This window comes from Actinoplanes solisilvae (assembly GCF_003999975.1).
Classification (GTDB): domain Bacteria; phylum Actinomycetota; class Actinomycetes; order Mycobacteriales; family Micromonosporaceae; genus Actinoplanes; species Actinoplanes solisilvae.
Map to the genome: position 1 here is coordinate 1 of NZ_RJAC01000042.1, position 45,795 is coordinate 45,795.

39 protein-coding genes and 1 tRNA gene are annotated in these 45,795 nt (G+C 66.6%); 26 read left to right on the forward strand and 14 right to left on the reverse strand.

The genetic code is table 11. The features are described 5' to 3' along the window. Window positions 1–304 precede the first annotated feature (304 nt). On the forward strand, window positions 305–889 hold the full coding sequence (locus EER30_RS49540) for a calcium-binding protein (RefSeq protein ID WP_127508631.1): 585 nt from the start codon (window positions 305–307) through the stop codon (window positions 887–889). Window positions 890–956: 67 nt separating this feature from the next. Here the strand turns inward: EER30_RS49540 and EER30_RS44405 are convergent, their stop codons facing one another. Next, window positions 957–2,297 (reverse strand): serine/threonine-protein kinase, encoded by a 1,341-nt coding sequence (locus tag EER30_RS44405; RefSeq protein WP_205650697.1) that lies wholly within the window; start codon window positions 2,295–2,297, stop codon window positions 957–959. A 42-nt stretch (window positions 2,298–2,339) separates the two neighbouring features. Here EER30_RS44405 and EER30_RS44410 point away from each other — a divergent pair, with 42 nt between their 5' ends. Continuing rightward, entirely contained in the window at window positions 2,340–2,888 is a 549-nt protein-coding gene (locus EER30_RS44410; RefSeq protein WP_127508634.1) for an RNA polymerase sigma factor, read from the forward strand. Between the two features lie 814 nt (window positions 2,889–3,702). Here EER30_RS44410 and EER30_RS44415 read toward each other — a convergent pair. Continuing rightward, entirely contained in the window at window positions 3,703–3,945 is a 243-nt protein-coding gene (locus EER30_RS44415) for a carbon-nitrogen hydrolase family protein (protein WP_127508637.1), read from the reverse strand. Window positions 3,946–4,115: 170 nt separating this feature from the next. On the opposite strand from EER30_RS44415, the gene EER30_RS44420 reads away from it, so the two are divergent. From EER30_RS44420 to EER30_RS44435, 4 genes are all read left to right on the forward strand, one after another. Then, complete coding sequence (locus EER30_RS44420) at window positions 4,116–5,231, forward strand: hypothetical protein (RefSeq protein WP_127508640.1); 1,116 nt, start codon at window positions 4,116–4,118, stop codon at window positions 5,229–5,231. A gap of 15 nt (window positions 5,232–5,246) precedes the next feature. Then, window positions 5,247–6,311: a DUF4238 domain-containing protein gene (locus EER30_RS44425; RefSeq protein WP_127508644.1), complete on the forward strand. Its 1,065-nt coding sequence runs from the start codon at window positions 5,247–5,249 to the stop codon at window positions 6,309–6,311. Between the two features lie 724 nt (window positions 6,312–7,035). Continuing rightward, complete coding sequence (locus EER30_RS44430; RefSeq protein ID WP_127508647.1) at window positions 7,036–8,517, forward strand: hypothetical protein; 1,482 nt, start codon at window positions 7,036–7,038, stop codon at window positions 8,515–8,517. Between the two features lie 268 nt (window positions 8,518–8,785). Continuing rightward, window positions 8,786–9,322 (forward strand): hypothetical protein, encoded by a 537-nt coding sequence (locus EER30_RS44435; protein WP_127508650.1) that lies wholly within the window; start codon window positions 8,786–8,788, stop codon window positions 9,320–9,322. Between the two features lie 197 nt (window positions 9,323–9,519). On the opposite strand, the gene EER30_RS44440 is transcribed toward EER30_RS44435, so the two are convergent. Then, the gene (locus EER30_RS44440; protein ID WP_127508653.1) at window positions 9,520–10,683 is read right to left on the reverse strand and encodes an IS110 family RNA-guided transposase; all 1,164 of its coding nucleotides are present in this window, start codon (window positions 10,681–10,683) and stop codon (window positions 9,520–9,522) included. Between the two features lie 520 nt (window positions 10,684–11,203). On the opposite strand from EER30_RS44440, the gene EER30_RS44445 reads away from it, so the two are divergent. Beyond that, window positions 11,204–12,445, forward strand: coding sequence for an IS110 family RNA-guided transposase (locus tag EER30_RS44445; RefSeq protein ID WP_127508656.1), 1,242 nt, complete (start codon window positions 11,204–11,206; stop codon window positions 12,443–12,445). 3 nt (window positions 12,446–12,448) lie between these two features. On the opposite strand, the gene EER30_RS44450 is transcribed toward EER30_RS44445, so the two are convergent. The 4 genes from EER30_RS44450 to EER30_RS44460 all read right to left on the reverse strand — a co-directional run bounded on the left by EER30_RS44450 (window position 12,449) and on the right by EER30_RS44460 (window position 14,269). Then, on the reverse strand, window positions 12,449–12,928 hold the full coding sequence (locus EER30_RS44450) for a hypothetical protein (protein ID WP_127508658.1): 480 nt from the start codon (window positions 12,926–12,928) through the stop codon (window positions 12,449–12,451). 544 nt (window positions 12,929–13,472) lie between these two features. Beyond that, complete coding sequence (locus EER30_RS44455) at window positions 13,473–13,910, reverse strand: GNAT family N-acetyltransferase (protein WP_240670720.1); 438 nt, start codon at window positions 13,908–13,910, stop codon at window positions 13,473–13,475. Beyond that, window positions 13,877–14,029, reverse strand: a complete 153-nt coding sequence (locus EER30_RS49230; RefSeq protein ID WP_240670715.1) for a hypothetical protein — start codon at window positions 14,027–14,029, stop codon at window positions 13,877–13,879. The genes EER30_RS44455 and EER30_RS49230 overlap by 34 nt, the downstream gene beginning before the upstream one ends. A gap of 33 nt (window positions 14,030–14,062) precedes the next feature. Next, window positions 14,063–14,269, reverse strand: coding sequence for a hypothetical protein (locus EER30_RS44460; protein WP_127508661.1), 207 nt, complete (start codon window positions 14,267–14,269; stop codon window positions 14,063–14,065). Between the two features lie 127 nt (window positions 14,270–14,396). Here EER30_RS44460 and EER30_RS44465 point away from each other — a divergent pair, with 127 nt between their 5' ends. Beyond that, window positions 14,397–15,293, forward strand: coding sequence for an HAD family hydrolase (locus EER30_RS44465; protein ID WP_240670716.1), 897 nt, complete (start codon window positions 14,397–14,399; stop codon window positions 15,291–15,293). A 17-nt stretch (window positions 15,294–15,310) separates the two neighbouring features. On the opposite strand, the gene EER30_RS44470 is transcribed toward EER30_RS44465, so the two are convergent. The 3 genes from EER30_RS44470 to EER30_RS44480 all read right to left on the reverse strand — a co-directional run bounded on the left by EER30_RS44470 (window position 15,311) and on the right by EER30_RS44480 (window position 17,900). Next, window positions 15,311–16,681, reverse strand: a complete 1,371-nt coding sequence (locus EER30_RS44470; RefSeq protein ID WP_240670717.1) for an NsdA family TPR-like regulatory protein — start codon at window positions 16,679–16,681, stop codon at window positions 15,311–15,313. A gap of 119 nt (window positions 16,682–16,800) precedes the next feature. Then, window positions 16,801–17,022, reverse strand: a complete 222-nt coding sequence (locus EER30_RS44475) for a DUF397 domain-containing protein (protein WP_127508664.1) — start codon at window positions 17,020–17,022, stop codon at window positions 16,801–16,803. Then, window positions 17,019–17,900, reverse strand: coding sequence for a helix-turn-helix domain-containing protein (locus EER30_RS44480; RefSeq protein ID WP_127508666.1), 882 nt, complete (start codon window positions 17,898–17,900; stop codon window positions 17,019–17,021). Before EER30_RS44480 ends, EER30_RS44475 begins: the two co-directional genes overlap by 4 nt. 855 nt (window positions 17,901–18,755) lie before the next feature. On the opposite strand from EER30_RS44480, the gene EER30_RS44485 reads away from it, so the two are divergent. The 14 genes from EER30_RS44485 (at window position 18,756) to EER30_RS44550 (ending at window position 32,507) form a co-directional block, all read left to right on the forward strand. After that, window positions 18,756–19,079, forward strand: a complete 324-nt coding sequence (locus tag EER30_RS44485; protein ID WP_127508669.1) for a hypothetical protein — start codon at window positions 18,756–18,758, stop codon at window positions 19,077–19,079. A 170-nt stretch (window positions 19,080–19,249) separates the two neighbouring features. Continuing rightward, a complete protein-coding gene (locus tag EER30_RS44490; protein ID WP_127508672.1) occupies window positions 19,250–20,680 on the forward strand; it encodes an APC family permease in 1,431 nt (476 codons plus the stop codon). Between the two features lie 3 nt (window positions 20,681–20,683). Continuing rightward, window positions 20,684–21,703: an acetamidase/formamidase family protein gene (locus tag EER30_RS44495; RefSeq protein ID WP_127508675.1), complete on the forward strand. Its 1,020-nt coding sequence runs from the start codon at window positions 20,684–20,686 to the stop codon at window positions 21,701–21,703. Between the two features lie 32 nt (window positions 21,704–21,735). Then, on the forward strand, window positions 21,736–22,488 hold the full coding sequence (locus tag EER30_RS44500) for a GOLPH3/VPS74 family protein (RefSeq protein ID WP_164842751.1): 753 nt from the start codon (window positions 21,736–21,738) through the stop codon (window positions 22,486–22,488). Window positions 22,489–22,675: 187 nt separating this feature from the next. Next, window positions 22,676–23,488 (forward strand): SAM-dependent methyltransferase, encoded by an 813-nt coding sequence (locus EER30_RS44505; RefSeq protein ID WP_127508680.1) that lies wholly within the window; start codon window positions 22,676–22,678, stop codon window positions 23,486–23,488. Between the two features lie 5 nt (window positions 23,489–23,493). Next, complete coding sequence (locus tag EER30_RS44510) at window positions 23,494–23,850, forward strand: hypothetical protein (protein WP_127508682.1); 357 nt, start codon at window positions 23,494–23,496, stop codon at window positions 23,848–23,850. Between the two features lie 257 nt (window positions 23,851–24,107). Beyond that, window positions 24,108–25,316 carry a methyltransferase, FxLD system gene (gene fxlM, locus EER30_RS44515; RefSeq protein WP_127508685.1) on the forward strand — a complete coding sequence of 403 codons (1,209 nt, stop codon included), beginning with the start codon at window positions 24,108–24,110 and terminating at the stop codon, window positions 25,314–25,316. A gap of 78 nt (window positions 25,317–25,394) precedes the next feature. Next, complete coding sequence (locus tag EER30_RS44520; protein ID WP_127508688.1) at window positions 25,395–25,547, forward strand: FxLD family lanthipeptide; 153 nt, start codon at window positions 25,395–25,397, stop codon at window positions 25,545–25,547. Window positions 25,548–25,719: 172 nt separating this feature from the next. Further along, entirely contained in the window at window positions 25,720–28,734 is a 3,015-nt protein-coding gene (locus EER30_RS44525) for a lantibiotic dehydratase (protein ID WP_164842752.1), read from the forward strand. After that, a complete protein-coding gene (locus tag EER30_RS44530) occupies window positions 28,731–29,954 on the forward strand; it encodes a lanthionine synthetase C family protein (protein ID WP_127508694.1) in 1,224 nt (407 codons plus the stop codon). The genes EER30_RS44525 and EER30_RS44530 overlap by 4 nt, the downstream gene beginning before the upstream one ends. Window positions 29,955–29,969: 15 nt before the next feature. After that, window positions 29,970–30,785: a thiopeptide-type bacteriocin biosynthesis protein gene (locus EER30_RS44535; protein ID WP_127508697.1), complete on the forward strand. Its 816-nt coding sequence runs from the start codon at window positions 29,970–29,972 to the stop codon at window positions 30,783–30,785. Beyond that, a complete protein-coding gene (locus EER30_RS44540; RefSeq protein WP_127508701.1) occupies window positions 30,782–31,867 on the forward strand; it encodes a hypothetical protein in 1,086 nt (361 codons plus the stop codon). The genes EER30_RS44535 and EER30_RS44540 overlap by 4 nt, the downstream gene beginning before the upstream one ends. A gap of 78 nt (window positions 31,868–31,945) precedes the next feature. Next, window positions 31,946–32,182, forward strand: coding sequence for a hypothetical protein (locus EER30_RS44545; RefSeq protein ID WP_127508703.1), 237 nt, complete (start codon window positions 31,946–31,948; stop codon window positions 32,180–32,182). A gap of 253 nt (window positions 32,183–32,435) precedes the next feature. Beyond that, window positions 32,436–32,507, forward strand: a tRNA-Lys gene (locus tag EER30_RS44550). A 92-nt stretch (window positions 32,508–32,599) separates the two neighbouring features. Here EER30_RS44550 and EER30_RS44555 read toward each other — a convergent pair. After that, window positions 32,600–34,063 carry a tyrosine-type recombinase/integrase gene (locus EER30_RS44555; protein WP_127508706.1) on the reverse strand — a complete coding sequence of 488 codons (1,464 nt, stop codon included), beginning with the start codon at window positions 34,061–34,063 and terminating at the stop codon, window positions 32,600–32,602. Window positions 34,064–34,158: 95 nt separating this feature from the next. Beyond that, the gene (locus EER30_RS44560) at window positions 34,159–34,428 is read right to left on the reverse strand and encodes a DNA-binding protein (RefSeq protein WP_127508709.1); all 270 of its coding nucleotides are present in this window, start codon (window positions 34,426–34,428) and stop codon (window positions 34,159–34,161) included. A gap of 1,616 nt (window positions 34,429–36,044) precedes the next feature. Between EER30_RS44560 and EER30_RS44570 the strand changes: the two genes are divergently transcribed. Beyond that, a complete protein-coding gene (locus EER30_RS44570; RefSeq protein ID WP_127508710.1) occupies window positions 36,045–36,938 on the forward strand; it encodes a replication-relaxation family protein in 894 nt (297 codons plus the stop codon). Window positions 36,939–37,290: 352 nt separating this feature from the next. Here EER30_RS44570 and EER30_RS44575 read toward each other — a convergent pair whose 3' ends face one another. Both EER30_RS44575 and EER30_RS44580 read right to left on the reverse strand, forming a co-directional pair. Next, a complete protein-coding gene (locus tag EER30_RS44575; RefSeq protein WP_127508713.1) occupies window positions 37,291–38,091 on the reverse strand; it encodes a hypothetical protein in 801 nt (266 codons plus the stop codon). Between the two features lie 534 nt (window positions 38,092–38,625). After that, on the reverse strand, window positions 38,626–39,108 hold the full coding sequence (locus tag EER30_RS44580; protein ID WP_164842753.1) for a putative phosphothreonine lyase domain-containing protein: 483 nt from the start codon (window positions 39,106–39,108) through the stop codon (window positions 38,626–38,628). 222 nt (window positions 39,109–39,330) lie between these two features. Here EER30_RS44580 and EER30_RS44585 point away from each other — a divergent pair, with 222 nt between their 5' ends. The 3 genes from EER30_RS44585 to EER30_RS44595 are packed head-to-tail and all read left to right on the forward strand — an operon-like array spanning window position 39,331 to window position 45,721. Next, window positions 39,331–40,473 carry a restriction endonuclease-related protein gene (locus tag EER30_RS44585; RefSeq protein ID WP_240670718.1) on the forward strand — a complete coding sequence of 381 codons (1,143 nt, stop codon included), beginning with the start codon at window positions 39,331–39,333 and terminating at the stop codon, window positions 40,471–40,473. Continuing rightward, window positions 40,470–43,688, forward strand: a complete 3,219-nt coding sequence (locus EER30_RS44590) for a hypothetical protein (RefSeq protein ID WP_240670719.1) — start codon at window positions 40,470–40,472, stop codon at window positions 43,686–43,688. Before EER30_RS44585 ends, EER30_RS44590 begins: the two co-directional genes overlap by 4 nt. Then, the gene (locus EER30_RS44595; RefSeq protein ID WP_127508720.1) at window positions 43,688–45,721 is read left to right on the forward strand and encodes a pPIWI_RE module domain-containing protein; all 2,034 of its coding nucleotides are present in this window, start codon (window positions 43,688–43,690) and stop codon (window positions 45,719–45,721) included. Before EER30_RS44590 ends, EER30_RS44595 begins: the two co-directional genes overlap by 1 nt. Window positions 45,722–45,795: the final 74 nt, after the last annotated feature.

The following is a 45,795-nucleotide window of genomic DNA, read 5'->3' on the forward strand; positions in this document are numbered from 1 at the left end:
GCCTTGAAGTCGATCAAGCTGGTCAAGGACGGCACGCTGAAGATCTACGAGGGTGCGCCGCACGGCATCCAGGGCGACTACCAGGAAAAGCTGGACGCCGACATCCTCGACTGGATCAAGTCCTGACCTACTGATCCCGGCCGGGCCCCCCGAGTCCCGCCGTTCGAGAACGGGCCGCTGCAATCAGCGGCCCGTTGCCGTGCCCCCGTTATCCACTCGTGATCTTCGAGCCAGAACTTTCTCGGGTGTGGACGCATCGCACTAAGTGTCAGCAAGACTGAGACACGAAAACGGGGAAGACATCATGCGTAAGGCCTACCTCACCGCTGCTCTGCTCGGCGCCGCCCTGACCGCGGCCTTCGCGACGCCCGCCCAGGCGAGCTCCACCGCCGTCGCCTACACCGTCGCCGACAAGGACGGCAGCGTCGTCGTCTACAAGGCGGCCACCGGCAAGGCCAACCGGATCGTCGTCGCCAGCGGCCCGACGCACTACATCTCGATCGACGACAAGTTCCCGATCAAGGCCGGTCACGGCTGCAAGGCGGTCAAGGGCGACCGGACCAAGGTGCTCTGCGGCGTCGGCGAGCTCACCGAGCGCGTCCGGGTCAGCACCTTCGACCGCAACGACAGCATCACCAACAAGACCCGGCTCAAGCTGATCGCGTACGCCGGCTCCGGCAACGACACGGTCCGGGGCGCGACGGCCGGCGATCTCATCTACGGCGAGAGCGGCGCCGACACCGTCTACGGCAACGGCGGCAACGACAAGGTCTACGGCGGTTCCGGCAACGACACGATCTACGGCGGCGCCGGCAACGACCACCTGATCGGCGGCTCGGGCAAGGACAAGCTGCGCGGCGGATCCGGCACCGACCGCATCGTCGCCTAGGACGCGGCCGCCGTGGTGGATGGGTCCAAGTAAAACGGGGGGATCCATCCACCACCCGGCGGCCGCGCTAGGTCCTGCGCAACGTCCTCAGCACAGCGTCGGTGCGATCCGCACCGGCGCTGTTCTGCCGAATCTGAAGATAGACCCCCGGCTCGCCGGGCCCGGTCAAAACCACTTCGCTGTACGACACCGCGCCCCCCTCGCAGCCCGTCCAGCGCTGGACCCGTCCCGTCAGGCCGGCCAGCGTGACCTCACGATCGGGACTCCGCGTGCACCCCGGATGCGACGGAACCTCGGCGCCCGACCCCGGCACCAGCCACCGGCTCACCCCGGCGAACATTCCGGGCGACGTCTCGTCCGCAAGGTCGGCGCCCACCTGCAGGCCCGGCTCGGAACCGGCCGGCATGCCCACCGCGGCGACGTTCCAGCCGGAGTCCCGCAACTGCCGCGCCCAATCACCCGGAACCGCGACCGACAGAGCCCCCTCGTTGTCGCTGACCCGCACCCAGCCGTCCGGCGTCCCGCCGACAACGGTCGCGCCGCCGACGTAGACCAGCAGTCCCAACGCCACGACGGTGCCGGCACCACGCCGCAGGACCCGCAGAATCCGGCTCGGAACGGCGGTGGCAGCCGCCTCCAACGCTTCGGCGAAGGCGGCGGTCGAAGGCCAGCGGCGATCCCGGTCACTGCTCAGCGCCCGCATCACCACCCGGTCGACGTCGCGCGGAATGCCGGCTCGCAGCCTCGACGGAGCGGCCGTGGCCGCCTTGCCCATCTGCGGGGGAAGACCGGTCAACATCTGGTACGTCATCGCGCCGATCGCGTGCACGTCGGCCCGCACGTCCAGACCACCACCGGGAAGGTGCTGCTCGGGCGCCATGTAGCCGGGCGTCCCGGCGACAACCGTGAAGCCGGACGCGTGCGCGATCTCCTTGGCCAGCCCCAGATCGGCGACGAGCACCCGCTCCGAACCGCGCACCGTGTCGAAGAGAACGTTCGACGGCTTCAGATCCCGGTGCAGGACGCCCGACTCGTGCAGCACGCTCACCGCGTGGGCGATGTCGACCGCGTTGCGCAGAGCCGCCCGTACGGGCATCGGGCCGAGCTCGAGACGGTCGGCCAGAGTGCCACCGGCGGCGTACGTCATCACCTGATAGGGACGGCCGTCGGGCATCTCCCCGAAATCGTGCACCCGGACCAACCGCTCCGAATCGGCGCGGCGCAACACCTGCGCCTCCTGCTCGAACCGGGCCCGCACATCCGGATGATGCGCCCAGTTCTCGGCCAGAATTTTGACGGCGACCATCGACTCGAGGACTTCGTCCTCAGCGAGCCACACTGTGGCGAAGGCGCCCGAACCGAGCCGCTCGGTGATCCGGTATCGGCCGATCATGGTTGGTACTTGCACGCTCGTATTATCAACGCCGGTGAATCGGGGAACGGGGACGGCGTGCGCGAAGAAGTTCAGGAAGATTTGGCCCGGCGGGCCGCGGCCGGAGATCGTACGGCGCTGGAAATGCTGCTGACCGAGATCAGGCCGAGTGTGCTGAGGCGGTGCTCGAGATTCCTGCCCTGCTATCAGGATGCCGAGGAGGCCTGCCAGGACGTGCTCATGCAGGTGGCCCGCAACATCGGCAGCTTCGAGGGGCGGTCGAAGTTCAGCACCTGGCTGCACGTCATCATCGCCAACGGCTCCCGGCAGACCTACCGGACGCTCAAAAGAAGAGCAGCCGAGCAGGGGTACGCCGAGATGCCCGTGGACGTGCCCGACGCGCGCACCACCAGCGTGATCGCCGGATCCCGGCTCGACCTGCTCGACGCGCTCGAAAAACTCGAGGCGGCCCGGGCCGAGCTCGTCGCGCCGATGGTGCTGCGCGACATCTGCCAGCTCGACTACAAAGAGATCGCGACCCACCTGGGTATCCCCGAAGGCACCGTGAAATCGCGGATCCACCAGGCCCGCAGCCAGGTCCGGCAGCACCTGCTGGCCGAGTTCTGACGGAACCGATATCCGGGAGCGCGCGCGGCACGACGGGTGCAATGATTGCGGGACGGCGCAGGGTCGGTAATCTTGCATCCGCGGGCCGCTAGCTCAATGGCAGAGCTGTGGACTTTTAATCCTCAGGATTCTTGCGACACAGATCGCCTTGATGCCGCTTGACCTGCGGAAACGCTATCAACCATTGTCGACATCGGAGCCAGTTCGCTCCTGTGTCGCTCGCATGTCGATCGGTTGTCGGTCAGGTCCTGCAGATGCCTGACCTGCAGCGCTGGTAGCAACAGCAAGGAACCGCGGCACCACATCTCGATGCCCAAGGGGCGCCGGCGGGTAGGAGCAACCTCCACGGCTACCCGCGATGAATGACATAGCGGAGGCGTCACGGCGCTGGTCTTCGTTTATGTCCGCGGCATCAACGATATGGTCGTGTTCAGTCTGCTGGACCAGGGCGGGGTCGGTGAACCACTGCTGGAGCAGCTTGCTGGCCTGGACGTTGCTATGTGACTTGCCTCGGTCGTAGTCCCAGCCTGTGCCCTGGGCCGGTGGCGTGGCCCCGGTGAGAGCGGACAAAAGAATCAGCGCCGTCTGGACATGCTTGCGCTCGTGCGCCTCGTACGGCCAGGTGAACGCTCGCCGGCAAGGCGACCGGCCCAGGACCGCCTCCAGGCCACAGCCGGCTGAATCCCACAGGTTAGTGCTCTCGTCGCGTGGCAGTCGGAAACCGGATAGCCGTCGCCCGGGGTGAACAGTGTCCGCCGGCGATGACCAGGCGCCGTGTTGTAGTACCGGTGGTTGTGTCGTTCGATGATGCCCATCACCAGCAACTGACGCACTGCGGCCAGCCGCGCCAGGACCGCGGCGAACTGGGCGACTTCACCTCCAGCAAATGGGTCTGCATATGCTGGTCGGTGACCAGGTAGCCCTGCAGGAAGCACTCCGGGAACAGCAGCAGATCGAGCCCTGCCGCGTCCGCCTGCCCAGCGAAGTCGCACACGACGCGTATTGCCGCAACCACATCACCGAGAATCTCCGGCGTCTGGCACGCACCGATCAGCATCAAGCGAACCTTTCGGCCGCAAAAGCATCCGTCGGCAGGCTCAGCCGCACAGGTCGGCCCCCAGTTAGAGTCACCACAGCTCACGCGTCCACCAACGGGTGGTTGACCAAAGCAATTCCGGTGGTGAAGCCCGCGGCCGTGGGTTACCGTAGCCATCCGTGGTGAGACAGGTGTTCGACAGACCGGCGACCCGACGTGATTGGGCCCTGACCGCATCGGAGCCGACCGTCACGTGGTTCACGGAGGTCACCCGGCCGGCAGCGGCCGAGGGCCGCCGCATCGTTAATGAGCTTTACCAGTGGTTCCCCGATGTCAGCGGCCGGTTACGGGCCGATCTTCGCTCCACCGACAATCGGCGTCTCCTCTCGGCGCTCGACGAGTTGTACGTGCACGAGCAGCTACGCCAGCGATACCACCTCGCCTATGAGGAGGGCGTCAAGACTCGCCCGGACTTCCGTCTCTACAGCGGGCCGGAGTACGTCGGGACGGTCGAGGTGCTAACCCTGTTCGAGCGCGACGACTGGGGAAAGGAAGCCCGCCGAAACGCCTGGCTCGAAGACGAGATCAACCGGCTCGTCCCTCTCACCACTCACTCGCTCTCGTTCGACGTGCACCGCTGGGATAGCACACCCAACGTCAAGCACCTCACCCGATGGCTGCGCTCCATCCTGGAGGCGTTGCGGCAGGATCCCGACCACCTCGACCATGACGCGACCGGCACCCCCGAACGCGTGTACGTCGGCAGGAGCACCGACATCGCCTTCCAGTTCTACCCACTGCGTCGCGACCGGCGACCCGCTGACGGCGGAGCCTCAGTTATCGGCGGGCCCGTCACCGGTGGCTTCATCGATGCCGCAATCCGGCTGCGGGACCGTCTCGATGTGAAGGCCGGCAAATATGAGCTCGACGACAAGCCGTTCGCTCTGGTGGTCGGCATCCGCGACTCGTGGTGCAGCGTCGAAGAGGTTCACGAGGCACTGGTCGGCACGCCGGCCGTGGTCATTGCCACTGGCCAAGCCACCAGGCGCGGTGACGGCTTCTTCGGCGTCGGCCGCAAACACCCGTCCGGCAAGCGCACGCAGGTGTCGTCGGTGTTTTCACTGCACGAATGGTTCCCCGGTGGCCCCTACCAACCGCGAACCACTCGGTTCGACAACCCCTTCGCCGCCCACGGCTTCCCGCTCGATGCCCTGGCGTTCCAGGGACATTGGGGCGTCCGACACCGCAACGACAAGCGGGTCCTGGCCGATTGGCTGAGCCAGCCGACCGCCATGATCGCCGCGTAGAGACCAGGTACTGCCGTGCATACCAATGCCACGAACACTCGCGACCACCACGTGCCGCGCATGTACCTGCGCCGATTCGCTCGCCACCGGCCCGGCGGAGCGCAACTGGTCGCCATGAGCCCCGACCTCAAGGTCCGGTTCCCGGCCTCAGTCAATGACGTGGCCGTCGAGCGCGGCTTTTACTGGGGCAGCGACGTTGACGGCGTACCGCACCACCACTTGGAGAAGTTCTTCACCGCGCTCGAGGCCGACGCGGCAACGGCTTTCCGAAAGATCCTCGACACCGGCACGCTGCCGTCCGAGGACGCAGTTCCTCCGTGGCCGCCGCGCACGGCCACGCGGCACTCCATCTCGTGGTGGATCGCCGCTCAGATCCTGCGCACCCTGCGGCAGCGCACCCGCCTAGACCTCGCCAACAGCGATGCTGCGTCGCCGGCCGCGAAGCACATCGACCTTCCCCGCCCGTTCGTCAGCGCCAACCGGCACATCGCATACATCGCCGAGATGATCGCCGGACTCGCCGCCGCCATCTTCTACCGCCCCTGGGGCGTCGGTTTCAGCGACTACTGCCTGCTGACCGGCGACGTCCCAGTACTGGTGCTCAACGGTCAGGATCACTCCGACCAGCGCCGCGCCGCGCAGTTCTGGGACATCTACATGCCGATGGATCCGCACCGCTGCCTCTACCTGCCCGGTCTCGGATCGACCAGTGAACGAACGATCCGCAGCGACCACCGCTTCAAGCTGCATCCTGGTCACGTACTCGGCCTCAACTCGATGGTCATCGACACAGCGGTCCGCCACGTGTTCTTCCACCCCGAGCATGACCCCTCCGCGCATGCTGAGCCCGCCGTCCGCACCGCCGGTGAGCTCCCGCAAATGCTGCTGAGCTACGACCTGCTGGACGATGACCACGGAGTGGAACGACGCTGGCTGGACCAGCACCCCGAGCCACGCGCCGCGATAACCTCGCCGACTCGCGACGAAGACGCGCGAGCCATCGTCACCGCGATGTCCAACGAGATGGACCGGCGGCAACAACGCTTCGGCCCAGCCAGCGGCGAACGACATGGTGACTGACGACATCGTGCCTGGTGAGGGTGGCATTGTCGTAGTGCTCGGGAGCCGGTGTGATGTCGGCGCGGCTTTTGCGACTGTAGACGGCGCCGGAGGACAACCCCGCGACGCGGCCACTGGACTCATCGAGCGTCCGGAAGGCCGGTCAGCCAGGAAACCGCAACGGCACGGCTCGCGACGCCCTTCTGCTGCGCCTGCATACCGAGAACGCCTGGCGTCGCGGTGGGGACCCTCGCCCTCTACCTCCGTGACGCCGACCCGTAATACGGCCATGTCTTGCTCTGCGAAATGGTGCGATGCCACCTGTCGGCGTACGTCTTCGAGTGTAGATCCCCGTACCCCACCGAGCACAGGGCGATATTGACATCTGCGGATGAAGCCACAGGTTCGCAACGGAGCCGGCTCAGCTACGGTCGACCACAGTCAGTCACTTTGATCGTCTTCGCAGCGCCCGGATCTGCCGAGTAGAGGACACTGACCGGGACTTTGTGGATGTAGTCTGTGACGGCCAACGTGATAGATGGGAGCCGGAATGCCCGCGGACGGTCTCGCAAGCATCTTTGAGGAGCGGGCCGAGTATCTCTCGGAAGAAGACCTCCGCGCCTGGACCGAGAGAACACCGCGCGATTCTGAGATTCTCTCCCGCCTGATAGGGCCGGGTCCGAAGCTCCTAACCGGTCCCCGAGGATCGGGAAAGTCCACCTATTTGCGGTTAGCATACTTTAGGATGTTGGAAGAGGGGCACGTACTCCCGATCTATGTCAACTACGGGAAATCGCTCGCCCTGGAACCTCTCTTCCATCAAAAGGCAAATGCGTTAATTCTTTTCAGGCAATGGGTTCTTGCCAAAATCATCGCTGGTGTGCCGCGGTCCGCGAGAGAATTACTCAAAGGAAGCACCTTCGATCAAATTCATGATGCTGCACGCCGACAGATTCGGGATCTTGAAGCTGGCCAGGCGCCCGACTCATTAGAGTTTTCGATGTCACCTACAGAGATGGTCGACTCTCTTGAAGAGTGGGCAATGGCCATAGATCGCCGACGCGTCGTCTTGCTCCTAGATGATGCGGCGCATGCCTTTTCCTCCGACCAGCAACGAGAATTCTTCGGTATCTACAGAGACTTGCGCAGCCGGTACGTCGCACCGAAGGCCGCCGTGTACCCGGGCGTGACGACTTATACTCCAACTTTTCACATCGGTCACGACGCAGAGATGGTCGAGGCGTGGATGCGACCGGACGACGACGAGTATCTGCCAGTAATGCGTGGTATTGCAGAACGGCGTCTTCCCGAGGCGATGCGTAAGCGACTCGAAGGGCGTGAGGAGCTCTTGGATCTTCTTGCGTTAGCTAGCTTTGGATTGCCAAGAGGATTTATTCTCATGCTGTCCAACCTTCTGGGCGTCGAGGAGGCGGCTTCGCCGCGCATTACGCGGCTACGCGCTGACGCCGCCATTACTGATTATGCATCAAATACTCGAGATGTATTTAAAGCCCTCGCGGTCAAGTTGCCCCGCTTTAAAAACTTCGTCGAACTCGGAATGCAACTCCAGTCGTCCATGATTGCATCTCTGCAGCGCTACAATCGCAGCCGCGCGGCTGAACCAGTCCGTGCGACAATCGTGGCAATTGGCGAGCCGGTTGAGGAGGAGCTAAAGCGCATTCTTGCTCTTCTTGAGTATGCAGGGCTTATTCGCCGGATGGGCAGCGTGAGCCGCGGCGAACAGGGTTCGTTTGAACGCTACTGGGTTCACCACGCTTTGCTACTTTCAGAAAACGGCTTAGCGCTTGGCCGGAATCCCTCGACGGCGTCGGCCCTTCGGGCGTTGACCAGCAGGAATGCCCAGTTGTACCCGCGGACTAGAGGAGTTCAACTTCTCGGGTCCGACTTCACGGATCGATGCACCCTTGACCTACCTCCGTGCGCCACATGTGGCGAGCCTCGCTTATCAGCAGAAGCTCGATACTGCATGAAATGTGGCTCTCGCTTGACTGAGGCTTCTATCTATAAAGAACTCCTGGGTGCAGCAATCGATGCTCTGCCAATTACTCAGAACAAGATCGATAGTATTCTTGGCGAGACGAACCTCCGCACCGTACAGGACATATTGTTGGATGACGAAGCGACCCAGTTAAGGTCAGTGCCTTACATTGGGCCCGTCTGGGCGGAGCGCATTCGGCGGGCCGCCGAGGAGTTCGTGTATGTCTGAGCCGGCTTGGTTGAGGGTTTCGCAGGCGGGGACGCCGGCGAATCTTCGGCCAGAAAACCTAATTCAACCCTGGGCCTCGTCGGCCCGAGCCCCAATTGACGATTTTTTGGACGACCTTCGAGTCGTTGTAACATCTGCAACTCCGGCATTGATTCAGGCGGATTCGCGAACAGCGTCCATGCTCGTAGTTCGCATTATTGGCGGCGTTGAGAGCTACATTAGGTCCATCCTCTCACGTGCTGCGTGTATCTGTCCGCGTGCCCGTGGGGTGAGCGACGCAAGTCAAGTAACTCTTTTCGCGGCGCGTCGCTACGAAAACGATTTTCTTGCCCTGACCGTCTTAGAGGGAAGTAGTCTTGCTGACGCAGGCGAGATAAAGAAGCGGACCAAGTCGATGCTAGGCATCGATATAAATAAGCCTGGATCTTCTCTCGAAGAAGCGCTAAACGAATTTTCGAAGGCTTGCCATTTTCGTCACGCTGTCGCGCACGCCGCTGGTGTTCTTAGCGCCCGAAATCTACTTGCCTTGGGAGTTGATCCCCCAGACGATCCTCAACAATTCTCGATGACGGTCGCTGGAATCCAGGAGATTTCTGCCATATGCGAGACGGTTGTTCGAACCTACAATCGTGACGTCTTTCAGCGGCTGGTAGGGGGTTGGCTAGGCGATGGTCGGCTTAATGGCTCATGGGATACCGACCGGATCATATTCGAGCCGCTTTTCAATCTTTTTTACTCCGTTCTGGATAACGGTAGCCAGGTCGACTCACAGGGCATCTGGCGTGAGGTCATGAGGATGCCCTAGCGGCATCGAGCATAAAACAAGTCGTCCAACAGAGTCAGGGCTACGCTCAGTCTTTAACCGCCGAGGGTTGTCGCGTCTGAAATTCACCCTTGATAGCAGATCTTGAGTTGGCGGCACGCCGACTGGCTTGGATAATCTGTTGGCCTGAGGTTGAGTGCCCAGCCGACCCGGTCTAACTCTTCTGGCACCCCTCTGTGTCAAGAGGCGGTGAGGAGTGGTGTTCTAGGCTGGGGTTCGGCGGGTCCGGGAAGTGACTTCTCCGAAGTGCCGATGTTGGGGTTCGAGTCGGCCGCGCTGGATTGCAGAGTCGCCCCCGCTTGTCCTCCCGGGCCCGTTCTGAGCCGTTTGGCGTCGGCGGTCATCTGCCGGTAGACGACGTCGGACAGCCGCCGTTTCAACGCTCGCATGGCTTCCATCGTGGTTTTGCCTTGGGCGAGTTTGCGCCGGTAGTAGCGGCGGCCTTCGGTGTCGTTGCGGAGCTGGACGACGGCCATGATGTGCAGAACCCGGTTGATGCGCCGGTTCCCGGCCCGCGAGAGCCGGTGGCGGTTCTGGTCGCCGGAGGACGCGTCGATGGGTGCGGTGCCGTTCCAGGACGCGAAGTGGGCGCGGCTGGTGAAGCGGCTGATGTCGGCGATGTCGCCGATCAGTCGGGCGGCGCCGGACGGGCCGATGCCGTGCAGTTCTTGCAGCCGGCTGCCGGTCGAGGCGACGAGTTCGGTCAGCTCGGCGTTCGCGATTTTGATCTTCTTGTCGGTCGTGACGAGTTCGTGGATCAGCTCGGAGGCCAGCCAGCGGCGGGTCTTGCCGACGACGTCACGGGGCCTCACGGTGTTAAGCAGGGCGCGGGCCTGCTGGGCGGACAGGAACTTCTTCGCCCCGCCGGGCACCAGCTCGAGCAGCAGGTGGTGCAGCCGGGACACGATCTCGGTTCGGGCGCGGCCGAGCTGGTCACGGCGGTCGACCAGTAGCCGCAGCGCCACGGTGGTGTCGTCGATGGTGACCTGCCGCAGGTCGGGGGTTCGCAGGGCGACGACGGCGACGCTGTGGGCGTCGACCGGGTCGGTCTTGCGGCCTTGGCCGGTGGAGAACACTCGTGCTCGGGCGGACAGTTTGGCGGGCACGTCGAGGACGGTTTCGCCGTCGGCGACCAGGCGCTGAGCAACATGTCGGCCGATGCCGTTGCAGCCCTCGACCGCCCAGATCCGGTCGGTGTGCTTGCGGCCGGCGGCGAGCATCGCCTTGTAGCCGTCGTGATCGGTGCCGAACCGGCCCTTACCGAGGACCCGTTCGTGCTGGTCGATGACTTCGATGGTCGCGGAGCGCTTGTGCGGGTCTACACCGATGATGACCTGGCCCATGTGGCTGCCTCTCCCTCGATTCGACAATGAGTGTCGACGGGAGGGCAGCGCTACTTTGAGCTGGGCATACCCCTCTAATAGCTCTCGAACGGTTCGCCGCAGCACGGGACGCCTAACACGTTTCCGGTGTTCTGACGCCTCCGGTAAGACAGGCGCCGCAGCGAGCGGTGGGCCGTTCTCGGCGCCTTGCCTCGATCACCTAAGTCCCCTCCGGACGTCCAGTCCTCGCTCAAGACCGGGAGGGGCAAGGCGCCGACCGAAGTCCCGTTGACGGACAGACCGGCTGTCGGTCGCCGGGTCGATTGGTCTATGTCTTGTCGCGGTTCGAGCCCGCCAGCACGACGCACCCCTCGCTGATCGGGAGCCGCCGAGCTCTGCACGAAGACCGGGGACGCGCTGGTCGCTGGGATCGCGACACGGCTTATCGGAGGGTAGGCCATGAGCCTCGCTATTAGGGCGCCGCGCGTTCCCGCCATGGGCACTGAACTGGGCAAACGCCAAACTCGGACACGGAGGGACCATGGGCAAGGTGTTCTGCGGCATCGACTGGGCCGAACGGCATCACGACGTCGCGCTGGTTGACGAGCACGGCAAGCTCGTCGCGAAGAAGCGGATCCACGAGTCGGTCGAGGGTTGGCAGCAGCTGCTCGACATGCTGGCTGCCGCCGGCGACACGGCGGAGGCGCCGATTCCGGTGGCGATCGAGACACCCCGCGGGCTGCTGGTCGCGGCGATGCGGGCCACCGGCCGGCCGGTCTACGCCATCAACCCGATGGCTGTGGCCCGCTATCGCGACCGGCACACCGTCGCGCGCAGCAAGTCCGACCACGCCGACGCGGTCGTGCTCGCCAACATCCTGCGCACCGACGCTCATGTCCATCGGGCCCTGCCCGCCGACACCGACCTTGCCCGCGCCATCGCGGTGCTGGCCCGCGCACACCAGGACGCCACCTGGCGGCGCACCAAGGCCTCCAACGAGCTGCGCTCGCTGCTGCGCGAGTACTACCCCGCGTTCCTCAATGCCTTCATCAACCGCAAAGACTTCCTGGTCAGCGCGGATGCCCGCGCGGTGTTGGCGATCGCGCCGACCCCAGCCGCGGCGGCCAAGCTGACCAAGACGCGGATCACGGCCGCACTGCGCCGCGGCGGCCGCAAGCGTGGCATCGACGACCTCACCAACGAGCTTCAGACCGCGTTGCGGGTGCCGCATCTGCGGCAACAGCCGCTCGTCGAGGACGCCATGGGCACCGCCGCACTCGCGTTGCTCGCCGCGCTCGACACCGCCTGCACCAACGTCGATCAGCTCGGTGAAGCCTGTTCCGAAGCGTTCGCCCAGCACCCGGACTACGAGATCATCACTAGCTTTCCAGGACTCGGTGACCTCACTGGCGCCCGCGTGCTGGCCGAGCTCGGCGACGACCGCAGCCGCTTCACCGACGCCCGCGCGCTCAAGGCCTACGCCGGCTCAGCCCCGGTTACTCGCGCCTCCGGCCGCAGCATCTCGATCACCCACCGCCGCATCAAGAACGACCGGCTCGCCGCCGCCGGCTTCATCTGGGCGTTCATCGCGACCAGCAACTCAGCCGGCGCTCGAGCGCACTACGACCGCCGCCGCCAGGACCACGGAGACCGGCACGCCGCCGCACTGCGAAACCTGTTCAACCGGGTTCTCGGCTGCCTCCACCAATGTCTTGTGACTCGCCAGCCCTACAACGAAGCCAAGGCATTCCCCTGCAGCCAGCCAGCGCCAGCGACAACCTGATCATCACCAAGGCTGCGCTCGTCGCCAGCGCCAATACTCGTCGAAGACCTTCGCCACGCCTCCGTGTTCGGCGCGCATCTGCAGGAACTCGTCCAGCAGCTCGAAAAGCCTCTCGACGGCAGCGTTGTTGATGACCGAGTCCTTTGCCAACTCCTCCCGGGTGGGCCCATGCGACTGCTCTGGGAACGCCAGACGCAACACCAGCGCTTCCCAGATCAGGTTGTCGCCCCCGCCAACGCGAGTAACCAGCCACTCCCGGAAGCCGGTCAACAGCTGCCAATCATTGCCGGCCTCACACCCGCGCACGAATACCGTGAAGTCATGGAAAGTGCCGTCCAGGCAGAACATGCCGGGCCGCCTGCGCACGTCCGCGAACAGCTCTTGATAGTTCACTGAATCATCCAACCAGGTGACGAGCACTTGACTGCTACGGAGATCGGAGGTCTTGAGCCACTCCGCGCCGCGGTGACCGGCGGGGCGCATGCCAGATGAGAGTCACACCAAACTGCGGTGGACAGCCGCGAGCGAGCGACTCCACCGGTCACCTCGACCAAGCCTGGCCGGGCTGCGGTCGTATGACCAGTAAATAAGTAGCCGCCGAGCGTGCGCGCTGGCCGCGGGAGGGCGGTGACGCGACGTGAGGTCGGCGCGGGAGGCTCAGCGGACGTTCGTGCCGATGAGCGCGTCCCGGCGAGGTTGCGGCGGCTATTAACGCGCCCGCGTGACAGGCGATCTCCGAATCCCTTTCGAGCACGAGGGCCGGGGCGGTGAGGTCATCGTCCGCGTCAGGCAGATCGCGGCGGGCGCCGAGGCTGGTTTCGACGCTCTTCCGGATCTGCCGCTCGGTCTCGATGCGGTGGTGGGATACGCCAGCATGTCGCCCCCGTACGAGGGAGAGGGTTACCGGCAGCTCATGGGGTGGATCCAAGTCGATGTTCGCTCTGAAGATCGACGAGAGCTCGGAGTCTGACCCTTCGCGTCCGGCCGGGTGGGAAGGGCCCAGATGTTGACCTGCCTGCCGACGATGTCAGTTCCGTGCTCGAACAACCTCACTGCGCCACTCGTGTTCGAGTACCGAATATAGAAGCGAATCGCGCCACGCATCGTTGGTGAAGACGTGATCTCGAATGCGGCCTTCCGGCACGAAACGAAGCCGGGCGAGTAGCCGCTGCGAGGCGTAGTTGTCCGGGCCGCAGGCTGCCTGGATGCGATGCAGTCGCAGAGTGTCGAGGCCGAATTGGATCATGAGGGCGGCGGCCTCGCTCGCGTAGCCTCTTCCCCAGTCAGCGAATCGGACGGCGTACCCGAGTTCTCCGCTTCGGTCTCGGCCGAAGCCGATGCGGACGAACCCGATCAGGAGGTCGTCGCAGTTCGCGATGGCGAGGTAGTAGTCCGAGCGCGGCTCGGTCTGGGCTCGAGTGAAGTCCGCGGCTAGGCGTTCGGTTTGATCATCTCGGCTGCGTATGTCGAAGCTGAGCGATCGGGTGACGTCGGGTCACCGACTACCGCCATCGACGCGTCCAGATCGTCGGCGCGGAACTCGCGGAGTGCGACGCGGGTGCCGGTGATCTCAACAGGAAACACAGCGATGACGGTAGCCTGCGCCGGGGTGTCTGGTCAGGCGGGGAGAGCGGCTGCGGGCACACGCGTGAACGATTTGATCTCTTCACGCAGCGAGCGCGCCTCGGCCGATCCGGCGTAGCGGCGTTCACGGAGGGCCTGGTGGACGCGGCCGGCGCTGGTGACGATTCCGCCGATTCGCCGCTCGGGCTCCGGTGCTAGCAAGGCGGTGAGTGCGTCGCGTGCGCCCTCGACCTGGCCCATTTCACACGAGCAAGGGCTGGCTCGGCGCGGGCGCCGGCTTCGTCGCTGAATGCCCGGTCCGCGGGGCTGCCGTGCTCATAAGAGGTCGAGCGCGGCCAGTGCTTCGGTTGCCGCGCTGGACAAGTGGGTGCAGTGGTCCCTCTATCAGGGGCTCCTGAGTAGCGAGCCGTTCCGGTACGTCGACAAGACCGTGATGACGCCACAGGGGCTACGACGGGTACGAGTCAACGCCGAGCAGGAGCCGGGCGGGCAGACGCGGCCGATCGGCGAGGGCGTCCGTTCGTGTCTGCTGTGCGACGATGTCTTGGTGGATCAGCGCGATGCGGGTGTTGTGGTGTGGGATGTGGACGGCACCTTGATTCCTGCGGATCTTCGCTGGTTGCGCCGGTCGATTGCCCAGACGTACGGGATCGGGGAGCCGTCGGTGGTCTTCCCGAAGGCCAAGGTTCACGGCTACACCGATGAGTCGATCGTGGTTGACACGGCGGTCGCTTCTGGCATTGCGCCGGCGGATGCCGAGGCCGGCGTCCCGCGCTTCAGCACCGTGCTGGCTGCGGTGATGCAGGCAGGCCGTGACGAGTTGGCCCGGGTGCAACCGGCGTGCCCGGGTGTGGTCGAGAGTATCGCCGAGTTGCATCGGCGGGGTTTCGTGCAGACGGTTCTGACCGGGAATCTGCGGGCTGCTGCCGAGATCAAGGTCGCTTCGCTGAACGTGCGGGACGGGTTGGACCTTCAGATTGGGGCCTACGGGTCGGATCATCGGGACCGGCTCCAGCTTGCCGGTGTGGTGGCGCGACGATACCGGGAGAAGTTCGGGGTCGAGTTGGCGCCGGAGCGGACCGTGGTGGTGGGAGACGCCCCGAACGACATTGCGTGCGCCAGGTATGCGGGGTTCCGGGTGGTGGTGGTCGCTCATAGGGAAAGCCGGGAGGAACTGGCCAGCCATGGCCCGGACGCGGTGCTTGACCGCCTCGACCCCGAGCTGGTCGTCGCGACGATCACCTCTCTGGTCCAGCAGCCCTGACCGGAGGTCGGGTCGTGTCAGGCCGCAGCCATGCGTCGGTCCAGTTCCTGCACGATCGGCTCGCTGTTCCAGCGGTTGAGTCCTTCTCGGGCGCGCTGGGCGCGTGAGATGCCGCGGAGGTTACCGATCTGCCGCAGGCGCTCGTAGGTTTCCCCGAGGGTGGTGCAGGCCACGTCGAGGTGGCCGGTGAGCGCGTAGGCGCTGCCGAGGTCGACACGGGCGGCGAGCGCCACGTTGGTGTTGCTCGGGTCGTTTTTCAGGGCGGTGGCTGCTTGTTCCAGGTGGGTGACAGCGCGTGCGGGTTCCTTGAGCAGCAGGAGGCAGGTGCCTTCGTACACGTCCACGCGTGTGGGGTTCCAGTCGCTGAACAGACCTGTGCGGTCCTGGGCGGTGATGGCGGAGGCGGCCTGCCGTGCCCGCACGAGGGCGTCGTCGGTCTCGTTGCGAAGGCCTAGCGCGGCATACGCTTGGGCTTGCTCGGCGGCGATCCTGGCCTGCGCCGCAGCGGTGAGGTGGTCAGCCGCAGCGGCGGCCTCGTCGAGCAGTCGCAGCCCGGTCATGATGTCGCCGTCGGCTTGGATCAGCGTCGAGGCCCCCGAGTGCAGGTTACTTTCGAAGATCCGTGCGGTGGCACCAAGCCGGATGCTGCCGAGTCGATCGGCGAGGCTGCGGGCGTAGGCGCAGTGGGCCAGGGCCATGGAGCGGTTGCCTTGTGCGCTCCACAGTCGGCTGGCGACGATGGATGCCTCACCGAGCATCACGCCGATATCGACTCTGATCGGATCCTTCTCTGCTTTGCGGAACAGCGTCAGCAGGCATTCCCGGTGCGCCTCCACCAGGCCGAGCAGAGCTGCGGGTGGGACGGCTTGGCGTTGCTGGGCGAGCATGCTGGTGACGACGGAGAAACTGTTCCAGTCGTCGCCCGCGTCACTGTCGACGTGGAGGGCATGGTCCGTGAACAACTCGGGCACCCGCAGGTCGGCATTGCCGATGATGCTGCCGGATGGCGTAGGTGCGGCTTGGGACGTGGCGACTGACGCCCGATCGATGTAGAAGCCGATCTCGCTGTCGGTCTGTGCGTGAAGGACGGCGCGGAAGGCCTCCCGACGTCGTTTGCCGGGCCACCGGTTCTCACCTCGTTCGAGACGGCCGATGTCGGTCTCGTCCCAGGTGCTCGTGACCTGGTAGATGTCCCACAAGTAGGCGTTTACCGCGTCGGCGAGTTCCTGCCGCGACATCGGGCGTCCAGATCCTGAAGGAGACTTGCGTGCGCGGCGTGCTTGGGCCAGCAGCGTGTTCGGCCGCCTCTTGATTCTGCCCATCGTCTGATCGCCGTGTCGGATCGAGTGAGCCGTCAGCTTGGCATCCGGCTGATCAAGTTCGCCCACGGGCGGCGCACCTCCTCGTCGGTTGTCCCAGGATGGCAGGGTAATTGATGGTCGGGTAGCCCAAGGGGATCTCACCCTCGGGCTCCACCACGAACGTCCGCCCGAGGTCGACCTGCTGGCTACGCATCGTGGTGCTGAGCGGAACCGCAGTTGAACTCCCCGGCCTGGGCGCCCGCGATGAAGGCATCCCATTCGCCGGGGCCGAACTCTAGAACCGCGCCAGTGGGGTTCTTGCTATCGCGGACGCCGACGGTTCCGCCGGCGGCGAAGGCGACCTCGACGCAATTGCCTTGATCGCTTCGGGTGCTCTTGCGCCAGTTGGTGAATTTGCTCGATGTCATCGTCGGTTCCCTGCGTAGTCGGACAGTTCCTCGGCCACGGTGGCGAGGAACGCGAGGCTTTCATCGGGGGTGAGCGCCGCCTGTTGCAGGCGCCGGTACAGGTCCAGGTACTGGCTGGTCTCGGCCAGATCGGTGAGGACCAGGTCGCGGCGGACCATCTCGACGGCGACGACGACGGGATCGCCGGGGTCGGGGTACCGGTACGTGAAGAACGGTGATCCCGGAACCACGTATCCCGGCAGCGATGCCGATATCGGCAGGATGCGGATGGTGATCTTCTTCTTGCGTTCCCGCCCGACCTGCACGAGGTGGTCGAGCTGGGCGCGGACGACCTCCGGGGGTGCGGCATGTCGGCGCACGGCCAGTTCGTCGATGATGACCTCGTAGCTGGGTCCGCCGTCACGGTGGAGGATGCGTTGGCGGATCTGGCGGGCCTCCAGCGCCCGGGTCGGGTCGAAGTCCTCGGGCCGGGGGCCGCGGTTGACGCGCATCCGGACTTCGGTGAACTCGGGTATCTGAAGCAGACCGGGCAGCAGGGTCTGGTACTCGGCGATGGAGCGGGCGCCGGCTTCCAGGTCGGCGTACAGGGCTTGGCTAGGGCCCATCTCGTCGCGGAACTTCTCCCACCAGCCGCGCTCGCCGGCCTCCCGGGCGATGGTGGTGATCTGCTCCCAGCGGCGGTCACCGACCTTGAGCACGTTGAGGATGCGCATGATCTCGTCGTCGTTCGGGCGTACGTGCCCGTTCTGTAGTTGGCTGATCCGCTGGCGGGGAATGCCGACGGCCGTGCCGAGCCGCTGGGTGGAGTAGCCGTGCTCCTCGCGGAGGCGGATCAGCTCGGTGGCAAGGCGATGGCGGCGCACGTAGGGGCTGATCATCAACGAACCTCCGGCACGGACAGAAGCGAGTCCACCGTGACTGTCCGACCGCTTAGGACTGTCCGGTGCGGCCAGAGCGTAACCCCGGTTTTCCTTGTCAAGATCCGCCCAGCGGTCTCCTGGGGTGAAGAATCCGCAGGTCAACGGCGCGCCTCCTGCTAACTCTCCTATTAAAACTCCTTGCAATTCGGGGTTCCGCACCTGCGGACTGTCAGTGATCGTAGGCACACCACAAGCGACACATCGATGTGGCAGCCCGCCAAGCGGTCGTCCAGACAGCCGCACCACAGGGCGAACATGATCCGACCGTTGCCGAGGAGGACGTGATGAGCGCCGACGGGTCACCGAAACTGACCGAACGCCGTGACGAGTCGGCCGTGCCTTGCGTACTGCCGTCCACGATGGCGATCAGCGGCCCGGCGTCGCCGTACGGCGACGCCGTCGTTCGCGGCCTGCCGTCCTCGTCCATGTTCGCCATGGCGGTGTGGGTCTACCGGTCGCACCGGCGAGATGGTGCTGGCTTGTGTCGGTCCTGTATGAGCCGGACTTGCCGGTCACGGGCTCACGCAGCGACGGTCATCGCGGCGGCCGGGTTCAACCCGGCAGATGTCGACGCGCCCACCCGCTGCGGCGGCCACAGCCGGCGACGTCAGCCGCCCGTTGCTTCTGCCGGTCGTCGTTCACCCGCTCGGGTGACAGCCGCCCGAGACGTCCGGTCACGACTGTCCCCCGAGGGTCGTGACCCGGACCCAACCACGCGGTGGGTCCGCCGGATCACGGCGCGACCAACCGCGCGGCAGCGCAGCTCGGATGGCGGACCCGCGCCCACGCGCATCGGCGGCGAGGGAACCCTCCATGCACAGCGAACTCGTCAACCTGGCCCGCCCGATCAACCCGTATCCGCTGTGCGGCCGGTTGTTCTGCCGGTGCGGGGCACCGTTCTGCCGGTGGGGCTCGCCCGCCGCGAAACGCGAATACATGGCCGTGTGCGGCTGCCGGCTGCGGCCGATCGACGCGGACACCATCGAGCGCCGCGTGTACGCCGACACGGCAAGGCTGGATCCGGTGGCGGCTGCCGACGGCTCGCCTGCCACGCCGGGCGAGGTGCTGGCTCGTCTGTACACCCGGATCGAGGTCGGCGGGACGGTCGACGACGTGCGGTTCGTCCCGCGCCTATGAGCCGCGCCCGTCGCCGCTGCTGGGCAGGGCGCGGCGGCGGGTAGCGCGGTATCGCCCGGCAAGACCTGGAGCCGGGTCGCCTTGCCCCGGAGCCCTCTGACTCTCCGCAGGTTCACCCCAGCGGCCGGCGGAGTCCTCACCCCTCGAATGCCAGTGAAGGGATTTCCCCGGTGTCGTATCCGGTCGAAGAGTTGCAGCGGTTCGGTTATCAGCAGGAGCTACGGCGGGCGCTGCGGTTCCGTGACCTGCTCGCGTACGGGTTGATCTTCATGGTGCCGATCGCGCCGATGGCGATCTTCGGCGCGGTGTTCTCCGCGTCCGGCGGCATGGTGGTCACGGCGTACGCGATCGGAGTCGTTGCGTTAATCTTCACCGCGTTCTCGTACGCGCAGATGGTCAAGCCGTTCCCGCTGTCGGGCTCGGTCTATAACTACGTCGGCCGGGGTATCGGCGCACCGGTCGGGTTCATCGCCGGGTGGGCGATCATGCTCGACTACGTCCTCGTGCCGACGCTGCTCTATCTGGTGGCCTCGGTCGCCCTGCACGCCAGCCTGGCGGCGGTCCCGGTGCTGTCGGCGGTCCCGGTGTGGGGATGGCTGGTCGCGTTCGTCGCGGCGAATACTGCCATCAACACCCGCGGCATCAAGGTGACCGCTAAGTTCACCTGGATCATGCTGGTCGGCGAGTTGGCCGTGCTGTTCATCGTCCTCGGCATCGGCGCGTGGGCCGTCGCCACCGGCGTAGGCCGGTGGACGTGGGAGCCGCTGTACAACCCGAGCACCTTCGGCGTGGCGATGGTGCTCGCGGGGACCTCCGTGGCGGTGCTGTCGTTCCTGGGCTTCGACGGCATCGCGATGCTCGCCGAGGAGGCGAAGGGCGGCGCGCGGGTGATCGGCCGGGCGATGGCCGGCGCACTGGTGGTGGCGGGGCTGCTGTTCATCGCACAGACCTGGCTGGCGGCCATCCTGACCCCGGACCCGCAGGCGCTGATCGCAGGCGGTGATCCGGAGGGTACGGCGTTCTACACGGCCATCGCGGTGGCGGCGGGGCCGTGGCTGGGCACGCTGTGCGCGTTCGCGACCGCTATCGCGTGGGGGCTTCCGGACTCGATGGTCGCGCAGGTGGCCATCTCCCGGCTGCTGTACGCGATGGCCCGCGACAAGCAGCTCCCGGGCTTTTTGGCGAAGGTGTCGCGCAAGCGCAACGTGCCGCGCAACGCGATCCTGCTCGTTGCTGTCGTCTCCCTCACCCTGGGCTTGTACATGAACGTACGCGACGACGGGATCTCGCTGCTGTCCAGCCTGATCAACTTCGGGGCGCTGACCGCGTTCCTGCTGCTGCACCTGTCCGTGATCGCCTACCACCTGTTCCGGCAGCGCAGCCGCAACCTGTTCGCGCACCTGGCGATGCCGCTGGTCGGTGCCACGATCCTCGGATTCGTGGTGTGGAACGCCAACGTCGCGGCACAGAAACTGGGGTTCGCGTGGATCGGGCTCGGCCTGCTGGTCCTGATCGGCCTGTACGTCGCGGGCCGGCGCCCGGTGCTGTCCGGGCTCACCCCCGCAGAGCGCACCGGCGCACCCGTGCGCGAGAGGGCGTGAGTCATGGCCCAGCACACGTTCATGCCCACCGACAAGGACTACGGATACACCTTCGGCGCCAAAATGCCACTCGTGCACCTGCGCTCCGGCGACGTGCTGTCCACCTATACCGAGGACTGCTTCGGCGGCGTGATCAAGACGGTGGACGACCTGCCGTCGCAGGTCTGCACCATGCCGTACCTGAACCCGGTCACCGGGCCGTTCTTCATCGAGGACGCGGAGCCCGGCGACACCCTCGCCGTGCATTTCCTGTCGATCGTCCCGGCCCGCACGACTGGGGTGTCCAGCACGTTCCCGCACTTCGGGGCGCTCACCTCGACGTCTCACACGGCGAGCTTGCAGCCGTCGCTGGAGGAACGGGTCTGGCTGTACGACATCGACGTCAAGGCCGGTGTGGTGCGTTACCGCGCCCGCCTCTCCGAATACACCGCGGACCTGCCCCTGGACCCGATGCACGGCACGGTCGGCGTCGCGCCGGGCGGGTTCGAGGCCCGCAGCAGCCTCACCTGCGACACGCATGGCGGGAATATGGACACTCCTGAGCTGCGCGCGGGTACCACGCTGTATCTAGGGGTCAACGTGCACGGCGCGATGCTGGGCCTCGGTGACGGGCACGCCCGGCAGGGCCAGGGTGAGGCGAGCGGCGTCGCGGTCGAGGTCGCCATGTACACCACCATCGCCGTCGAGGTCATCAAAGGCGTGTCAACGCCATGGCCCCGGATCGAGTCCGATACCGCGATCATGTCCGTCGGCTGTGCCCGCCCTCTGGAGGACGCGTTCCGGATCAGCCAGCACGACCTGGTCGGCTGGACCGCCGAGCTGACCGGCCTCGACCTGCTCGACGCGTACCAGCTCGTCGCGCAGGCCGGCACCGCGCCGGTGGGCAATGTGTGCGACCCGAACTACACCATGCTCGCCGCCCTGCCCAAGCCAAACCTGCGAGGCGTGGCCGCCTACGGCGGCGCCCATGAGCGGCTGCGCAGCCAGCCCCATTCGACGTCCGCCGGGACCGGCGCGCGATGACTGTGTTCGTGACTGCTGACAAGGCTCCCTCCGTGCCCTCGACGATCCGCCTCGACCCGAAAGCGGTCCTGCCGCTGCACGCCGAGCTGTACCTGCTCGCGCACGACGACGACACCGGTGCCCTCCTGCTCAACCAGCAGTCCCTCGCGGTCGGCCTGGCCGGGGCGCTGCTGCTGGAGCTGTCACTCAAGGAGTACGTCGCAGTCGGCTACACCTACGACGAGTTCCGCCTGGAATGGCAGGAACAACCGGGACGGTTGACGGTGGTCCGGCCTGGCCCTGCCGGCAGCGCACCGCTGGACGCCGCGCTGGACGCCGTGGAGCGCATCGCGCGCGAGCACCGCAGCGGCGACCAGCTTCGGGCGTGGTTGCGCTCGTTCGCCACCGCCGACCTGTACGAGCGGGTCCGCGGCGGGCTGGTGGCCGTGGGGTTGTTGCAGCGCGCCGAGCGTCGCCGGCTGGGCGGACTCCTCAAGACCAAGACCCACCTGCCGGTGCACCACGGCTACCCCATCCGTGCCCGCGCCCACATCCGCGATGCGGTCAGCTACCACGCGCAGCGGGGCCGGGTCCGGTATACGGCGCCCGACGACGAGTGCGTGGCCTTGTGTGGTCTGGTCGCCGCGCTCGAGCTGGCCGAGTTCCTGTACGACGGCATGGACACCCGGGACCTGACCCAGTGGTTGTGGCACGTCGTCACGAAACACGAGAACCCGAGCGTCACCGCCGTGGTGCAGGCGGTCGACGCCGGTCGCGGTGACCTGGCCGTAGCGGCGATGCAATGACCCTCGACCAGAACCGGCCCGCCACCGCCTCATCCGGTTGCACCCCGGCCAGGCACAGCCCCGGCGTGCAACCCGCACCACCCGACACACCGGCGGTCCAGGTGGCGACCGGGGGTGTACCGCTGCCTCAACCCTCCGGACTACGGCCACACACCCCCACGACGCTCGGGCCGCAAGGGGGCGCGTCATGAATGTCGACTCGATGGGCTGCGCGTGGCCCCCCGCGTCGCTCGATACGTCGGTGCCGCATTCGGCTCGGGTCTGGAACTACTGGCTGGGCGGCAAGGACAACTTCGCCGCCGACCGGGCGCTCGGTGACCAGATCGTGGAGTTCTTCCCCGACATCACCGATATCGCCCGGCAGTCGCGGCAGTTCCTCACCCGCGCCGTGCGGTACCTGGCGGCGGAGGCGGGGATCAAGCAGTTCCTAGACGTTGGTACGGGCCTGCCGACGGCTGACAACACCCACGAGGTCGCCCAGCGAATCAACCCGTACGCACGGATCGTCTACGTCGACAACGACTCGTTGGTGCTGGTACACGCACGGGCACTGCTGAACAGCTCGCCGGAGGGTGTCACCGACTACCTCGACGCCGACGTGCACGACCCAGGCGCCGTTCTGCGTGGGGCGAAAAGGAGCCTGGACTTCACCGAGCCGATCGCTCTGATGATGTTCGGCATCCTGGGCAACGTCGTGGACTACGACCAGGCACGCACCATCCTCGACCGGCTGGTGTCCGCCCTACCCTCGGGCAGCTATGTCGTGGTCAATGACGGCACCAACATCATCAATCCCGAAGCCCGCGACGAGGCCACCCGCATCTCGATCAAGGCGGGCACCCCGTACATCGCCCGCCACCCCGACCAGATCGCCGGCTTCTTCCAGAACCTGGAACTCGTCGAGCCCGGCGTGGTCTCCACCAGCCAATGGCGACCGGACACAGCTGCGGATACCCCAGCCGAGGTGGATGTGTTCTGCGGGGTGGCACGGAAACCATGATCAACATGACTGGCGGAGCCGGCCACGCGACCGACGGAGGCGATGCCCTCGCCGCGATCTGGCAGGCGTACGTACATCTGCGCTTCCCGGATGGACGGCTCCGCCTGGTGGCTGACTACCTCGCGACGTCGGCCCGCCAGCCCGGCACGGTGATCGTCGAGCTCGACCCGTACACGGTGCACCGATTGCTCCAGGCCATCCGGCTGCGCCCTGCCGGGCTGCGGGAGCTGCTCGCGAGGCTCGCCACCGCCGGGATGTTGACGCAGGTTCACAGCCGCGACAACGAGGACCTCGGCGTCCAAACACTGACGATGCCGCCGCAACCGATGACCAGCACCCTCGCCACCGAGCCCGGCGCCTGACCAGCAGGGGGACGACATGCCGACATCGTTTCGCGTCACGCCGGCGCCTTTGCGGACGCTCGACAACGGCGGGGTGGGATTCAGTCCGGCGACCGTGGTTGCCGCTTGCTTGGACGGGATCGGTGCACCCCGTCCGCTATGTCGCCTAGGCGGTGATCGGATGCCTGGCTGAGACGCTACGCAGCTCAGGACGTTAGACAGCTCACTGGTCGAGTCAGATATGAAATCAGGCAGCTTTCGACAAGAGGAATTTCTCGATGACATCACATATTGACGACGCCGCTACCTTGCGTGAAGCGATGGTGACCGCGCTCCGCGACGAGGGCCTCATCACCACGGACCTCGTCGCTGCGGCGATGAACGTGGTGCCCCGGCACGACTTCGCCCCCGGCGAACCGCTGGAGAAGGTCTATCAAACCAACACCACACTGGTGCCCAAGATCGATGCTGAAGGACGGCAGACCAGTGTGGTCTCGGCCTCACACATCCAGGCCATTCAGCTCGAACAGGCTCACGTACGGCCGGGGATGAACGTACTGGAGATCGGGTCCGGCGGATACAACGCCGCCCTGATCTCAGAGATCGTCGGGCCGACCGGCTCAGTGACGACGGTGGACATCGATACCGAGGTCGTCGACCGTGCCCGCGCGGGTCTGGCCAGGGCCGGGTACGACCACGTCAACGTCGTGCTCGCCGACGGCGAGAACGGCGTGGCGCAACACGCGCCGTACGACCGGATCATCGTCACCGTGGGGGCGTGGGACATCCCGCCCGCCTGGCTCGATCAGCTCTCCCCGGACGGCCGGATCGTCGTGCCGCTGCGCTTCGCCGCGATCACCCGGCTCATCGCGTTCGATCGGACCGCGGGCAGTCCGAACCTGACAGCCGGCAACTACCGGCTCGGCTCGTTCGTGCCGATGCAGGGCGACGGCGCCGCCACCGAGGAACTGATCGCCGTCACCCCTGACGTGGGGTTGCGCATCGATCAGAACAGCACTCTCACGTTCGACGTGCCGGCCCTGCGCAAGGCGCTCAACACCACGCCGGTGGAGAGCTGGTCGGGCACGCCGTTCGACATGCCCGACGAGCTGGAGCTGTACCTGCTGACCAACGGTCCGGAACTGCCGATGATCCACGCCTCGCAGGCTGCCGTCGATCAGGGCGTAGTTGACCGCACGGTGCGTAACGGAACCCCGGCGCTGGTGCGCGGTGGCACCATCGCCTACCGCGTCAAGCGCGAGAATCCGGAAACCGTCAGCGGCTACGAAACTGGCGTCGTCGCGCACGGCCCGGAAGCCGAGCAGGTCGGCGGTGAACTACTCGCCATGATCGACGCTTGGGCGGGCGGCTACTACCGGCGCAACGCGGCCGACATCGCGTACCGCCCGAACACCGCCGACACCAGCAGCTTGACCGGGTGGCACACCACCAAGCGCCACGGCGTCCTCGCCGTCGCCTGGTCCTAGAAGCTTCGGCGCTCACCTCAGCGGCCCACGCCGAGCAGCGCCGGGGAACTCTCCATCACCCCAACCAGGGAGGTTGTCATGCCCCAACTCGCCACAGCCCTGCCCGACACCGCCGACGACTTCGACCTCGACATCGAGTTCATCGAGGCCGGCGGCACCGTCGAGCACATCATCAAGATGACCGAGGACAACTGCGGCAGCACCTGCGCGTCGGCCTGCACCAGCTGCTGACCTGCTGCATCCGTCGATGGCCCGCCCGGTTGGCCAGCCTGGTCCACAGGGCCAGGTCGTAGAGCGAGCCATCGACATCGGAGTCAGGAATGCCCCGGCCCCGGGGAGAGATTCTCGCGGGGCCGGGCGTTCCCCACCCGCTGCCAGAGGATCACGTCCTGGAGAGGTCGCCATGTACCGCAGCGTCAACGACGCCTTGCTGCTCAGAGCCGCCGTACTCCGCCCCGACCAACTCGGCGGATGGCCCGACCTGACCGGAAGTCAACCAACGGCCGGTTGGCGGCCGTGGCTGACCGAGACGTTGGCCATTCCCGGCTTCGCGGCAGCCCTGTCCCACGCCTCCCCGGACCTTGCCGAGCGGGCCACCGCCGCCGTCAACGGCAGCTTGTCGCACACCGACACTCGGCGAGTGCTGCTTGCGGTCATGCGCTACCTGCTGCGCGCCACCACCCGGGCCACCCCGTACGGCCTGTTCGCGGGCGTTGCCCCTGCCACGGCGAGCCGCAACGGTCACCTCCGGTGGGGCACCGCGCACCGCCCGGTCGCGCGCCTCCAGTCTTCCTGGCTCGCCGCCGTCCTCGACGCACTGGAGTCCGACGTCCGGCTCCGCCCGCATCTGACGGTGTGCGCGAACAACCTCCTGGTTCAGCGAGCAGACACGGTGGTGCTGGAGTATCGCGCCGCCACGAACGACCCCCAGGGCGCGCCGGCCCATCTGCGGATCAAGGCCAACGACGTGCTCCGCACTGCTCTGGCGTTGGCTGCCGCACCGATCCGATGCGCCGATCTGATCGGCAAGCTGACCGCCGACGGCACGGCGCCGCGAGAAGGCGTAGAACGGTTGATCGGCCAGATGGTGGCGCAGCGGCTGCTGGTGACCAGCCTTCGCCCACCGTCGACCGAGACCCACCCCGTGACGCACATCCTGGACCAGGTGGAGGCCGCCGCAGCCGAAGGCGTCGACGTGAGTGACCTCCTTGATCCGTTACGTCGAGTTCGTGATCTCCAGGTCCGACACCATCGTGCACCGGACGAGGCAACGGCTGACGCACTCCTGCGAGACCTTCGCGAGGCCGTCGCCCTGATGCACCCCGGGAAAGCGGTCGGGATTGACCTGCGGCTGGACTGTGACCTCGTGGTACCGGCGACGGTGACGGCTGAGGCAAGCCGAGCCACCGCCGCGCTGACCCGCCTTGCCCGATCGGCATCGGCCGGATGGCGGGACTGGCATGCACGGTTCTTGGACCGGTACGGCTTGCACGCCCTGGTCCCTGTCCTGGACGCGATCGATGCCCAGGTGGGTCTCGGCTACCCGCACGGCTTCACCGGTGAACCCGCCGACACGGCGTCCGCACTCACCGACCGAGACCAGCGGCTGCTCGCCCTGGCGCAACGCGCCGCCCTGCACCACGAACACGAGGTCATCCTCGACGACGCCCTCCTGGAGGCACTGGCCGGCACCGCACCCACCGAGATCCTCCCGACCGCCGAACTCACCGTGCGCGTCCACGCCGACTCGCTCCAGGCCATCACTGATGGCAACTTCCACCTGTCGATCGTGCGGGCATCCCCTCAGGCGTTCTCGACCGCAGGCAGGTTCCTGGACATACTCGGCGAAGCCTCCCAAAACCAGGTGGCGACCAGCCTCGCAGGCAGCCCACCAGCCAGCGCCGGAGCGTTGCTGGCTCAACTGTCTGCGGTCACCCGCTACACCATCAGCTTGGACGTCAACCGCGCCGCCCAGGTCCTGCCGCATCTGATCCCGGTCGGCGAGTACCACACCCTGACACCGGAAACGATCGGTGTGGACGACATCGCGGTCACCGCCGACGGGCAGCGTCTGCACCTGGTGTCGATCTCCCGCCGTCGGGCGCTCCAACCGGTCGCAGTCAACACGGTCGAGCCGGTACGTCACGCTCACCCGCTCACCCGCTTCCTTGCTGAGGCACCCGTGGCCCTGGCTACCCCCTGCTCGCCGGTGGAGTGGGGACCAGCATCCAAGCACCTGCCGTTCCTGCCCGCGCTGCGCTACGGCCGGACCCTGCTCAGCCCCGCGCGCTGGCTCCTGAGCGACGCCGACCTGCCCGACCGGACGGCCGTCTGGCAGCGATGGGACAAAGCACTCACCACCTGGCTAGAAACGGTCGGTTGCCCCGCCGACGTCTCACTCGGCGTCGGCGACCAAGCTCTCAGCCTCGACCTAAACGAGCCTGCTCACCGAGCGCTGCTGCGCGACCATCTCACCCGCAACCCCACCGCCCTGCTACGGATCATCCCCGACGGCGACGCCTGGATCGGCGGGCACCGGCACGAGGTCGTCATCCCGTTGATCGCCACCACCCTACGACCATCGGCGCCCCGGCTCGCCGGCCCAACCGTCGATGTCCGTGATCACAGCATCGTGCCCGGCAGCGACCACCACTACCTGAAGATCTACGCCCGGCCCGAGCAACAGACCACCATCCTGACCTCCCACCTACCCTCGCTTCTGGCCGAGCAGCCGGACGCGGGAAGGTGGTGGTTCCTGCGCCACGCCGACCCCGAGCCGCACCTACGGATCCGGATCAGCGGCCTGCCCATCGAAGCCGTCACCGGTTGGACCCGAGAGCTGGCCGACGCCGACCTGACCCGCCGAGTCCAATGGGACACCGACTTCGGCGAGCCCGGCCGCTTCGGTAGCCCGGCCGCCTACCAGGCGACGACAGACGTGTTTGCCGCAGACTCCGCAGCCGTACTCGCTCAGTTGGCCGTCACCGTGCGGCGGGCCGCCTCCGACTGGCGGGCATTGACCGCCGCGAGCATGGTCGACCTCGTCACGGCCGTCATCGGCGACCCGAACCAAGCCCTGCGATGGCTGATCACCCGCACCCGCGCGCACCGACCCGCGCCATCACGACAGGTCTACGACGAGGCGATCCGCCTGGCCAACCCGCACGACCGCTGCGCCGTGGCACCGATGCCCGGCGGCGAGAACCTGATTGACCGCTGGGCCGAGCGCCGGCAAGCCCTGGCCGCCTGGCGCGACCGCTTGCCCGCGATCAGCGCCGTCTCGCCGGTCGAGCTGCTGCCCGACCTGCTGCACCTGCACCACGTACGCGTCGCCGGACTCGACCTCGACAGCGAACGAGCCTGCCTCCACCTCGCCCGCGCCGCCGCGCTGAGCTGGACGACAAGGAGCACCCCATGACAACCCCCACGACCACCATCAACCCCCTCGACGTACTCACCGCGGTCTGCGACAGACTCGCCGATCCCGCCGCCGTCGGCCCGTCGCCCGACGGCCGGACCCGGCCGCAATCATTGGCCGGAGGCGCGGCCGGCATCGCCCTGCTGCACATCGAACGGGCCGTCTCCGGACACGGCGACGAAGCCACAGCCCATCGCTGGATACGCGCCGCAGCCAGCGAGCCGGTCAGCATCGGCCGGAACTCCGACCCGTTCCACGGCGCCCCCGCCCTGGCGTTCATGCTGCACACCGCCCGTCCGCTGGGCGGTTACCGCCGCGCCTACACCAGCCTCGACACCGCCACGATCGCCCTGACCCGTCAACGACTCGCGGCTGCCCACGCCCGCATCGACCGCCGTGAGCCACTGACCATGTACGAGTTCGACCTGGTTCACGGCCTGACCGGACTCGGCCTCTACCACCTGCACGCTCACCCCGACCATCCCGTCAGCGGCGAGGTGGTCGGCTACCTCGCGCGCCTCACCGAACCCCTCGGCGACCACACCGGCACACCTGCGTGGTGGCTGCCCTCCGGGCTCGCCGGCACACCCGACCCCGACTTCCCGCACGGTCACGGCAACATCGGCGCCGCCCACGGCGTCAGCGCCGTCATCACCTTGCTGGCCCACGCGATCCTCCACGGCCACGACACCCCCACAGCCCGCAACGCCCTCGACGAACTGTGCCGCTGGACCGATCTACATCGCCAAGACGACCCCGCCGGCATCTGGTGGCCGGGATACGTCACCCCCGGCACCGACCCGAAACGGCACCGGCCCTCCTGGTGCTATGGCACCCCCGGCATCGCCCGTGCCCAGCAACTCGCCGGACTCGCCCAACGCGACACCACCCGTCGACAACACGCGGAGAACGCGATGCTCGCCGTCCTGCACGACGCCGTCCAACGCGATCGGCTCCCCGAGATCGGCCTCTGCCACGGTAAAGCCGGACTACTGCAATCCGCCTGCCGCATGGCTACCACCAGCACCGACACCCACCGTGCGGCCCAGCTCACCGCCCAGCTACCCGACCTGACCGCCGAACTCACCAACCAGCTTGCCACCGAGACCCACGACATTCCCGAGCTGATGGACGGCACGGCCGGAGCCGCGCTCGCGCTGCACACCGCCGCGACCGGCACCTCGGCCACCGGCTGGGACGCCTGCCTCGCTCTGAACTGAACAAAGGACGCGCTGATGACGGCAACCGAATGGCGGCAAGTCACGATCACCTTTCCTGACCCCTCTACCGCAGCGCAGGCAGCCAGCACCCATCTCGCGCCGATCCTGGCCGAAGCCGAAGCGCACCAGCTCATCACGACCTGGTTCTACGTACGCAAAGGCGACTGGCGGCTGCGCTTCCTCACCGTCGCCACGATTGACGCCGACCGTTACCTGACCAGCGAGCTGGAACGACTCACCCGCGACAACCGAATCTGCGGTGCCGTCCCCGGCAACTACGAACCCGAAACCTGCGCCTTCGGCGGCCCCGCAGCCATGGACATCGCCCATCAGCTCTGGCACCACGACAGCCGCCACCTTCTGACCCGCGACAACGGCCACACGACCAAACATGAACGCGAGACATCGATCATTCTTCTGGCGGCGATGACCCGAGCTGCCGGCCTCGACTGGTACGAGCAAGGCGACGTGTGGGCACGCGTGGCCGATCACCGAGACCAGCCTCAGCCCGACCGTATCGATTCCCTGCTGAACGCCGCACGAAGGCTCCTCACCGCGGATCCGGCCATTCTCAGGAAGCAAGCACCGTCGGCCGGCTACGACACCGTGATCGAGGCATACACGTCCGCTGGCGAATCCCTCCGGCGCCTCAATCAGACCGGCCAGTTGCACCGCGGCTTACGAGCCACCCTCGCCCACCACGTGATCTTCGCCTGGAACCGGCGCAGCATCCCCAGTCTGCAACAGGCGGTCCTCGCCGCCACCGCCAAGGCCGTCGTCTTCGGCCCCGACCCCACGCACGGTGAACTCATGCCAGGCGGTGCCCCATGAACCCGATCATCGCCCGCAGATTCCCGCTCGTCGCGCGGCCCCGGCCCGCCTGCACGCCCTTGACCCAGCGGGTATCCGATCTTCAAGAACGCGCGGGCCTCGCCGAACAGCATGGCGACGTGGCGTCAGCGACCGCAGTCTTCAACCTCGCCGCCCTCATCGCATCCGACTGCGGCCTACCCGACCTGGCCCGCACCTGGTGTCACCGGCTCGCCGCCGTCGCTCTCGCCCACGACAGCGACCCCCAACACGCCCTCGAACCCATCGTCAACCTCGCCCGCCTCCACATCCGCGCCGGCGACGGCCCAGCCGCATGGGCCCTGCTGGAGACACTCTTTCAGGCCATCGACACCCGCACCGACACCACGATCGACGGCGTCACCATCCCCGCCACCCTTCTCACCGACACACCCGAGACCCACCTCAAAACGCGGACCTGGCTATGGACCGTTCTGCTCGGCACCGGCGCCCACGCCCTCGCCACCGCCGGCCGATGGGACGAAGCGAGCCAACATCTCAGCCGATACAAAGGGGTCGGGGCGCGCATGTTCGATGGCCGACAGGTCACCGTCATCGCCCACATCATGGCGGGCCGCAACGAACAGGCACGCGCGATGCTCGACGCAACCCAACCAGGCGAACCAGGGGAAGACGCCGTCACCGCCTGCCTGTCTCTATGCGTGCCCGCCGACGACCCGACCGACCTGGCGACCGCCGCGCTGACCGCCTACCACGCACTCGGCCCCGCCGAGTCCGGCCTCGCCGTCTTCTACATCCGACTCGGCCTCAGCGTCATCGACGCTCTCGACAGCGGGCATCCTGCCAGGGAGCAGATCGCCGTGAACCTGATCCGCCACGCGGCGTCTGACGGCTATGCCGCCCGCGATCTCCTGGCCTACCCCGGACGTCTCGGCATCGCCACCACCCGACAGATCGACCAACTCACCGACCTAGTTTCCGACTGCGGCCTCGCTCTCGGACACATGACTGCGGTCCACATCGCCGCGCTCAACGGCGCCCTCGATACCGCCCAATCGGTCATCGTGTGCCAGAGGCGAAGGCAGGCACACCTGCCGGTGTAGAAGCTCCATCCCAGTTTCGACCTTCCGACGTAAGTCCGACCCCACCCGCCTACGGCAGCTTCCCGGGTAGACGAAACGATGCCGCTCGAACTACTGCTCGACTCGCGGACCGCCGAAGAGTTCATGTACACGTGGCCAGACACGCCTCAACTGCTGACACTTCCCGCCGACGGCCGAGCGCTGACGCGCATGATCAGCGCCAACACCATCATCGACAGCGGCGACTTCCCGCCATCCGACGTCAACGTCGTCAAGTGCCAACGACGGCTGAAATTGACCCCCTGCGTGATCTTGGTTTGGCGGCAGTGTGGCTGATAAGCGTCTGGTTTATAGGCTTGCCCGCTTTGAGTGGCTTCCGGCGGCTGGTCCGTAGTCGCCGTGACGCTCCTGCCACTCAAAGGGCTGAGGACGCCGGAGCCTTTCCTCTCCCCCCGCAGGACCAAGCCAGTAACGACCGCGCGGAACTCGGCAGAGCCAAACGCTAGCCGGGCCACACGCTGCCAACGGATGTTGGCGAAGGGGTATCCCGTAGGATTCGTTTCGCCTAGCCAGGTAGTCTTCCCCCTGCGGGCCGCTAGCTCAATGGCAGAGCTGAGGACTTTTAATCCTTAGGTTCGGGGTTCGAATCCCCGGCGGCCCACCTTTCTGAACTGCGGAAACAACGTTTTGAGCATCGAAGTTTGTCGTTTGATGTCGCTCCGTTTTGACGGTCATGGAGCGACCAGGATCGACTCAGCTGGCTTGGCGGATGACGCGTGGCACCAGCGCCGTTGCGGCTTCGGCCTTGGCCCGTTCAGTTTCCAGCTCCTGGATGACGGACGTGTACGTGTCTGAGGTGATGGTGATCGTGGAGTGCCCGAGCATGTCCTTGATGTCGTTCAGGTCGGAGCCGGATGCCTTCAAGAAGGTCGCGGCGCAGTGGCGCAGGTCGTGTAGCCGGATCGGCGGCAGACTGGATTTCTCGATGAGGTCGTCGAAGCGTTTGGTGACGGTGTCGGGGTGCCATGGCGACCCGTCGGGTTGTACGAAGACCAGGCCTGCGCGGATCCAGGTCGGTCCGGACACGAGTTGCCATCTCGCGCGGCGGGCCAGGTGGGTGCGGGTGATCGCGGTGGTGGTCTGGTCGAAGGTGACGGTCCGGTCGCCGGCTTCGGATTTGACCTTTCTGGTGATGGGTTGGTAGCCGTCGGTGGTGATCTGCTGGCTGATGACCGCGGTGCCGAGGTCAAGGTCGAGGTCGAGGTCGCGCAGGCCGACCGCTTCGCCGCGGCGTAGACCGCGGTGGAGCATGAGGGCGTACATCGGGTAGAGCAGGATGTCGTGGTCTTCGGCGTAGTCCAGGAATCGGCCGGCTTGTTCCGGGGTCCACACCATGACCGGGCTGGGCTTCTGGCCGGTGGCCTTCCAGTGTTTGACGGCCGCTGCTGTCCACACCCTGGCCTTGGGGCGTTTCCCGGAGGGTAGTTCGATGTGGGCGGCGGGGTTGAACTCGATCAGCCGGTGCACGCGGATGGCATCGTTGAGTGCTTTGCGCAGGGTGGCGCGGATACGGTGCATCATCGCCGGTCCGGTGATGCGCTGTCCTTTGACGCTGGCACGCAGGGCGGGGTCGTCGCTGTCACGGGCCGTTTCAATCTCGATGTTGCGGTCGGCGATCGCGGTGAACATGGCCTTGATGTGACCGACGCCGAGCTTTTCGATAGTGAGGTGCCCGAGGTGCGGTTCGAGGTGGTTGCGGATGTGGCTGTCGTAGGAGCGCCGGGTTCCCGGTGCGATGCTGCGGCCGGTGAGCCATTCGCGCAGGTAGTCACCGAGCAGCAGGGCTGTGGTGGCGGGGATGCCGGCTTTGACCCGGCGGGCGATCATGGTGCGGTCGGGCAGCGGGTCGGTCGGTTTGAGCTGGTCGAGTAGGTCCCCGATCTCGATGGTGAGGTCGCGGTTGTCACCGGCGAGGGCGAGCAGGCCCAGCACGCTGTCGCGTTCCTTGGCCGCGGTGTCGCGGCTGTCGAAGCGGTAGCGGCGCATTGGGCGCCGCTCGCCGTCGGCGGTCTTGGGTAGTTCGAGTTGGTAGGCCCAGCGGCCGTGGGTGGGGTGCCAGGCGCCGCCGGGGCGGCGCAGGTTCGGGCATCGGCTACCGAGGCGTTTGCCGCTCAGATCCTTGCACCCGCAGTGCTTGAAGACGGAACCTTCCGCCATGGTCGATCCTCCAGGATGTTGATGTCGGCGCAGCCCAGCAGGGGGCTGGCTGCGGATTTCCTGTCGTTAATCCACGCTCGATGAGCCGTGGATGGTCAAGTCGTTCGGTGACGTGGTCCGGTCCCGTCTGCGGGTGGCATCTGCAGTGCGGTGATGATCGCCGCGACGGGCACCCGGTAGCGGGATCCGAAGCGAAGGACGGGGACCGGGAACTCGCCGAGTTGGATGAGCTCGTACGCCCGAGACCGGTTGATCTTGAAGATGCTGGCGGTGGTGGGCACATCGGTGACGGCGCCGAGCGCGCGGATGCGTTCCTCGGTCCAGAGTGTGTCGTCGGGCGTGCGGCCGGTGAGGTCAGCGCTCATCGCTCAGCAACCCCCAGCCGAGTCGTTCCGGGGCAGCCAGGTGAGACGGTGATGTGCCCGGCCAGCACCAGCACCAGCACCAGCACCAGCACCAGCACCAGCACCAGCGAGGTTCTCCGCCCGTGCCGTGCAGTCGGCTGTAGACGACGGCCTGCCCTTCCACCGTGTCGGCAGGTCGGCACGGCGGCGGTACGGCCTTTCGTACCGAGGCGTGCGGGAAGAACGACTGGCAGGCCACGGCCAGGCTGTCGTCAAACGCGGCGCGTAACGTGACCGCTCGCTCGACCGGGACGGGCCCGTCCCGGTTTCCGCGGCGATGACCGCCGTAGGCGTCGCCTCGTCGGACAACCCTGCCTTGTGGTATAGACGGCCGCTGGCCACGGCGACCTGGCGCTGTCGCTCGCAGTGCCCGCCGCGGCCGGGACGGTCTGACACCCCAGGCCCTGGGCATGTACATGGGGTGCACGCCGGGTTCAGACCGCGGACATGCGCGGGAAGGTGTCAGCGACCACCGCGGAGCATGTTCGCCGGATAGACAGGGGTCGTGACCTGCGGTGTCATTGAGGTGTCAGAGCGATGTGCAAGCCTCGCTGGCGTCATGGACTGACACCCCTGCGGCGTCTCCATCGGCCAACGGGGCCACCAGTGCAACATCGAGGAAAGGGCACGTGACACCGCACTGGCCTGCCGTCGGACCGGCGGCTGGCTGCACTGTCACGTGAGGGCAGCGTTGTTCAGTACGGTGACCCAGCTGCCACCCGCAGCCGGGCGTCTCAGGTGCGCGGTGGCAGAGCACGGCAGAGGTGGCACGCGGCGATGGCCGCGGCTCGCAACGGGGGTCAGCGCCCGGGCGGCCGGGCTCGAATGGCCGCCGCGGTCCCAGTGGTGGCTGGGTCGCAGCCCGCGTGCCATGACCTTGGCGACACCGGGGTGTCACAGCGTCGATGGCGCCGAACCGGAACGGGTGTCAGCGCCGCGCTCCGGCTTCGGCTTTCGGTTTTGCTGATAACAGGGGCGGGTGTCGCTGGCAACGCCGAATGGTGATCCAGGCGGATTTTGACTGGACAGCGTGGTGTCAGAGGTTGGTGTCATTGCGGTGTCAGAGCGGTAGGCGTTCGTCAGCTCTGACACATCGCGTTTGGTAGGTGTAGGACCGAGGGGCGTCGCCCGCTCCACGTTTCACCCACGCATCCGCTTCTCATGCTGGCGGGCGGGAGATGGCCTCGACCGCCATCGTCACCCGCACCCGGTCACGGGGCTGCCGTACCCGGCCCGAAGGTCGGAGCCGCCGCGGACCGCCGATGGCCACCTCGGGACGGCCTGCCTGACGACGCCGTGACGGCACCATGCCGTCCCGGGGTGTCGGGTCAGCGGTAGACCGTGCCGGCCGGACGTCGAGGCCGTCACTGCTCCGTTGGGGCACCAGACCTTCTCGTCTTGGGGTCAGTGCGGGTGCCCGTGTGCGGGTCAGTCTCCGGGTCCGTCTTCAGACGGACCCGGAAACGGACACTGTTCGGCCCTGTGTTCGCAGCACAACTGCCAGGTGACAGAACCCGGCGCAGCTCAGGAACACCAACTCGGTGTTCCCACCGCCCCATCTCCGGAAGGTACCTCCCGTGTCTGATCGTGTCCTGCGTGTCCAAGCAGCCCTCAGCCCCCGCGACCACCTGCTTCTGCAGTGGCTGCGTGACCACGGGGTGCTGACCACCCCGCAGATCGCCCACGCCCTGTTCCCGTCGTTGGACTTCGCCCAACGCCGCCTGCAACGCCTCATCGGCCACGAGGTCGTCGACCGGTTCCGGCCACTACGGCAAGGCGGCGGCTCCTACCCCTACCACTACGTCATCGACCAACTCGGTGCCGAAGTCGTCGCCGCGCAACGCGAGCAACCCAACCCACGCCCCGGCTACGCCCGCGACAACCGCCGACGGTGGACCTCCGCCCGCATCCTGCCGCACCGCCTGGGCGTCAACCAGTTCTTCACCGACCTCGCCGGACACGCCCGCACCCACCCCGACTACCAACTCCTGCGCTGGTGGTCGGAAACCCGAAGCAGCAAGACCGGGGCCTTCACCCGCCCCGGCGAAACCATCTCCGCGCAGGCATTCAAAACCCCGATCCGGCCCGACGGCCACGGCATCTGGGCCCACCACCATCGGCAGGTACCGTTCTTCTTCGAGTACGACACCGGCGGCCCTGGAGGCGAACCCCTCACCGAACTGCTGCGCAAACTCGCCGGCTACGAACGCTTTACCATCCATGGCGGGCCTCGCTGGCCCATCCTGTTCCGCCTGCACTCCACCGAGCGCCAAACCAACCTGCACAACCTGCTCGCCGACACCCCGACCCAGATGCCCGTCGCCACCGCCGTCCTCACCGACACCACCCCCGACGCTGCCAGCCCGGCCGGACGATCCTGGCGACTGCACCGACACCCCGGCTTGCTCACCCTCGCCGAGTTCGCCGACGTCATCCCCGACCTCGACGCCCCCACCGACCCCAGCGACTAACGACGCACCAGCCCGCACCCGAACGCCGAGCCCGGTGCTCGAACCCGCGGCAGCGCCAGTACTACACCCGGCACCGACGCCGCCGTACCGACATCACCCCCAGTCCCCACTGCCCTCACCGTGCGCACAAGCTAGTGGTGGTTCGCCGCCGACAGAGAGCACCGCCGCCCTCAACGGCGACGTGTTTGGGGAACTTGCCGTTCTTACTGAGCGTGAGAGAACTTCTTCCGCAGCGGGACACTCTTTCTGCGCCCAGGAGAGCCAGCCGGTGTCTTCGCTGTAGTGCTTGGGCAGTTTCTTGTCCTTCCTCAGCGACAATCGCAGGCAGCAAGCCTCACAGTGAGCCACAAGGTCAGTTCCCTTCTGCTGTTTTAGCCTGCCGGCCGATCGCCAGCAGCTGGGCGATGGAGGCCGGCGGCTCGCCCAGCTCGGGCAGCTGGTCGACGCCGTTCAGCAGCCGTCCCAGCTGCGGATACAGGTGTGCCAGCTGCCGAATGTTGCGCATCTTCCCGGCGGCTTCCAAAGCGATCAGGCCGCGATGGGCCATGCTCAGCGCCCCATAGTCCAAGGGCTCGCGGTAGCTGGCGACCCAGCCGTCGAAGACGCTGGTGTGCTGCGGCAGCGCCAGGTAAGCCAGCTGGTACGGGGGACGGATTGCGCCGATCGCGCCCTGCAGCAGCAACTCGCGCTCGCCGACGGGCAGCACGAGCGGGGCGCTCTGGTTGAGGCTGCCCTGGTGGACAGCCCGGTTGAGTTCAGGGTGCTGGGCGACGGTCGCGTCGACCAGCCGGCCGAAACTCTCGGCCCACACGACCGTGTGACCGTTGGTGGTTCCATCCGGGTAGACGGTGGCCTTGCCGTTCACGCCGATGCCGCCGTAGCGCCGACCATCCTTGGTGACTTCCACGTAGGCGGCCATCGTCTCGGCGGCGAAACCGAGGTGCCGCAGCGCGCCAACGATCTGCTCGCACACGGGCAGGCAGGCGTTGACGATATTGCCGCTGAGCTCAAGGTGGACCACCGTCAGCACGGCGTACAACGGCAGCGCCTCGATCGGACCCTTTACCAGCGAACCGAGCATCGGGCTGCCTGCCGCGGCAGGCAGCACCGGCGACTCCGGATCAAACGCCGGCCGCGACGACGGCGCGGTCATCCGAGCCGCCGGGATCGGCCGGCGAACCGGCTCACGCCGCTGCCGTTTCGTGTTCCGCTTACTCACCGGGCTCACTCCAGTCAGGACGTCCGCTCCGCGGCACCACGCCGGGAGGTCGCCCTATTGCACGCTACGTCACCATCGCGACACCCTTCGATGTATTGCGTCGACCTAATCAGTTCGTCCGCGGCTTTGCCGCACACGACCTCTGCCGAATTGCCGCCAGCCGTTAGCGGCGCGCCGCTAGCATCATCCGATGGTCCTTGCGGCAGATTGAGGGACAGCCCTGGACGTCGTCGACCCATCCCTGCGGCGGCCGCGGGGCTGCACCACCGGGCGGGCACTAGCTTTCATCGTCGAACTCCCCCGCAGAATAAGCCGATCAGCGTGTCGTCGGGTCCGGCGAGGTGACGTCCTTGCAAGCCGGCTGGGTTTTGGTCGGCCCGAGAAGTGGTCAAGTTTGCGGGGTTCCGACGCTCTCGATGTCGATGGACGCCAGGGGGACGTCCTGCTTAGGGAGGTGGCGCTCAAGGATCAGGATGTCTTCGCCGCAGCCGACGATGGCTGCGGGTCTTGTTTGCGGGTCGTGAACTGCACGGTGTTGGACTGACTGATGTAGGTCGCGGCGTGCCGGCCGTAGACGCCGCGGGTGGTGTCGTCGTCGGTTTTGTAGGTGATGCGCCAGGTGATGCCGAGTTCACGAAGTTCGCGCAAGACACGCCGGACGTCGTCTTCGTCGGTCCAGTCGGCGGTATAAACGACGATGACTCTGCGGGTTGGGTCGGTCTGGTGTGGGTTGGGGCGTGCGGTGGCGACTTCGGCAGACGGACCGAGCTTTCCTTCCAGCACGGCTTGGCTGATGATCTTCCAAAAATGGTCGACGTAGCGGACCGGCACGAACACCAGCCATTTTCCGGCAGCGCCGTCGGCTCCTGAAGCTCGCTCGGGGGCCTGGACGGTGATCCACCAGTCATCGATCGTCTCGCTGGGAAGCTGCTCTATCTCCGGCATCAGCATCTCATCCTTGCGGTCTCGCGGAGTCCACATGAGGCTACGTCGCTTCCGCGGTTGGGCGCCGCCCTGTCGGCTGGCTGCTGATGATTCGCGGCAGCGCCCGGCCGTGCGTGCCGTTGCGCGGTCACCTAGATGGGTGACCTATGAGTTGCTATCGCCCCATCTGGCCGCTCTCCTCGACTTCGGCATCGGAAATTGTCAGAGGGTCCGTTTATGGTGGCCCGCGTGTCGTTGTCTGCTGTGAAGGCGGCCCGCCGTCGTCGTGATCAAGCTGTCACCGCGTGCTGCCTCGCCGCCGCGGCTCTGGGCGATCCGGATCTCTCCGGTCATCGCCGGAGCAAGATGCTGATGAACTGCCTCGGCGCGTTGACCGCCACGTTCGTGGTGGGTGAGGCCCCGACGATGGCGCAGTTCCGGCGTGGGTTGCAGGGCCGGCTCGGTGATCTGCTGCCGTACGAGGTGCGCGTTGAAGGTCTTGATGACGTCGTGCTTCTTGACGATGTCGGGCAGATGAGTGACGAGGCTTGGGATCTGGCCGCCGAGCATTCCGTGCCGTCAGCCGCGTTCGAGGAGCACTGGCCGTGGGCGCGGGTCGCCACGGAGCAGGAGGAGCGGCGCCTTTTCGAGGTGATGCGTCGGATGCCCCAGGCTGACTACACGCGTGCCCGGGAGTTGCTAGTGGAGGCCCCGTCGGGTGATCTGCGCAAGTTGCGCCGGACGTGGGACAACCTGTGGGGTCGCGTTGAGCCGTATGAGCCGATCGTGCAGTGGAACTGGTGTCAGCTTCAGGGGTTTTGGTTTCCCTGCCCGGCCTGCCGGTGGCCGATGCGGGTGACGGTGCACGGCACGGTTGCGGATATCCGCTGCGAGGCGCACGCCCGGGCGGGTATCTCCTACACCTGTCGGGTGGGAGGTTTCTCTGACCGGGCTCCAACCTTGCATCCCGCCGGGCACGATGCGCCGAGGGTGCGTGGTGTCCACGCGACTGCGGAGTGCCTGGCGGTGTCTCGCGCTGTCTGGCGGTACGTGACGCTGCCCGGCATGTTGGAGTGCGAGCTGCGTGATCATGCCCGTGCGCAGGGTGCCGAGGTCACGATGTGGCCGCACAAGGACCGGTACGACCTGAAAATCACGCTCGGGGCCAGGGTGTGGAAGGTCGATGCGAAGGCGTGGGCATCCCCTGTCGCGTTGGCGGACGCGTTGCGGGAGAGGGAGTCTCCCGAGCCGGGCTTGATCATCGTGATCCCGGATCATCAGCGCAGCAGTGCGTCACTCGTGGCCGATGCGATTCGGCCGGCGGGCTATCGCCTCATGGTGATGGCGGACATCAAGGCGGCGATCGTCGAGGCCGGCAGGGAGACGCGATGACGCTGCGGCAGTTGTGCACTCAGATCGCCTGCGCGTTCGCGGAGGAGTTCTTCGGTTTCCGCGGGCAGGACGGCCGGACCGTCGTGCCTTTGGATCAGGCCGCGGTTATCGCTGCCGGGCGTCTCGACCTGTGGTCGGATTGGCCAGATCAGTCGGAGGACACCCGGCGGATGGTGGGTCAATTCCTGCGGATGCGGCATAACGAGCTTGGCTCGCCGCGCCGATTCATGGAGGCGGCGCGCAACCTGCGGGCCAATCCGAACGGCCCGTATCAGGTTCCGGAGACTGTGCCGGAAAGTGCCATCAAATTCGTCGTGGCCCGGCACGGTCAGCACCCTCTTGATCTGGCCGGGCGGCTGCTGGAGGAAGCGGAACGCAGATACCGGCAGGCGCGAGCCCCGTTGCCGGCGGCAGAGCCTGGCCGTTGGCAGTTCGGCTGGCGTGGCGAGTCGGTCGTCGAGCTTCCGATCACGGTGCGGGACGCCAGGATCGCTCCGGTCGTTCTCGACACCACGCCCGCGTTGCCGTCGATTAAGATCAGCCTGGCTGACTTGCAGGATCTCGCCGCTGAGCTCGGCCGGGCCGATGCCACGACCTGGCGAACTCCGCTGGTCGACGAGCTGTTCGCCAAGCTCCGCGACGTCGGTGATCTACCGGTGTCCGAGCTGCTGCTACGAGCTGGCGGCATCCGGCTGCTGAATGCCCCGACCGGTGTCGGCAAGACCGTCCTGACTCACCTGCTGGCTATCTATCTCAGGCGGCTACACATCCCGGTCGCGATCGTGGTGGGCACCATCGACGACGCTGCGAGCACCTCGGAGAAGATCGAGCAGGAGATCGCAGCCGCGCACCTTCTCGCCGTGTCCATTCAAGGCTCGTTGCAGACGCTGGAGGAAGGTGGCCGCTGTGTCGCGCTGGTTTCACCGCGGCGGTTGCAGGAGAAGGCGACCACAGCGGCCGACCGCGGCGATTGGGACCGGTTCGACAAGCTCGCCTACGGCTGCGCCCTCACCTCTTTGGTCGTCGACGGCCCGCCTCCGGCGGTCGCAGACGAGCCTTGTACCTCGCTGCGGCCCCAGACCGAGACCGGCGGCGTGGCCCGGGCGACACGCCGGCGTCGGAATGATGAGGAGCCAGAACGGTTCGCGTGCCCGTTCTTGAGCACGTGTGGCCGGCACCGCGGCTTCCATGACGCCGTTGAGGCCGACATCCTCGTCACCAACCACCACAACATGATCAGCGGATCGGTTCCCGTTCCGGTCCGCATCGACGGCCTGGACTACAACCGGATGTCGGTGCTCGAGTTCTTGATGCGCCGGTTCCCGGTGTTGGTAGTCGATGAGGTCGACGCGATGCAGAGCATCATGTTCGACGTCGGCGCCAGCCAGTTGGTGCTGGCCTCCCGCGGCGGCTTCCAGGAACTGCCGTTGTCGCAGCTCGACAGTCAGCGCACGATGTTGCTGGCCACCGAGGACCGGGAGGTGCTGCCCCCGCTGTCACGGACCCGGTTCCTGGCCGACCAGTTCCTCAACTACGTGCTGGAAAACGAAATCTGGTTGGAGGACGACCCCGACCGGGCCGGCTCCGGCTGGCATGTCCCCAACTCCAAGGACCGGATGCTGCTGCTGGCTCTGTTCGGCATCGACAAGGCCGCCGAGGAGGTGCCGCCGGAGATCTACGAACAGTTCAACGCGCTGTTCCCGGACACCCGCGAGGAGAACGGCGGTCCGTTGCCACGCCGGATGCGCGAGGTCGCCCGGCTACTGCGATCGCTGGTCAGTAACGACACCGGCCGCGACCGGCTCAGAGACATCAAGAACGGCCTGCACCTCACGTTGCGCCGGCGGGTCCGCGACCGCAACCAACGCCGTGACGTCGTCAACGCTCTGCTGATTCGCACCTGGCTCGGGGCGCTGCAGCAGTCGTTGACCCGGTTGACCTTCGCGGCATCCTCGGGCGACACCGACCTGCCCGCTGCCCGGATGATCGCTGAGAAGCTGGGCAACTTCGTGCAGCACGCCACCATCCCGTACGGCCCGCTAGGCTACTTACTCTTCGGGTTCCGGGTCGACAAGGTCACCGACCCGTTCCCGCAAGGCAGCCTGTCCGTCCAGGCGATCGGCGGTGATCCGCACACCACCGTCGCCCAGTTGGGCGGCACTGTGGCACTGGCCACCGCTGGAGTTCCCCGGATCGTGCTCGGCCTGTCGGCCACCGCGTTCTTCCCGCTGGCCGCCCGCGAGCACATCAAGGCCGAGGTCACCTATGCGATGACGGATGCGGCCCCTGGCGCATTCACCACTCGGGCCGGGAAAGCCCTCGACCAGGCCTACGCACCGATCCATATCGGTGGCCTGGCCGAGGCACGCAAGCCCGACATGCTGCGCGAACTCGGGCGCAGCCTGTGGGAACAGCACCTGGACCAACATTTGCGCCGGATCGCCGCGACCGATCCGGCCCGGGAACTGTGCATGCTCGTCGGCAACTCCTACAAGCATGCGGCGCTGCTGGGCGCGGGAATCGCCGCGAACATCAGCGTGCCGGAATGGGTGGCGGTGGTGGTCTCCAACGATCCCCGGGCGCGCACGGTGCCGCTGCCGCACGGGGTGGTCCAAGTCCTGGTTGACGATCTTGAATCGCTGCCCCGCGACCATCCTGAGGTGAAAGTTGTCATCGCGCCGCTGAGCCGCGTGGCGCGGGGACTGAACATCCTCATCCCGGGCGACCACCGGTCGGCGTTGTCGTCGATCTGGGTATGCGTGCGCCCGCCCAACCAGCTGACCACCGACTCGGCCGAGATGTTCGCCAGCGTCAACTCCTATGCACTGGAAATCGGGGTACCCGGCCCAGACCCGGCCGCAGTGCTGGAGGAGCAACGGCAGGCCGCATATCGGCGGCTGTTCCGGCTGTTGACCAGCGATCCTCGCTTCAGCCGACTCCCCAAGGTTCTCAAGGCCGAGGCGATCGCGGGCATGCTGGTCGACCTGATCCAGCTGGCCGGCCGTGCCCGCCGCGGTGGCACCGCAGTCGAGCTGTATCTGGTCGACGGCGCGTTCCACGACCCGACCTTCGGCAGTGACCTGCCCGGGCTGCTGCGCTTCTACTACGAAAGCCTCTCTCCAGCCGACCAGCGGGCGCTGGCGCGCATCTACGGCTCCACGCTGATCTCCTGGCTCGATTTCGCCGGCATCAACCAGACACCGAAGGGCCCCTGATGACCACCGGCCGTAACAAGCTGCACCTGCTGGCCTACCCGCTCACTCCAGAGCTGCACGGTGTCGTGCACATTTACCGCTTCCCCGAGCGGGTCACCGACGTATGGGGGCATCTGCTCGACCGGTACCAGCAGCTGACCGGCTCGGACGGCAACCTGCCGTACGCGGGGCTGTGCACCGCCCTGCGGGCCGTCGGCCGGACCTCGGTCAACGTCCACCCGACGACCCGTAACGATCCGCCCCGATTCATGGTCAGCCGTCGGCAGCTGCATCCCGAGGACATCCGCGACGCGGTCACCATTTGGGAACAGGCCCTGCTCGGCCTGCCCGAGGAACAGATCGGCTTCTCCTACCCCAGCGAACTGGCTGACCTGCTCGCCGGCGTGGAACCCGAACCGGTCGGCCTCGGCGAACAGCTCACCTGGGAAGGTGACCAGCCGAACGCCCCAGGGTGGGTGTGGGACGCCGCCACCTGGGAGGCCGCCGAACGGATCTCTGGCCGCCCCTGGATCATCGACGGCACTGAGGTCACGTTCAGCCACGACACCGACGGCAACGCGCAGGTCTGGGATACCGAGAGGCTGTTCACTGGCCATTGGAGGAAGACGCCCGAGGACCTGCACTACGCCACCCTGCGCATTCAGCTGTCCATGAAGACGCTGCCCTGGATGCGCCATCCGATCCTGATCGCTGACCCCGGCGTGACTTGGTATAGCCGCTGGCTCAGCTCCGCCCGCACCGGGTGGCTTGCTCAGGCGAACCCCGACGACCCCCTGCTGTCGCTGGCCTTCCAGGGCCGCGGCGCCGCCACCCGCATCGAGCACACCAGCGACCTGGCGCTCACCGTTTGGTCCCGGCTGCGCGGCGAAAACCTCATCCGCTCCGAGGACCGCGACCTCACCGGAATTCCCGGCCGACTACGCACCGCGGTCCCCAAGACCGTGCGCTTCTCCATTGGGCGGGGTGTCGGCATGTACACCGTCCGGGAGCTGAGCAGCCGTATCGCGGACGCCCTGCGCGTAGAAAATTTGACCGCCAGTAACGTCGCCGGGCACCGCTTCTCAAAGGCCGCACGCCGACAGACCGTCCAGGGGCGCGACAGCGACCTGCTGCACGACGACACCCTGCCCGCGATCATCGCGGCCTCCGGCTGCCAGCGGCTACGGGTCGTCGTGCTCTACAGCGAGCAGCACACCCGCGCCCGCATGCAGCGGCTGCTCGCCTACCACTTCAACCGGCCAGACCTGGCCGAGACCGGTATACCGGAAGGTCAGCCAGTTCCCGTCGGCCCTAATGTCGAGATCGTCTTCTTCCACGCCGCCCGACTGCTGGGGCACGGCGAGCACACCGAGCGCGCAGCCTTGCTGACCAAGGTGCCCCATCTCGACGCTCCGGACGGAACCCGGCTGCTGGCCCTCTGCGAGACCGAATACGACGCCAAGGTGTGGGCGGCACAGCGCAAGTCCTCCCGCCAGAAGGACAGCGTCGTCAAAGACCCCGATCTCACCGACGCGAAACCCCGCTTGAGCCGGCTGCTTGCCCAACAGGAGATCCTCGGCCAATTCATCCGGACAAAATCGGCTCCAACCGGCGAGGCCGAGCCCGATGATGACGTCGCCGATGTCGATGAACTCGTCGATGAGGAGGACGACAGGGATGGGGCCGAGGATGTTGAGGCTCCGCCCGAGGACGACGCCCTGACATCCCTCGGCAAAGCCTTGAAAAAGGACCATGAAGGGCATGCTGCCGTCGCTGACCTGTTGCGTGCCGGGGGTCTGGTGCACCCACGCCTGACCCGGGCGCTCAGCTTCGGCCGATGCGGGCTCTCTGAACCGGTCGCCTTCGTCGGCCTCCACGTCCGCGAACAGCGCGGGAAGAAGAGCTTCGCGGCAAAAAAGAAGATTAGCTGGTCTCTGGTCGCATTCATTCCCGACGGTGAGAACTGGAACGTCAAGGCTTACCAGGCCAAACGGCACCCTCGCGGTGGCGCTAGACACCTTTTGCGGTCAGGGTCTGGCTGGTGCCGGTGGTGAAAGGCCGGTTCCGGTGAAGAAGGCGTCGATCAGTCCGGCTCGGTATTGCATGCGGTTGAGCCGGTTCTTCACGG

What these genes read in the sequence shown, in the direction of transcription:
- EER30_RS44520 (WP_127508688.1), top strand. Translation starts at nt 25,395, where the DNA reads ATGCCCCAACTCGCCACAGCCCTGCCCGACACCGCCGACGACTTCGAC.
- EER30_RS44475 (WP_127508664.1), bottom strand. Translation starts at nt 17,022, where the DNA reads ATGACATCGAGCAAATTCACCAACTGGCGCAAGAGCACCCGAAGCGAT.
- EER30_RS44485 (WP_127508669.1), top strand. Translation starts at nt 18,756, where the DNA reads ATGCACAGCGAACTCGTCAACCTGGCCCGCCCGATCAACCCGTATCCG.
- EER30_RS44530 (WP_127508694.1), top strand. Translation starts at nt 28,731, where the DNA reads ATGACAACCCCCACGACCACCATCAACCCCCTCGACGTACTCACCGCG.
- EER30_RS44480 (WP_127508666.1), bottom strand. Translation starts at nt 17,900, where the DNA reads ATGATCAGCCCCTACGTGCGCCGCCATCGCCTTGCCACCGAGCTGATC.
- EER30_RS44560 (WP_127508709.1), bottom strand. Translation starts at nt 34,428, where the DNA reads ATGAGCGCTGACCTCACCGGCCGCACGCCCGACGACACACTCTGGACC.
- EER30_RS44440 (WP_127508653.1), bottom strand. Translation starts at nt 10,683, where the DNA reads ATGGGCCAGGTCATCATCGGTGTAGACCCGCACAAGCGCTCCGCGACC.
- EER30_RS44495 (WP_127508675.1), top strand. Translation starts at nt 20,684, where the DNA reads ATGGCCCAGCACACGTTCATGCCCACCGACAAGGACTACGGATACACC.
- EER30_RS44575 (WP_127508713.1), bottom strand. Translation starts at nt 38,091, where the DNA reads ATGACCGCGCCGTCGTCGCGGCCGGCGTTTGATCCGGAGTCGCCGGTG.
- EER30_RS44535 (WP_127508697.1), top strand. Translation starts at nt 29,970, where the DNA reads ATGACGGCAACCGAATGGCGGCAAGTCACGATCACCTTTCCTGACCCC.
- EER30_RS44450 (WP_127508658.1), bottom strand. Translation starts at nt 12,928, where the DNA reads ATGCGCCCCGCCGGTCACCGCGGCGCGGAGTGGCTCAAGACCTCCGAT.
- EER30_RS44545 (WP_127508703.1), top strand. Translation starts at nt 31,946, where the DNA reads ATGCCGCTCGAACTACTGCTCGACTCGCGGACCGCCGAAGAGTTCATG.
- EER30_RS44525 (WP_164842752.1), top strand. Translation starts at nt 25,720, where the DNA reads ATGTACCGCAGCGTCAACGACGCCTTGCTGCTCAGAGCCGCCGTACTC.
- fxlM (WP_127508685.1), top strand. Translation starts at nt 24,108, where the DNA reads ATGACATCACATATTGACGACGCCGCTACCTTGCGTGAAGCGATGGTG.
- EER30_RS44505 (WP_127508680.1), top strand. Translation starts at nt 22,676, where the DNA reads ATGAATGTCGACTCGATGGGCTGCGCGTGGCCCCCCGCGTCGCTCGAT.
- EER30_RS44595 (WP_127508720.1), top strand. Translation starts at nt 43,688, where the DNA reads ATGACCACCGGCCGTAACAAGCTGCACCTGCTGGCCTACCCGCTCACT.
- EER30_RS44460 (WP_127508661.1), bottom strand. Translation starts at nt 14,269, where the DNA reads ATGGGCCAGGTCGAGGGCGCACGCGACGCACTCACCGCCTTGCTAGCA.
- EER30_RS49540 (WP_127508631.1), top strand. Translation starts at nt 305, where the DNA reads ATGCGTAAGGCCTACCTCACCGCTGCTCTGCTCGGCGCCGCCCTGACC.
- EER30_RS44445 (WP_127508656.1), top strand. Translation starts at nt 11,204, where the DNA reads ATGGGCAAGGTGTTCTGCGGCATCGACTGGGCCGAACGGCATCACGAC.
- EER30_RS44510 (WP_127508682.1), top strand. Translation starts at nt 23,494, where the DNA reads ATGACTGGCGGAGCCGGCCACGCGACCGACGGAGGCGATGCCCTCGCC.
- EER30_RS44430 (WP_127508647.1), top strand. Translation starts at nt 7,036, where the DNA reads ATGTTGGAAGAGGGGCACGTACTCCCGATCTATGTCAACTACGGGAAA.
- EER30_RS44555 (WP_127508706.1), bottom strand. Translation starts at nt 34,063, where the DNA reads ATGGCGGAAGGTTCCGTCTTCAAGCACTGCGGGTGCAAGGATCTGAGC.
- EER30_RS44540 (WP_127508701.1), top strand. Translation starts at nt 30,782, where the DNA reads ATGAACCCGATCATCGCCCGCAGATTCCCGCTCGTCGCGCGGCCCCGG.
- EER30_RS44415 (WP_127508637.1), bottom strand. Translation starts at nt 3,945, where the DNA reads ATGCTGATCGGTGCGTGCCAGACGCCGGAGATTCTCGGTGATGTGGTT.
- EER30_RS44590 (WP_240670719.1), top strand. Translation starts at nt 40,470, where the DNA reads ATGACGCTGCGGCAGTTGTGCACTCAGATCGCCTGCGCGTTCGCGGAG.
- EER30_RS44580 (WP_164842753.1), bottom strand. Translation starts at nt 39,108, where the DNA reads ATGCTGATGCCGGAGATAGAGCAGCTTCCCAGCGAGACGATCGATGAC.